The sequence below is a fragment of the Algiphilus sp. genome (assembly GCF_023145115.1).
Lineage (GTDB): Bacteria > Pseudomonadota > Gammaproteobacteria > Nevskiales > Nevskiaceae > Algiphilus.
Map to the genome: position 1 here is coordinate 55,869 of NZ_JAGLEJ010000016.1, position 57,671 is coordinate 113,539.

General features: G+C 70.3%; 52 protein-coding genes (2 of these 52 cut by a window edge). 31 read left to right on the top strand and 21 right to left on the bottom strand.

Going from position 1 to position 57,671, the window contains the following annotated elements; all coding sequences use genetic code 11:
• The 3 genes from djlA to KAH28_RS05790 form a co-directional block, all read left to right on the top strand.
• Positions 1-529: the 3' portion of a co-chaperone DjlA gene (gene djlA, locus KAH28_RS05780; protein WP_290575026.1), read on the top strand. The gene continues 257 nt to the left of window position 1, outside the view; only the last 529 of its 786 coding nucleotides appear in the window; the start codon falls outside the window, past its left edge; the stop codon is at positions 527-529.
• 107 nt (positions 530-636) lie between these two features.
• Positions 637-2,532, top strand: a complete 1,896-nt coding sequence (locus tag KAH28_RS05785; protein WP_290575027.1) for a choice-of-anchor I family protein — start codon at positions 637-639, stop codon at positions 2,530-2,532.
• A gap of 125 nt (positions 2,533-2,657) precedes the next feature.
• Complete coding sequence (locus KAH28_RS05790) at positions 2,658-4,088, top strand: alkaline phosphatase PhoX (protein WP_290575028.1); 1,431 nt, start codon at positions 2,658-2,660, stop codon at positions 4,086-4,088.
• A gap of 30 nt (positions 4,089-4,118) precedes the next feature.
• On the opposite strand, the gene KAH28_RS05795 is transcribed toward KAH28_RS05790, so the two are convergent.
• Positions 4,119-6,446: a mechanosensitive ion channel domain-containing protein gene (locus KAH28_RS05795; RefSeq protein ID WP_290575029.1), complete on the bottom strand. Its 2,328-nt coding sequence runs from the start codon at positions 6,444-6,446 to the stop codon at positions 4,119-4,121.
• A gap of 200 nt (positions 6,447-6,646) precedes the next feature.
• Here KAH28_RS05795 and KAH28_RS05800 point away from each other — a divergent pair, with 200 nt between their 5' ends.
• Together KAH28_RS05800 and KAH28_RS05805 are read left to right on the top strand one after the other, a co-directional pair.
• On the top strand, positions 6,647-8,044 hold the full coding sequence (locus KAH28_RS05800; protein WP_290575030.1) for a succinylglutamate desuccinylase/aspartoacylase family protein: 1,398 nt from the start codon (positions 6,647-6,649) through the stop codon (positions 8,042-8,044).
• Positions 8,045-8,126: 82 nt separating this feature from the next.
• Positions 8,127-8,828 (top strand): SIMPL domain-containing protein, encoded by a 702-nt coding sequence (locus tag KAH28_RS05805; protein WP_290575031.1) that lies wholly within the window; start codon positions 8,127-8,129, stop codon positions 8,826-8,828.
• Between the two features lie 70 nt (positions 8,829-8,898).
• On the opposite strand, the gene KAH28_RS05810 is transcribed toward KAH28_RS05805, so the two are convergent.
• The 3 genes from KAH28_RS05810 to purT form a co-directional block, all read right to left on the bottom strand.
• Entirely contained in the window at positions 8,899-9,468 is a 570-nt protein-coding gene (locus KAH28_RS05810; RefSeq protein WP_290575032.1) for an ATP-dependent zinc protease, read from the bottom strand.
• Positions 9,469-9,560: 92 nt separating this feature from the next.
• Complete coding sequence (locus KAH28_RS05815) at positions 9,561-10,592, bottom strand: porin (RefSeq protein WP_290575033.1); 1,032 nt, start codon at positions 10,590-10,592, stop codon at positions 9,561-9,563.
• Positions 10,593-10,623: 31 nt separating this feature from the next.
• On the bottom strand, positions 10,624-11,811 hold the full coding sequence (gene purT / locus KAH28_RS05820; RefSeq protein ID WP_290575034.1) for a formate-dependent phosphoribosylglycinamide formyltransferase: 1,188 nt from the start codon (positions 11,809-11,811) through the stop codon (positions 10,624-10,626).
• A gap of 126 nt (positions 11,812-11,937) precedes the next feature.
• Here purT and pyk point away from each other — a divergent pair, with 126 nt between their 5' ends.
• The 12 genes from pyk to KAH28_RS05880 all read left to right on the top strand — a co-directional run bounded on the left by pyk (position 11,938) and on the right by KAH28_RS05880 (position 23,238).
• Complete coding sequence (pyk, locus tag KAH28_RS05825; RefSeq protein WP_290575035.1) at positions 11,938-13,374, top strand: pyruvate kinase; 1,437 nt, start codon at positions 11,938-11,940, stop codon at positions 13,372-13,374.
• A complete protein-coding gene (locus tag KAH28_RS05830; protein WP_290575036.1) occupies positions 13,374-14,084 on the top strand; it encodes a glycerophosphodiester phosphodiesterase family protein in 711 nt (236 codons plus the stop codon). The genes pyk and KAH28_RS05830 overlap by 1 nt, the downstream gene beginning before the upstream one ends.
• A 43-nt stretch (positions 14,085-14,127) precedes the next feature.
• Positions 14,128-16,236: a polyphosphate kinase 1 gene (gene ppk1, locus KAH28_RS05835; protein ID WP_290575037.1), complete on the top strand. Its 2,109-nt coding sequence runs from the start codon at positions 14,128-14,130 to the stop codon at positions 16,234-16,236.
• 195 nt (positions 16,237-16,431) lie between these two features.
• Positions 16,432-17,487: an amidoligase family protein gene (locus KAH28_RS05840; protein WP_290575038.1), complete on the top strand. Its 1,056-nt coding sequence runs from the start codon at positions 16,432-16,434 to the stop codon at positions 17,485-17,487.
• Positions 17,448-18,164 (top strand): gamma-glutamyl-gamma-aminobutyrate hydrolase family protein, encoded by a 717-nt coding sequence (locus KAH28_RS05845; protein ID WP_290575039.1) that lies wholly within the window; start codon positions 17,448-17,450, stop codon positions 18,162-18,164. The genes KAH28_RS05840 and KAH28_RS05845 overlap by 40 nt, the downstream gene beginning before the upstream one ends.
• A gap of 72 nt (positions 18,165-18,236) precedes the next feature.
• Positions 18,237-19,394: an alkane 1-monooxygenase gene (locus KAH28_RS05850; RefSeq protein WP_290575040.1), complete on the top strand. Its 1,158-nt coding sequence runs from the start codon at positions 18,237-18,239 to the stop codon at positions 19,392-19,394.
• Positions 19,395-19,470: 76 nt separating this feature from the next.
• Positions 19,471-19,641, top strand: coding sequence for a rubredoxin (locus KAH28_RS05855; protein WP_290575041.1), 171 nt, complete (start codon positions 19,471-19,473; stop codon positions 19,639-19,641).
• On the top strand, positions 19,642-20,790 hold the full coding sequence (locus KAH28_RS05860; protein ID WP_290575042.1) for an FAD-dependent oxidoreductase: 1,149 nt from the start codon (positions 19,642-19,644) through the stop codon (positions 20,788-20,790). It begins immediately after the preceding gene.
• 201 nt (positions 20,791-20,991) lie between these two features.
• Complete coding sequence (locus KAH28_RS05865) at positions 20,992-21,684, top strand: MotA/TolQ/ExbB proton channel family protein (RefSeq protein ID WP_290575043.1); 693 nt, start codon at positions 20,992-20,994, stop codon at positions 21,682-21,684.
• On the top strand, positions 21,674-22,066 hold the full coding sequence (locus KAH28_RS05870; RefSeq protein ID WP_290575044.1) for a biopolymer transporter ExbD: 393 nt from the start codon (positions 21,674-21,676) through the stop codon (positions 22,064-22,066). Before KAH28_RS05865 ends, KAH28_RS05870 begins: the two co-directional genes overlap by 11 nt.
• A 9-nt stretch (positions 22,067-22,075) precedes the next feature.
• Complete coding sequence (locus KAH28_RS05875) at positions 22,076-22,477, top strand: biopolymer transporter ExbD (RefSeq protein WP_290575045.1); 402 nt, start codon at positions 22,076-22,078, stop codon at positions 22,475-22,477.
• Positions 22,474-23,238, top strand: coding sequence for an energy transducer TonB (locus KAH28_RS05880; RefSeq protein ID WP_290575046.1), 765 nt, complete (start codon positions 22,474-22,476; stop codon positions 23,236-23,238). Before KAH28_RS05875 ends, KAH28_RS05880 begins: the two co-directional genes overlap by 4 nt.
• A 28-nt stretch (positions 23,239-23,266) precedes the next feature.
• On the opposite strand, the gene KAH28_RS05885 is transcribed toward KAH28_RS05880, so the two are convergent.
• Positions 23,267-24,574, bottom strand: a complete 1,308-nt coding sequence (locus KAH28_RS05885) for a hypothetical protein (protein ID WP_290575047.1) — start codon at positions 24,572-24,574, stop codon at positions 23,267-23,269.
• A complete protein-coding gene (locus KAH28_RS05890) occupies positions 24,574-26,019 on the bottom strand; it encodes a M28 family peptidase (protein WP_290575048.1) in 1,446 nt (481 codons plus the stop codon). The genes KAH28_RS05885 and KAH28_RS05890 overlap by 1 nt, the downstream gene beginning before the upstream one ends.
• 350 nt (positions 26,020-26,369) lie before the next feature.
• On the opposite strand from KAH28_RS05890, the gene KAH28_RS05895 reads away from it, so the two are divergent.
• A complete protein-coding gene (locus KAH28_RS05895; RefSeq protein ID WP_290575049.1) occupies positions 26,370-27,203 on the top strand; it encodes a helix-turn-helix domain-containing protein in 834 nt (277 codons plus the stop codon).
• A 159-nt stretch (positions 27,204-27,362) separates the two neighbouring features.
• Here KAH28_RS05895 and KAH28_RS05900 read toward each other — a convergent pair whose 3' ends face one another.
• From KAH28_RS05900 to KAH28_RS05950, 11 genes are all read right to left on the bottom strand, one after another.
• The gene (locus KAH28_RS05900) at positions 27,363-29,528 is read right to left on the bottom strand and encodes a TonB-dependent siderophore receptor (protein ID WP_290575050.1); all 2,166 of its coding nucleotides are present in this window, start codon (positions 29,526-29,528) and stop codon (positions 27,363-27,365) included.
• A gap of 370 nt (positions 29,529-29,898) precedes the next feature.
• Positions 29,899-30,216, bottom strand: a complete 318-nt coding sequence (locus KAH28_RS05905; protein WP_290575051.1) for a DUF3325 domain-containing protein — start codon at positions 30,214-30,216, stop codon at positions 29,899-29,901.
• On the bottom strand, positions 30,216-31,829 hold the full coding sequence (locus KAH28_RS05910) for a PepSY-associated TM helix domain-containing protein (protein WP_290575052.1): 1,614 nt from the start codon (positions 31,827-31,829) through the stop codon (positions 30,216-30,218). The genes KAH28_RS05905 and KAH28_RS05910 overlap by 1 nt, the downstream gene beginning before the upstream one ends.
• On the bottom strand, positions 31,826-32,083 hold the full coding sequence (locus KAH28_RS05915; protein WP_290575053.1) for a DUF3649 domain-containing protein: 258 nt from the start codon (positions 32,081-32,083) through the stop codon (positions 31,826-31,828). Before KAH28_RS05915 ends, KAH28_RS05910 begins: the two co-directional genes overlap by 4 nt.
• Positions 32,084-32,220: 137 nt before the next feature.
• On the bottom strand, positions 32,221-33,048 hold the full coding sequence (locus KAH28_RS05920) for a DUF4198 domain-containing protein (RefSeq protein ID WP_290575054.1): 828 nt from the start codon (positions 33,046-33,048) through the stop codon (positions 32,221-32,223).
• Positions 33,049-33,077: 29 nt separating this feature from the next.
• Positions 33,078-35,345, bottom strand: coding sequence for a TonB-dependent receptor (locus tag KAH28_RS05925; protein ID WP_290575055.1), 2,268 nt, complete (start codon positions 35,343-35,345; stop codon positions 33,078-33,080).
• Between the two features lie 95 nt (positions 35,346-35,440).
• Positions 35,441-36,418: a DUF4880 domain-containing protein gene (locus KAH28_RS05930; RefSeq protein ID WP_290575056.1), complete on the bottom strand. Its 978-nt coding sequence runs from the start codon at positions 36,416-36,418 to the stop codon at positions 35,441-35,443.
• Positions 36,419-36,426: 8 nt separating this feature from the next.
• A complete protein-coding gene (locus tag KAH28_RS05935) occupies positions 36,427-36,927 on the bottom strand; it encodes a sigma-70 family RNA polymerase sigma factor (RefSeq protein WP_290575057.1) in 501 nt (166 codons plus the stop codon).
• Between the two features lie 93 nt (positions 36,928-37,020).
• Positions 37,021-37,851 (bottom strand): class I SAM-dependent methyltransferase, encoded by an 831-nt coding sequence (locus KAH28_RS05940; protein WP_290575058.1) that lies wholly within the window; start codon positions 37,849-37,851, stop codon positions 37,021-37,023.
• Between the two features lie 149 nt (positions 37,852-38,000).
• Positions 38,001-38,537, bottom strand: a complete 537-nt coding sequence (locus KAH28_RS05945; RefSeq protein ID WP_290575059.1) for a DUF3016 domain-containing protein — start codon at positions 38,535-38,537, stop codon at positions 38,001-38,003.
• A 105-nt stretch (positions 38,538-38,642) separates the two neighbouring features.
• Positions 38,643-39,059: a YbaN family protein gene (locus KAH28_RS05950; protein WP_290575060.1), complete on the bottom strand. Its 417-nt coding sequence runs from the start codon at positions 39,057-39,059 to the stop codon at positions 38,643-38,645.
• A gap of 268 nt (positions 39,060-39,327) precedes the next feature.
• Between KAH28_RS05950 and KAH28_RS05955 the strand changes: the two genes are divergently transcribed.
• The 6 genes from KAH28_RS05955 to KAH28_RS05980 are packed head-to-tail and all read left to right on the top strand — an operon-like array spanning position 39,328 to position 44,251.
• Positions 39,328-40,224, top strand: coding sequence for a hemin ABC transporter substrate-binding protein (locus KAH28_RS05955; protein WP_290575061.1), 897 nt, complete (start codon positions 39,328-39,330; stop codon positions 40,222-40,224).
• Positions 40,221-41,303, top strand: coding sequence for an iron chelate uptake ABC transporter family permease subunit (locus KAH28_RS05960; protein WP_290575062.1), 1,083 nt, complete (start codon positions 40,221-40,223; stop codon positions 41,301-41,303). Before KAH28_RS05955 ends, KAH28_RS05960 begins: the two co-directional genes overlap by 4 nt.
• Entirely contained in the window at positions 41,300-42,130 is an 831-nt protein-coding gene (locus KAH28_RS05965) for a heme ABC transporter ATP-binding protein (RefSeq protein ID WP_290575063.1), read from the top strand. The genes KAH28_RS05960 and KAH28_RS05965 overlap by 4 nt, the downstream gene beginning before the upstream one ends.
• The gene (locus KAH28_RS05970; RefSeq protein ID WP_290575064.1) at positions 42,127-42,255 is read left to right on the top strand and encodes a hypothetical protein; all 129 of its coding nucleotides are present in this window, start codon (positions 42,127-42,129) and stop codon (positions 42,253-42,255) included. Before KAH28_RS05965 ends, KAH28_RS05970 begins: the two co-directional genes overlap by 4 nt.
• Before the next feature lie 38 nt (positions 42,256-42,293).
• The gene (locus KAH28_RS05975) at positions 42,294-43,499 is read left to right on the top strand and encodes an energy transducer TonB (RefSeq protein ID WP_290575065.1); all 1,206 of its coding nucleotides are present in this window, start codon (positions 42,294-42,296) and stop codon (positions 43,497-43,499) included.
• Between the two features lie 32 nt (positions 43,500-43,531).
• Positions 43,532-44,251, top strand: a complete 720-nt coding sequence (locus KAH28_RS05980) for an energy transducer TonB (RefSeq protein WP_290575066.1) — start codon at positions 43,532-43,534, stop codon at positions 44,249-44,251.
• Positions 44,252-44,302: 51 nt separating this feature from the next.
• On the opposite strand, the gene KAH28_RS05985 is transcribed toward KAH28_RS05980, so the two are convergent.
• Both KAH28_RS05985 and KAH28_RS05990 read right to left on the bottom strand, forming a co-directional pair.
• Positions 44,303-45,523, bottom strand: coding sequence for an HmuY family protein (locus KAH28_RS05985; protein ID WP_290575067.1), 1,221 nt, complete (start codon positions 45,521-45,523; stop codon positions 44,303-44,305).
• Between the two features lie 32 nt (positions 45,524-45,555).
• Positions 45,556-47,526, bottom strand: a complete 1,971-nt coding sequence (locus tag KAH28_RS05990) for a TonB-dependent receptor (protein WP_290575068.1) — start codon at positions 47,524-47,526, stop codon at positions 45,556-45,558.
• A gap of 305 nt (positions 47,527-47,831) precedes the next feature.
• Here KAH28_RS05990 and KAH28_RS05995 point away from each other — a divergent pair, with 305 nt between their 5' ends.
• From KAH28_RS05995 to KAH28_RS06020, 6 genes are all read left to right on the top strand, one after another.
• Positions 47,832-48,356: a sigma-70 family RNA polymerase sigma factor gene (locus KAH28_RS05995; RefSeq protein ID WP_290575069.1), complete on the top strand. Its 525-nt coding sequence runs from the start codon at positions 47,832-47,834 to the stop codon at positions 48,354-48,356.
• A complete protein-coding gene (locus KAH28_RS06000) occupies positions 48,353-49,354 on the top strand; it encodes a FecR family protein (protein ID WP_290575070.1) in 1,002 nt (333 codons plus the stop codon). The genes KAH28_RS05995 and KAH28_RS06000 overlap by 4 nt, the downstream gene beginning before the upstream one ends.
• A 97-nt stretch (positions 49,355-49,451) precedes the next feature.
• Positions 49,452-51,680, top strand: coding sequence for a TonB-dependent receptor (locus KAH28_RS06005; protein WP_290575071.1), 2,229 nt, complete (start codon positions 49,452-49,454; stop codon positions 51,678-51,680).
• Between the two features lie 129 nt (positions 51,681-51,809).
• Positions 51,810-53,003 carry an acyl-CoA dehydrogenase family protein gene (locus KAH28_RS06010; protein WP_290575072.1) on the top strand — a complete coding sequence of 398 codons (1,194 nt, stop codon included), beginning with the start codon at positions 51,810-51,812 and terminating at the stop codon, positions 53,001-53,003.
• A complete protein-coding gene (locus tag KAH28_RS06015; RefSeq protein WP_290575073.1) occupies positions 53,000-53,998 on the top strand; it encodes a phosphotransferase family protein in 999 nt (332 codons plus the stop codon). The genes KAH28_RS06010 and KAH28_RS06015 overlap by 4 nt, the downstream gene beginning before the upstream one ends.
• Position 53,999: 1 nt before the next feature.
• A complete protein-coding gene (locus KAH28_RS06020) occupies positions 54,000-54,380 on the top strand; it encodes a DUF6285 domain-containing protein (RefSeq protein WP_290575074.1) in 381 nt (126 codons plus the stop codon).
• 78 nt (positions 54,381-54,458) lie between these two features.
• Here the strand turns inward: KAH28_RS06020 and KAH28_RS06025 are convergent, their stop codons facing one another.
• The gene (locus KAH28_RS06025; protein ID WP_290575075.1) at positions 54,459-55,280 is read right to left on the bottom strand and encodes a hypothetical protein; all 822 of its coding nucleotides are present in this window, start codon (positions 55,278-55,280) and stop codon (positions 54,459-54,461) included.
• 197 nt (positions 55,281-55,477) lie between these two features.
• Positions 55,478-56,659, bottom strand: a complete 1,182-nt coding sequence (locus KAH28_RS06030; RefSeq protein ID WP_290575076.1) for a hypothetical protein — start codon at positions 56,657-56,659, stop codon at positions 55,478-55,480.
• 72 nt (positions 56,660-56,731) lie between these two features.
• Between KAH28_RS06030 and KAH28_RS06035 the strand changes: the two genes are divergently transcribed.
• Positions 56,732-57,671, top strand: the 5' portion of a protein-coding gene (locus KAH28_RS06035; protein WP_290575077.1) for an AraC family transcriptional regulator. The gene runs 92 nt beyond the window's last position; the window shows 940 of its 1,032 coding nt (coding positions 1-940); the start codon lies at positions 56,732-56,734; the stop codon falls past the right edge of the window.

Genomic DNA, 57,671 nt, shown 5'->3' on the forward strand with positions numbered 1-57,671 from the left:
CGACGAGAACGCGCGCAACCAGGCGCGGGCCGCCTTCAATCGCGGCAAGGCGGCGGACTTCGATCTCGATGCCGAGGTGGCGGCCTTTGCCAGCACGGCACAGCGCCAGCGCCCGCTGCTGGCCATGTTCCTGCAGATCCAGATCAGCGCGGTGGGCGCGGACGGGCGCATCCATCCGGCCGAGCACGAGATGCTGGTGCGCATCGCGCGCGGGCTCGGCTTCAGCGAGGCGGAGGTCGCCCGCATGGAGGCCATGCTGCGCGGCGGCGGTGCCGGCGCCGGCGGGCAGGCCGGGGGTGGCCGAAGCCAGGTCGATCTCGACTGGGCCTACGAGGTGCTCGGCGTCTCGCCCGAGGCCAGCGACGACGAGGTCAAGCGGGCCTACCGCAAGCTGGTCAACGAGAACCACCCCGACCGCCTCGCCGCCAAGGGCCTGCCCGAGAGTATGCGCCCGATGGCCGAGGAGAAGACCCGCGACCTGACCACCGCCTACGACCGCATCAAGAGCGCGCGCGCCTCGACCGGCTGATCGGCGCCCCGCTGCGTCACCGAACCGTCGCCGTCCGGTCACGCGACTGCAACGCAACCCCCTTAGCGTCCGGCGTTTGTCTGGTTCGAACACAGGGAGCAGGGGGCATGACGATTCGATTGACGATCGCGGCGGCAGCCGTCGCGGGTGCGGCCGCGCTGGCCGGTTGCGAGGGTGACGACGGCTCGCGCGGGCCGGAAGGCCCGGCCGGGCAGGATGGCCAGGACGGCGCGCCGGGCGCACCCGGCGACGACGCTTCGCGCAGCAGCATCTCGCTGAGCAAGATCGGCAGCTTCCGCAACCCGGAAGCCGGCTTCGACGAGGCCGCCGCCGAGATCGTGGCCTTCGACGCCGCGACCGCGCAGCTCTACATCGTCAACGCCCAGGCCGAAACGGTCGACATCGTCGATCTGTCGTCGCCGTCCGCGCCGACGCTGTCGGCGACCCTCGACGTCGCCGGTGACGTGGCCACCGCGCGCAGCATCTCCGCCGATGCGCTGGGTGCGGCCAACAGCGTCGCGATCAGCAGCGGCGTGGTCGCCGTGGCCATCGAGGCCGACCCCAAGCAGGATCCGGGTTACGTGGCCTTCTACCAGGCGACCGACGGCACCTTCCTGTCGGCGGTGCAGGTCGGCGCGCTGCCGGACATGGTGACCTTCTCGCCGGACGGCGCCTTCGCCATCACCGCCAACGAGGGCGAGCCCAGCGGCGACTACACCAATGATCCCGAAGGCTCGGTCAGCATCATCGCCATGAGCGGCGGCGCCGGCGCGCTCACCGATGCTTCGGTCACCGCGGTCACCTTCGAGGCCTTCAACGACGGCGGCGACCGCGCCGGCGAGCTCGATGCGCGCGTCCGCACCCCGCGGCCGTTCGGCGCCAGCGTGGCGCAGGATCTGGAGCCCGAGTACATCGCCGTCTCCGACGACAGCGCCACCGCCTGGGCTTCGCTGCAGGAGAACAGCGGCTTCGTCGAGATCGATCTGGCCACTGCCACGATCACCGCGATCTGGGGCACCGGCACCAAGGATCACGCGATTCCCGGCAATGAGCTCGACGCCAGCGACGACGACGACGCCATCCGCATCACCAACTGGCCGGTCAGGGGTCTGCTGATGCCGGATTCGATGGCATCGTACGGGGTCAACGGCAAGACCTTCCTGGTCACCGCCAACGAGGGCGACGGCCGCGAGTACATCTTCGACACCGACGAGGCCGGCTGCGACGCGGCCATGGGTCTGCAGGACTTCGACGACGGCGAATGCCTGGTCTATCTCGACGAGATCCGTGCCAAAGACATCGTCGACCCCGACGAAGTGGGCGCGACCATCGACTCCGACCTCGCCGCGCTCTTCCCCGGCGCCGCGACCGACAGCGACGGCGACACCATCCCCGACCTCTTCGAGGACGGCGCGCTGGGCCGCATCAACATCATCGCCACCGAGGGTCTGGCCGATGCCTCGTGCCTCAACAGCGGCGGCCAGCCCACCGCGGCCTGCGTCTACGAGGACCTGATCACCTACGGTGCGCGCTCGTTCTCGATCTTCGACACCAGCACGCGTTCGATGGTCTACGACAGCGGCAGCGACTTCGAGGTCATCACCGCCAACCGCCTCGGCGAGAACGGCTTCAACGCCAGCAACGACGAGAACGACGTCGACAGCCGCAGCGACGCCAAGGGCCCCGAGCCAGAGGCGCTGGCACTGGGCCGCCTCGAGGGCCGGACCTACGCCTTCGTCGGCCTGGAGCGCGTCGGCGGCATCATGGTCTACGACGTCTCCAATCCGGAGTCGCCGGACTTCGTGCAGTACATCAACACGCGCGACTTCTCCGAGGACCCGGCGGTGGACGACGCCTACAACCCGGCCTCCGGCGATCTCGGCCCCGAGGGCATCGTGTTCGTTCCGGCCGCGGACAGCCCGAGCGGCAACCCGCTGCTGCTGGTCGGCTACGAGATCAGCGGCACCACCGCGATCTTCGATATCGACGTCATCGCGCCCTGACATCGCGGCGCGGGGGTGCGCGAAAGGGGCCGGTACCGAAGGGTGCCGGCCCCTTTTTCTGTCACCGTCCCGTCACGGCCCGGTTCTAGACTTTCGCGCTTCCCGAATCCGAACCGATGATTCCGATGCACCGACCGCTGGACCGCCGTCAGCTCCTTCGCACCCTCTTCATGACCGGAGGCGGACTCGCCACCAGCAGCTGGCTCTCCGCCTGCGGTGACGACCCCGCCTCGTTGGGCGACGAGCCCGGGCCCGGCCCGGCGCCCGAACCGGGCCCGGACCCGGTATCGCCGGAAGGCCGCGAGTTCAACCTGCCCGCCGGCCCGCTCGCCGACATCGGCGAGCTGCAGGAATCCGGCGTCGACGGCATCCTCATCCCGGCCGGCTTCTCGGTGCGCGCGGTGGCGCGCCATCTCACCAATCCGGTGAGCGGCGCCTTCGACCCGCTCGGCCTCACCGGCTACAACTGGCACGACGCGCCCGACGGCGGTGCCTGCTACCCGGCGCCGGACGGCGGCTGGGTCTACGTCTCCAACAGCGAGAACAGCAGCCGCGGCGGCGTCGGCGCGCTGCGCTTCAGCGCCGACGGCGAGATCGTCGACGCCTACCGCATCCTCGACGGCACCCGCCGCAACTGCGCCGGCGGCGCCAGCCCCTGGGGCACCTGGCTGTCGTGCGAGGAGACCGGCGACGGCTTCGTCTACGAGTGCGACCCGCTGGGCACGCCGGACGACGCCCGCGTACTGCCGCAGCTGGGCATGTTCAACCACGAGGCCGCGGCCGTGGACATCGCCACGCGCACCGTCTTCCTCACCGAGGACTCCGGCTCGGGCCGCCTCTACCGCTTCGTGGCCGACGAGAACGATCTCGACAGCAGCGGCGATGTGCCGCGCCTGCGCATGCAGAGCGGCCGGCTGCAGGCGCTCAACATCGCCGGCTACGAGAACGGTGGCTACGCCGAGGACGACGCCGTCTGGCGCACGCTGCATCGCGTGAGTTGGGTCGATGTGGTCGGCGCCGACCGCCCGCAGAGCGAGGTGCGCTCCGAGCTCGGCAACAATGGCGACGCGGTGCCCGGCACCGTGTTCCGCGGCGGCGAAGGCATGTGGCTCCACGAGATGCCCGTGGCGCTGCGCAGCGTGCCGCCGGGCGGATCCGCTCCGACCCGCATGGTGCTGTTCTTCGCCTCCAAGGGCGACAACCGCATCTACGCCTACGACATCGACAACGACCTCATCGAGATCGTCTTCGACAACGACTCCATCGAGCCCGACTTCGACGACGTCGACAATGTCGTGGTCGGCCCGGCCGGCGACGTGCTGGTCGCCGAGGACGGCGACGCCATGCGGCTCGCGGTCGTGATCCCCAACGCGCCGGCCAGGGTGCTGCTGCAGATCACCCTCGGCGGCTCGGAGATCACCGGGCCGGCCTTCTCGCCGGACGGCAGCCGGCTCTACTTCAGCTCGCAGCGCGGCCCGAACCTCGCCTTCGGCCGTACCGGCAGCGGCGTGACCTACGAGCTGACCATCCCCGAGCAGTACCGCGCCCCGGTCTGAGCCGCAGCGCCCGGGACGGACGGCGGCCGGTCAGCCGCCGTCCTCGTCGAAGTCGCCCAGCTCGGTGGGGTTCTGCTCGACCCGCCTGCGCACCGCGGGGGCATCCTCGTCGCCGCGCGGCGTGACGTCGCGCGCCTCCAGCATCCGCACGTTCGCTGCCGGCGCGCCGCCGGACCGGTCCTCGCCGAAGTACAGCGTGGTGTGCGGGAACGGGATCTCGATGCCGGCAGCATCGAAGTGCTGCTTGACCAGCTTGTTGTACTCGCGACCGATCGCCCATTGATTGCCGGGCGTGGTCTTGATGCGCACGCGGATGTTCACCGAGCTGTCGGCGAGCTCGGTGACGCCGTGCAGCTCCAGCGGCTCGAGCACCTTGGGCGCCTGGCTGGGATCCGCCATCAATGCATCGAAGGCCTTGCGCAGCTGGATCATGACCTCGTCGATGTCCTCGCGGTACGCCACGCCGTAGACGCCGACGTGGTACGCGAAATCGCGCATGAAGTTGGAGACGGTATCGACGCTGGAGAACGGCACGATGTGGTAAGTGCCGGACAGGTCGCGGATGCCGACCGAGCGCACGGTGAGCTTCTCGGCCGTGCCGGTGACCGGACCGGCGGTGACGACATCGCCGGTGTTGATCGCGTTCTCCAGCTGGATGAAGACGCCGGTGATGACGTCCTGCACCAGCTTCTGCGCCCCGAAACCGATGGCCAGGCCGAGCACGCCGGCACCGGCGATGAGCGGGCCGATGTTGATGCCGATCTCGGACAGCACGATCATCGCCGTGAGCACGGTCAGCACGATCAGGAAGGCGCTGCGGAACAGTGCCAGCAGCGTCTCCTCGCGCGCCGACGGCGCACCGCGGTCGCTGTCCGGGTTGAGACGCAGCTCGACCCAGCTCGCGAAGCCGATCCAGACCGCCTTGGCGATGAGCAGCACGAAGCCCACCGAGATCAGCGTGACGAGGAAGGCCGTGCCCGCGTCGGAGCCCAGCCACTCGGGCAGGTTGAAGGCCGCCCATGCGTCCAGGATGACCAGCCCGACCGCCAGCAGGATCACGCCGCGCAGCACGTGCAGGGCGCCCGGCACCGCACCGTTGAGGCGCGTCTCGAGCAGCGGGAACTTGCGGTTCACCTCGTCGGGAAGGCGGATGCGGCGACTGATGATCTGCGCCATGACGATGGCCACGAAGACGCCGCCACCGACCGCGATCAGCGTCTGCACCGAGGCGCGCAGCAGGAAGGGCAGCGCGTCCTCGGGACGCAGGATGGCGACCACCGCCAGAGACGCGAAGTAGGTCAGCGCCAGCAGGTGCCAGATGCGCGCCAGCGCGTGCAGCGCCACCCGGCCGACGCCGAGCTGCGCGCCGGCGGCATAGTGCTGGAACTGGTCGCATACCCGGTCGCGGTTGCGCAGGATGACGACCGCCGCGTAGACGAAGGCGAGTACCATCACCACCAGTGTGAGCGCGCGCCCGGCCTCGGGTGAGACATTGACGTTGACCACCGGCACGACCAGCAGCAGGCCGTAACCGATGAAACCGGACAGGCGCGCGAACCACCCGTTCCAGTAGGCCGCCACGTCGGCGGACATGGGCAGCAGGCGGAGGCCGTCGAAGCGCGTCGCGAACAGCATGCGGATCAGCGCCTTGAAGGCCTCCACCAGCAGGAAGGCGTTGAGGAACATGGTCTGGCGCGCATCCATCGCGCCGGGCTCGCTGAGCGCGAACAGCGCCAGCGCGAAGCCCGCGACCCACGCCAGGACGATGAGGACGCCGTCGATGCCGGCGGCCACCACCACCGCCGAAACCTTGCGCAGCAGCGCGCTGGCGGCGGGCCGCTGCGACCAGCCGTCGAGCCGCCGGTAGATCGGGGTGCAGATCCGCCTCAGCGCGAAGTACACCACCAGGACCGCGATGATGACCGCCACCAGATCGACGCTTGCCCGGGCCAGCGCGGGCCAGTCGACCGCAGCGGTATCGGACCCGGCGGACGAGAATGCCGCCACCGCCTCGGAGAACTCGCGTGCCAGTCCCTCCGCGACCTGCTGGGTGAGGGCCGCGAAGCGCCGGGACACGGAGGGCTTCGGCTCATCCGGCGCGGATGCGGCTTCGTCGGCGGACCCGGCGGCATCCGATGCCCCGGCTGCTTCCTTCTCCGCGGCCAGCGCGCGCAGCTCCGCGATCAGGGCCTTGCGCGCGGTCTCGTCCTCGAGCGCATCCGCGATCGTGCTGTAGGCCGGCACCGAGCCGTCCTGCGCACTGTCGCCGGATTGCGCGTGCGCCGCGAAGGGCGCCAGCAGCGCCGAGAACAGAACGGCGACACCGAGCAACCGGTGCCGCTGCAGCCAGCCGGGCATCAGCATCTCCCCAGGCACTTGCGGGGCGCGCTCCGGGGCACGCCCTCGTGAATGGAACCGCGGAGTCTAAACGCGAGTGAGACGCGCAAAAACCGCTAACCCCCTGCTGTCCAACCTCCGGGGATTTGTTCAGCGGATGTCGCAGTGGCGCCGCCAGGATGGGTGTATCCACCGAGCGCAAACTCTGCGAGCCTCCCCCCATGCGCGAATCCCCCCGATACCGAAGAATCCCGACGGCAGTGGTGCTGGCGGTGCTGGCCGGTCAGCCTGTCGCGGCCGTCGAATCCGACGACGAGACCGCCCAGGGTGCCGTCCAGGTCGCGACCGAGACCCTCGAGACCGTGGAGACACCGTCGGCGCGCAGCGTGCCCGAAGCGGCTCCCACGACACCGGATCCGCCCACCCTCGACCAGGCGCTGGACGCCATGACGCGCAGCGCGCGCTCGGGTCCGGTCGCTGCCTTCGAGATCCTCGAAGGCAGCATCCCGCCGGGCGAGACGCTTCAGGTGCCGTGGTACGCCAGCGATTCCTTCACCGGCCTCGCCGAACCGACGCCGGTGCTGGTCGCGCACGGCACCGAGCCGGGGCCGACGCTGTGCCTGACCGCGGCGGTGCACGGCGACGAGCTCAACGGCATCGAGATGGTCCGCCAGCTGCTCTATGACGTCGATCCGCGCGGCATGCGCGGCACGCTCATCGGCGTGCCCATCGTCAACCTGTTCGGCTTCCGGCAGGGCTCGCGCTATCTCCCGGACCGGCGCGATCTCAACCGCCACTTCCCGGGGGACCCGGACGGCAGCGCCGCGTCGCGCATCGCGCACTCGATGTTCGAGAACATCGTGCGCCACTGCGATGCGCTGGTGGACCTGCACACCGGTTCCTTCCACCGCACCAACCTGCCGCAGTTGCGGGCGGACCTGTCGAAACCCGACGTCGCCGAGCTGACCCGCGGCTTCGGCGCCACCGTGGTGCTCAACAGCGTGCCGCCCGAGGGCACCCTTCGCGAAGCCGCAACGCGCGCCGGCGCGCCCACGGTGACGCTCGAGGCCGGCGAGCCGATGCGCTTCCAGCGGGAACAGGTCGAGCACGGCGTGCGTGCGCTGCGCAGCCTGCTCAGCCACCTCGACATGGTGCCGCGCTTCACCCTCTGGGGCGAACCACAGCCGGTGTACTACGAGTCGCACTGGGTGCGCGCCGACGACGGCGGCATCCTCACCAGCCGGGTGGACATCGGTCAGGAAGTGTCCGAGGGCGAGCTGCTCGGCAACGTCACCGACCCCATCACCAACCGTCGCGTCCAGATCCGCTCGCCGTACACCGGCCGCGTCATCGGCATGGCGCTCAATCAGGCGGTGATCCCGGGCTTCGCGGCCTACCATATCGGTGTGCAGCGGCGGGAGGCGCCCGCCACCGAAGCGGAACCGGCCGCGGATGCCGCGACCGAGGCGGGCGCACCCGCGCCGGACGCGCCGACCCCGCCGGATGCGGCACCGGAGGCCGTGATCGCCCCGGACAGCCTGCCGGATGCGGCGCCGGCGCCGTCACCGGCCGAGACCGAGAATCAGCCGGACCCGGACAACCCGGAACGACCGGATTGACGCCGGTGCCGGGCCGCAATGGCAACGCCGCCGCCAAGCTGCGACGATCACGACCGGAGCGGCTCGGACACGGAGATACAGCATGACGAACGGCAGGAGCGCAGCGGCCATCATGGGCCTGCTGGTGGCGGTGGGACTGGCCCTCGCCGGCTGGTTCGTGGCGCAGGCAGCTACCACGTTGCGGGGTGCCGACCGCGTGGTCGAGGTCAAGGGCCTCGCGGAGCGCGAAGTGCCCGCCGATCTCGCGCTGTGGTCACTGGCCTACACCACCACGGCCGATGATCTGGAAACGCTGCAGCAGCGTCTGCGTGCCGACGGCGACGCCATCACCGGCTTTCTGCGCGGCCGCGGATTCACCGCCGGGCAGATCACGCGCGCTCCGCCCAACATCAACGATCGCCAGGGCTACGGGCAGCAGGATGCCGAGCGCTATCAGGCGCAGGCGGTCGTGCTGCTGCGCAGCGAGGACGTCGACGCGGTGCGCGAGGCCCAGCAGGACAGCCAGGAGCTGGTCGCCGCCGGCGTCTCGCTGAACCGCAACTACGAGTACCCCACCGAGTACCTGTTCACGTCGCTCAACGCCATCAAGCCGGAAATGATCGCCGAGGCCACGCGCAGCGCCCGCGACGCCGCCGAGCAGTTCGCCGAGGATTCCGGCGCCGAGGTCGGCGGCATCCGCCGGGCGCGGCAGGGCTACTTCTCGATCGAGGATCGCGACCGCCTGTCGCCGCACATCAAGCGTGTGCGCGTGGTGACGACCGTGGAGTTCTTCCTGAAGGACTGACGCGCTCGGCGGAGCCGGGCCGTGCATGGACGGAGAGCGTGTCGCCGCGGCGGCACCGGCTCCGACCGGACTACGCGCCGATGTCGTCGTCGGCTTCCTGACCCTCGTGCTTCTCGACCGGCGAGTCCATGTCGCAGTCGGCGCCGTTGAGGAAGGTGCGGGTCACGTCGATGACGCCGAGATGCTGGATGGTCCGGCGACCGATGAGCACCGGATAGATCATGTCGCTGCGATCCTCGAGACTGAACTGCTCCTCGTGGACGACCGATCCGAAGCAGACCTCCATGAGCACGACCGGGCGGCGCTCCTCGCCGCCGGCACCGCGGATGATGACGTTGCGGTACACCGGGCGCTCGAAGGTCTCGCGCTTGTCGCTGCCGTCGCGCTCGTCCTCGACCGCTACCTCGAAGCGCACCCATTCGTCACCGTCGCGCTCGAAGCGCTCGATGTCGGTGGCGTGCATCGACGAGGTCAGCGCACCAGTATCGAGCTTGGCCTTGATCTCGGCGTCCATCGCCATGATGCGGCTCTTCTCGACCCAGCCGTAGACGTGGGCGATCTCGTCGTTGGCCTGGAGCGGCGGGACGGCAACAATGCTGGCGGCGAGCGCGACAAGCGCGGGCGCGGCGGCGCGGATCATGCGGTTCTCCCATTGCGAATGACGGGGCAAGGCTGCCGCCCCGGCCCTGAATGCCAGCCTACCCGCGCCGGCCTGTCCGCTCCACCGGCACGCTAGCGCAGCGCGACCTGGGCCTGCACCAGAACGGCATCGTCGCGGAATCCGCCGAGGCCGGTGTAGGCCTCGCCGTCGCCGCTCTCCAGGACCGCGTTGATCTGCAGCCGCAGCACCACCGGGCCGCGCATCGGCGGATGCACCGTCACGCCCAGGTAGGTATTCCCGAGGTTGCTGTCGCCGCCGGTCGCGGGCTCGCTGCGCCCCGCATAGTGGCGCGCCACCAGGGTCCAGCGCTGCGACAGCCGGTAGTCGGCGTGGCCGTAGACGACGCGCTCGTCGCGGCCGTCGATGCCGCGGATATCGCTGCCGTCGATCCATTCGGCCTTGAGGGTGAGCGGCCCGCGCGTGAAGCGCAGCCCCGCGTCGAGCACACGGTAGTCCTCGGTCCCGGGACCACCGGCGGCCTCGCTGGTGCCATAGGCGATCTCGGCGTGCAGGGCCTCGACACCGTCCCAGTGCAGACGCCCGGCATAGGCGTTGTCCTCGCCTTCCTGGGCCGTGGTGTGAGTGGTGGCGCCGGAGCGGCCGGCGGGATTGAAGGCACCGGCATCCACGCCGAATCCGCCCGGCAGACCGCGGCCGCTGACCATGGCGCCGGGGTCGCGCTCCAGCACCAGCGGCTTCTCCATGCCGCGCTTGGTGATGTCCAGGCGATGGCCGGGCGTGTTGAAGTCCATGCCCAGCGGCGTCTTGAACTGGCCGACGCGCAGCAGCCAGCGCGAATGGAAGCGCCAGTCGCCGTAGACATCCTTGATGACGTTGGTGAGGGTGCCCGGCGTGCGGTCGCCGGCGTCGGGCACGTTGAAGTCGAGCACCAGTCCGCCACCGAAGTCGCCCGCGCTGAACCGCGCCCCGGCACGGACACGGTCGGCACCGAAGTCGATGCCGCCGTCGCCGCGCTGCTCCATGGTGAGCTGGGCGAAGCCCATCGGCTTCCAGCCGGCGTCGTCGGTACCGTGCGCGGCGGTTGCCGCCAGCGCCATGGCCACGCCCGCGCCGAGCGCTCTCGCGCTGTCGCGTCCCGTCATCGCGTTCCCCCGCTGCTGCGAATGTCGCGGATCAGTCTGCCAAAGCGATGCAGGCCGCCGCCGCGGTGGCACGCTCGCGTGCAAGCTCGACGCTGTCGGCCAGCGCCAGGGTCACGCCCATGCGCCGCCGCCCCCCGCCGAGACCGGGCTTGCCGAACAGTCGCAGGTGCACATCGGGATGGGCCAGTGCCTCGCCGATGCCGGTGAAGCGCGGTGCCTCGTCGTCGCCCTCGAACACCAGCGCGCACGACGCAGCGGCACCGTAGTGGCGCACGTCCGGGACCGGCAGACCGAGGATGGCGCGTGCGTGCAGCGCGAACTCGGAGAGGTCCTGGCTGATCAGCGTGACCAGTCCGGTGTCGTGCGGACGCGGGGAGACCTCGGAGAACAGCACCTCGTCGCCGCGCACGAACAGCTCGACCCCGAAGATGCCGTAGCCGCCCAGACTGTCGGTGACCGCGGTCGCGATCTCGCGGGCGCGCGCCAGGGCGGTATCGCTCATCGGCTGCGGCTGCCACGACTCGCGGTAGTCGCCGTCCACCTGGCGGTGCCCGATGGGCGCGCAGAAGCGGGTGCCGGAGGCCGCCCGCACCGTGAGCAGCGTGATCTCGTAGTCGAACGGTACGAAGCCCTCGACGATGCAGCGGCCGGCGCCGGCGCGCCCGCCGGCCTGCGCGTACGCCCACGCGGCGTCGATATCCGCCTCGCTGCGGATGGTGGACTGGCCCTTGCCGGAGCTGCTCATCACCGGCTTGACGACGCAGGGCAGACCGACCGCCGCCACCGCATCGCGGCAGGCGGCAAGATCGTCGACGAATCGGTAGGGCGAGGTCGGCAGGCCGAGGTCCTCGGCGGCCAGACGGCGGATGCCCTCGCGATCCATGGTCAGCCGCGCCGCGCGCGCGGTGGGCACCACGCGCCAGCCCTCGGCCTCCAGCGCCAGCAGGGTCTCGGTGTGGATGGCCTCGATCTCGGGCACGATCAGCGCCGGCCGCTCGCGTTCCACGACCTCGCGCAGACGCGCTCCGTCCAGCATCGGGAAGACATGGCTGCGATGCGCCACCTGCATGGCAGGTGCATCGGCGTAACGATCGCAGGCCACGACCTCGACGCCCAGCCGCTGCAGCTCGATGGCGACCTCCTTGCCCAGCTCGCCGCTGCCCAGCAGCAGCACGCGGGTGGCGTCGGCGCTCAGCGGGGTTCCGATGGTGGTGGTCACTGGCAGGCTTCTCCCTCGTGCGATGGTGGCGGCGTGCGCGAGAGATTGGCACAGATGCCCCGGAGCAGGGGCTTCCCGGGCGGGGCTTCACGCAGTCGCAAGCGCTGCCGGCGTAAAGTAGCGCCCATGCAGAACGACCCGCGCCGCCACACCCGCATACTCGCCACCCTCGGCCCCGCCACCGACGATCCCGACGCCCTCATGGCGCTGCTGCGCGCCGGCGTGGATGCGGTACGCATCAACTACTCGCACGGCACCCAGGACGATCAGGCGCGCCGCATCGCGCAGGTGCGCGAAGCCGCCGCCGAGCTGCAGCGCGACATCGGCATCCTCGCCGACCTGCAGGGCCCCAAGATCCGCGTCGAGCGCTTCCGCGACGGCCCGGTGACCCTCGAGCGCGGCGCGCGCTTCGTGCTCGATACCGCGCATCCGGCCGATGCCGGCGACGTGACCATCGTCGGCTGCGCGTACCGGGACCTGCCCGACGACGTCGCGCCCGGTGACGCGCTGCTGCTCAACGACGGCGCCATCCGGCTGACCGTGACGCGCGTGGATGGCACCCGCATCGAGACCGAAGTGGTGATCGGGGGCGTGCTCTCAGACCGCAAGGGCATCAACAAGGCCGGCGGCGGCCTCTCCGCGGCCGCGCTCACCGACAAGGACCTCGCCGATCTCGCGCACGCGGCCGCACTGGAAGTCGATTTCGTGGCGGTGTCCTTCCCGCGCAACGGCGAGGACATGCGCGAGGCGCGCAAGCTGCTCGACGCCGCCGGCAGCCGTGCCGCGCTGGTCGCCAAGATCGAGCGCGCCGAAGCGCTGCTGGCGCTGGACAGCATCATCGAGGCCTCCGACGCGCTGATGATCGCGCGCGGCGACCTGGGCGTGGAGATCGGCGACGCCGAGCTACCGGGCTGGCAGAAGCGCATCACGCGCGCGGCGCGCGAGGACAACCGCATGGTGATCACCGCGACGCAGATGATGGAGTCGATGATCACCAGCCCGATCCCGACCCGCGCCGAGGTACTCGACGTGGCCAACGCGGTCATGGACGGCACCGACGCCGTCATGCTGTCGGCGGAGACCGCGGCCGGCAAGCATCCGGCGCGCGTCGTGGAGGCGATGGCGCGCGTGTGCCGTGGCGCCGAGGCCGCCATGCCCGAGCCGCGCAACCGCGAACGCATGTCGCGCCATTTCGTGCGCACCGACGAGGCGATCGCGATGGCCACCATCTGGACCGCGCAGCACATGAACGCGCAGGCCATCGTCGCGCTCACCGAATCCGGCGCCACCGCGCTGATGATGTCGCGCAGCGATACCGGCATCCCCATCTTCGCGCTCACCCAGCACGAAGCCACGCGCCGGCGCATGACGCTGTGCCGCGGCGTCTATCCACTGGCCTTCACGCCCACCGACCTGGAGAGCATCAAGCCGGCGCAGGAGGCGGTCGACATGCTGAAGGCGCTGGGCAGTCTGCGGGCCGGCGATCGCGCACTGATCACCAAGGGCGACTTCGACGGACCGGGCGGGACCAACACCATGAAGATCGTCAGCGTCGAGGACTGATGCGCCGGCCGGCTCTCGACGGCTTCACGATCTTCGGCCACCGCGGCGCGGCGGGCAGCGCGCCCGAGAACACGCTGGCCGGTTTCGACGCCGCGCTCGGTCACGGTGCACGCTGGATCGAGCTCGACGTGCAGGCCCACCCGGAAGCACTGATCGTGTTCCACGACGATCGGCTGGAGCGCCGCACCGACGGATCGGGCGCACTGCTCGAAACTCCGCTGGCCGCGCTGCGGGCGCTGGACGCCGGGGACGGCACGGCCATCCCGACCCTGGAGGAAGTGCTCGACCATCTGCGCGGTCGTGCCGCGCTCAACATCGAGCTCAAGGGTGGTCGGGCGGTCGGCGAACGCACCGCAGCGGCGCTGGATGCGGCGCTCGCCGGCGGCTGGCGCGCCGCCGACCTGCTGGTGTCGAGCTTCGATCACGCCGCGCTGGCGGCGTTCCGGGCCGCGCTGCCGCAGGTGCCGGTGGCGCCCCTGTTCGCCGAGGATGCCGGGCCGGCCATCGCCACGGCGCAGCGTTTCGACACCGACGTGGTGCATCTGGCGCGCGACCTGGCCACCGCCGAGATGATGGCAGCGCTCGACGCCGCCGGACTGCGCGCGCACGTCTACACCGTGAATGATCCGGAAGAGGCCGAACGGCTGCGGAAGCTCGGCGCCGCGGGAATTTTCACGGATCATCCCGGTCGATTTATGCTGCACACCTAACCGGTCACGAGCGCGTCATACAGTCGCGCTGCAATAAGGCGCCATGGACAGTCAGACCAACGTCGCGGTGAAGGCCACGGACGAGGCCCCAAGCCCCGATCTGGCCGCGCCCGAACTCTATCTCAACCGCGAGCTGAGCCTGCTCGCGTTCAACAAGCGCGTGCTGGAGCAGGCGCTCGACGAAAGCATGCCGCTGCTCGAGCGGCTCAAGTTCGTCTGCATCGCCAGCTCCAATCTCGACGAGTTCTTCGAGATCCGCGTCGCCGGCCTCATCAAGATGGCCGAGCTCAACCCCAACCAGCGCGGCGCCGACGGCAAGGCGCCGCAGGAGCTGCTGCGCGAGATCGCCGACCGGGCGCACGCGCTGGTCGACGAGCAGTACCGCGTGTTCAACGACGTGCTGCTGCCGGCCATGGAGCAGGAGAAGATCCGCTTTCTGCGGCGCTCGGAATGGACCACCGAGCAGGACCACTGGCTGGAGAACTACTTCCACGAGGAGCTCATGCCGGTGCTGTCGCCGATCGGGCTCGATCCGGCGCACCCCTTCCCGCGCATCCTCAACAAGTCGCTCAACTTCATCGTCCAGCTGCAGGGCAAGGACGCCTTCGGCCGCAACAGCGGCTTCGCCGTGGTGCAGGCACCGCGCGCGCTGCCCCGGCTCATCCAGATCCCGTCCCACATCAAGGGCTCCGGCCCGTACGACTTCGTCTTCCTGAGCTCGGTGATCCATGCCTATGTGGACGACCTGTTCCCGGGCATGCAGGCCACCGGCTGCTACCAGTTCCGCATCACGCGCAACTCGGACCTGCTGGTCGACGAGGAGGAGACCGAGGACCTGCTGGAGGCGCTGGAAGGCGAGCTCGCCCAGCGCCAGTGGGGCGACTCGGTGCGCCTCGAGGTGGCCCAGAACTGTCCCGAGCACCTCTGGCGCTACCTGATGGAGACCGTGCACCTGACCCCGGCGGACGTCTATCAGGTCAACGGGCCGGTGAACCTCAACCGGCTGATGGCGCTGCCCGACCTGATCGAGCGACCGGAGCTCAAGTTCCCGGCCTTCACCCCGCGGGTGCACAAGGGCATGACCCAGGACGCCTTCGCCACGCTGCGCGAGCGCGACGTGCTGCTGCACCACCCCTACGACTCGTTCTCACCGGTGCTCGAATTCCTGCGCCAGGCCGCGCGCGATCCCAATGTGCTGGCCATCAAGCAGACGCTCTACCGCACCGGCGCCAAGAGCCCCGTCGTGGAGGCGCTGATCGAGGCAGCGCGCGCCGGCAAGGAGGTCACGGTGGTGGTCGAGCTGCGCGCCCGCTTCGACGAGGCCGAGAACATCGATCTCGCCGAGGCCCTGCAGGAGGTCGGCGCGCACGTGGTCTACGGCGTGGTGGGCTACAAGACGCACGCCAAGATGATCCTGGTGGTGCGCCGGGAGGAGAGCGGCCTGCGCCACTACGTGCACCTGGGCACCGGCAACTACCACCCCAAGACCGCACGTCTCTACACCGACTACGGCCTGTTCACCAGCGACACCAAGATCGGGCACGACGTACACAACGTCTTCCTGCAGCTCACCTCGCTGGGCAAGGTGACCAGCATGGAGCGGCTGCTGAACTCCCCGTTCACGCTGCAACGGACACTGATCCAGCGGATCGACCGCGAGGCCGACAACCACCGCGCCGGCAAGCCGGCGCGCATCCGCGCCAAGATGAACTCGCTGGTCGACGCCAGCATGATCCAGGCGCTGTACCGGGCCTCCCAGGCCGGCGTGCCGATCGAGCTGGTGGTGCGCGGAATGTGCTGCCTGCGCCCCGGACTGCCCGGCATCTCGGACACCATCCGGGTGACGTCGGTGATCGGCCGCTTCCTCGAGCACACCCGGGTGTTCTGCTTCGAGAACGGCGGCGAGCCCGAGGTATGGCTGTCGTCGGCGGACTGGATGGAACGCAATCTCTACAAGCGCGTCGAGGTTGCCTTTCCGGTGCTGGACGCCCGCCTGCGCAAGCGCGTGCTCGCCGAGCTGCAGTGCTACATCGACGACCGCGTGCGCGCCTGGGAGCTTGACGCCGACGGGCACTACACTCGTACCGGCGTTCCGGACGAGGACCACGCCGGCGCCCAGCAGACGCTGCTGTTCGAGGCGACCGCGACCTGATCGGACCACGCACCGGGGGGCAACGGGTGCCGTTCACGCGCCCCGGTCCCGCATGTTTCACCCGACGACGCGGTTGCGCGCAGATTCGGCGGCGCCCCTGCGGCACGTCATCGGCACCACAACGAGAGGAACCCGCAGACCCGTGATGTCCCACCGTCCGAGCCGGCCTCCCTCCGCACACTTCAGGGCAACGCAATGATCCCTTCGCAATTCCGGAAATGGTGGCGCCGCCGCGAGCGGCCCTCGACCGGTCCGATGCCGCCGCGCGGCGTCACCGCCTCGGGCGACGTGCGCCGTCTCGGACTGGAGTTCGAGTTCTCCGGCCTGTCCCTGGCCCGCCTGTGCGAGCTCGTACCGCAGCGCACGGGCGGACAGGCCCACATCATCTCCGACTACGAGGCCGAGGTCCGCGACACCCGCTGGGGCACCTTCGGCATCGAGCTGGACTTCGCCTTCCTCAAGGCCATGGGACGCGAGCAGAACGACCACTCCGCGGACTGGCGCAACAGCCTGGAAGAGCTGTCCGAGAGCCTGCTGGCGGCGCTGGCGCGTCAGGTGGTGCCCTTCGAGATCGTCACGCCGCCCGTTCCGATGGACGAGCTCGACGTCATCGACGGTCTGGTCGGTGATCTGCGCCGTGCGGGTGCGCGCGGCACGCGGCACTCGCCGCTCTATGCCTTCGGTCTGCATCTCAACGTCGAGTTGCCCGCCATCGACGCCGCCACGCTGCTCGGCTACATGCAGGCCTACGCGCTGCTCTATCCGTGGCTGCGGGAGCGCTGCCATCCCGACATCTCGCGGCGCCTGTCGCCGTACATCGAGCCCTATCCGCTGGCCTATGCGCGCCACATCCTGCAGCCCGGCTACGCACCGGACCAGGACCAGCTGATCGACGACTACCTGACCCACAATCCGACGCGCAATCGCTCGCTGGACATGCTGCCCGTCTTCGCGCTGCTCGACGAAGCGCGTGTCCAGGCGGTAGCCGACGACGACCGCATCAAGTCGCGCCCGGCGCTGCACTACCGCCTGCCCAACTGCCAGATCGACGAGCCCGACTGGCGCTGGCGCGAGATCTGGCGCGACTGGCTGCAGGTCGAGCATCTGGCCGGCGATGACGCGCGGCGGCAGGAGATGGCGGCGGCCTTCCTCGCCTGTCACGAGAGCCTGGTGGACCGGCTGGCGGGCGACTGGGAGCGGCAAGCGCGCGCATGGCTGCTGGACGACGCATCGCTGGCCGGCGGCCGCTGATCGGCATCACCGGCGGCGACGCGTCGCTGCCGTGGGGCTGGTGGTTCGCGGCGGCCGCGGTGCGCGCCAGCGGTGGCCGCCCGCTGCGCATCACGCCGTCGCGGCCGCTCGGCGAGCGGCATCTCGACGGTCTCATCGTCGGCGGCGGCGACGATATCGACCCGTCGCTGTACAGCGACGATGACCCCGGCGCACCGGCCGCCGACCCGGCCCGCGACCGGCTCGAGCTGGCGCTGCTGGACATTGCCCTGGCCGACGATCTGCCGGTGCTGGGCATCTGTCGCGGCGCTCAGCTGCTCAACGTGGCGTCGGGCGGGTCGCTCTACGCCGACATCCGGCACCGGCGGCGACTGACCAGCAACCGCCGCACGGTGCTGCCGCGCAAGACCGCCGTGCTGCGGCCCGGCAGCCGCCTCGCCCGCATCTGCGGGGACCGCACGCTGCGGGTCAACAGCCTCCATCACCAAGCCGTGCGCGATCTCGGACGCGGCCTGCGCACGGTTGCGCGCGACGCCGACGGCATCAAGCAGGCGGTCGAGGCCCCGGGCACGGCCTTCCGCATCGGGGTCCAGTGGCACCCCGAATACCTGCCGCAGAAGCGCGCGCAGCGTCGTCTCATCGCCGCCCTGGTGCGGCGCGCCGGCCGACGTTCGCGCGGCATCCGGGCACGGGATTGACACTGCCCGGGCCCTGAACTATCGTTTAATTAAACGATTGTTCATTAGCGTGCCGCACGGAGGATTCCGGCCATGACGTCGACCACGATGGATGCCGCCAACTGGGCGGACAGCAAGAAGTATCTCTGGCTGCTGGGAGCACCGGTCATGCTCCTGCCGATCATCGGCTACGGCTTCTACACGCTCACCGGCTGGGGCGTGTTCTGGTGGTTCGCGCCGCTGTTCCTGTACCTGATCATCCCGATCGCCGATTTCGTCATCGGCGAGGACCGCAGCAATCCGCCGGAAGCGGCCGTGCCGCGCCTGGAGAAGGAGCGCTACTACCGCTACGCCACCTATCTGGCGGTGCCGCTGCAGTACCTCTCGCTGCTCTGGGGCTGCTGGGCGGTGGCCACGCTCGATCTCGCCTGGTGGGCGTATCTCGGCGCGGCGGTGTCGGTCGGCATCGTGTCGGGTGTCAGCATCAACACCGGCCACGAACTCGGTCACAAGACCGACGGCTTCGAGCAGTGGCTGGCCAAGATCGCGCTGGCGACCTCGGCCTACGGCCACTTCTTCGTCGAGCACAACCGCGGCCACCACGTGCGCGTGGCGACACCCGAGGACCCCGCCTCGTCGCGCATGGGCGAGAGCTTCTACGCCTTCCTGCCGCGCACGGTCATCGGCAGCCTGCGCTCGGCGTGGGAGATCGAGGCCCGGCGCCTGGAGCGCAACGGCCACGGCGTGTGGAGCATCCACAACCACAACCTGCAGGCCTGGGCGATGACCGTGGTCCTGTTCACCGGGCTGACGGCGTGGTTCGGCTGGATCGTGCTGCCCTTTCTCCTCATCCAGGCGGTCTACGGCTTCTCGCTGCTGGAAGTGGTCAACTACCTTGAGCACTACGGCCTGCGCCGGCAGAAGCTGGACAGTGGCCGCTACGAGCGCTGCCAGCCGCGGCATTCATGGAACAACAACCACACCGTGACCAATCTGCTGCTCTATCAGCTGCAGCGACACTCCGACCACCACGCCAATCCTACGCGCTCGTATCAGGCGCTGCGCCATTTCGACGAGGCGCCGCAGCTGCCCACCGGCTACGCCGGCATGATCACGCTGGCCTACGTCCCGTGGCTCTGGTATCGGGTCATGGACCCGAAGGTGGTCACGCACCACGACGGCGACCTCTCCAAGGCAGCGCTGCAACCCGGCAAGGAAGCCAGGCTGATGGCGCGCTACGGGACCGCCTGAGCGCAAACGGGCACAATACGCGGCGGCGCGCTATCGGCGCGCCGCTTTTTTGTGGCTTTGAACTGGTAACGATTCCATGCGCAAGTGGCGTTGTCTCATCTGTGATTTCGAGTACGACGAGGCCAAGGGCCTTCCCGAGGAAGGCATCGAGCCCGGCACCAAGTGGGAGGACATCCCCGACGACTGGACCTGCCCCGACTGCGGCGCGTCCAAGGACGACTTCGAGATGGTGCCGGTCGACGAGTAGATGAGCGACTCGCCGATCGTCATCGTGGGCAGCGGCCACGCCGGCTACACGCTGGCCCGCGAGTTCCGCAAGCTGGACACCGAGACGCCGCTGCACATCGTCACGCGCGATGACGGCTGCGCCTACTACAAGCCCAACCTCTCCAAGGCGCTCGCCATGGAGAAGACGCCCGACGCGCTGGTCCAGCAGCCGTCCGAGGCCGCGGCCGCCGCAGTGGACGCCACCATCCACGTCCACAGCACGGTGGACGCGATCGACCCGCAGGCGCGCACCGTGCGCTTCGGCAACGAGACGCTGCGCTACGGCAAGCTCGTGCTGGCGACCGGCGCCCAGCCCATCCGCCTGAGCGCACTGGGGCCGGATGCGGTGTCGGTCAATTCCCTCGACGACTACCGTCTGTTCCGCGATCGCCTGACTCCGGGCTGCCGCGTGCTCATCGCCGGCGCCGGGCTCATCGGCTGCGAGTTCGCCAACGATCTCGCCGCGGCCGGACACGCCGTGACCGTGGTGGACGTTGCCGGCTGGCCGCTTCCGCGGCTGCTGCCCGAGGCCCAGGGCCGGGCGCTGCAGAGCGGGCTCGAGGCCATCGGGGTGCGTTTCGCGCTCGGCCACGGCATCGCGATGGTTGAGGGCAAGCGGGCGCGCCTCGACGACGGCACGGAGCACGAGTTCGACGTCCTGCTCTCGGCCATCGGCCTCAGCCCCGACACCCAGCTTGCCGAGGCGGCCGGGCTCGCGTGCGGACGCGGCATCCGTGTCGACGCGCAGTTCCGTACCTCCGCGCCCGATGTCTACGCGCTCGGTGACTGCGTCGACGTCCCGGCCGACGGCAAGCCCCAGCCTATGCCGTACGTGCTGCCCATCGCGCACGCCGCACGCGCGCTGGCCCGGACGCTGTCCGGCGCCCCGACCGACGCGACGCTTCCGCCCATGCCGGTGATCGTCAAGACCCCGGCCTGCCCGACGCTGGTCTGCCCCCCGCTCGATGGCGAAGGCGAATGGCGGGTCAGCGGCGAGGCGCCCGATCTCGAGGCGGTATTCGTGCGCGGCGACGGCACCGAGACCGGCTTCGCCCTGACCGGTGCAGCAACCAAGCAGCGCGCCGCGTTCGCGGGGCGCATGCCGCCGGTTCTCGCCGCCCGCGACTAGCGCCCGGGGCCGGCGCGCGGGCCTCCGCCGTCACTGTGGCGGTACGGCTTCCGGCCGTGCCACCGCAGCTGGTGCGCTCCTTGCAAGAACAGACCTGCAACCGGAACCGCCCGCGAAAAATAAGTGCGACGTATTCGCATTGCGGGTCATTTCCGGCATACTGCACTGCAACGAACGCACGCACGCCCGAGGCAATCCGCCGTGGAACCCACCATCACCCCATCCGGTCCGCTCGCCGAGGCACTGGCGCTCGGCGGTCCCGTCGTCGCCGTCCTCTGCGCGATGTCGGTGCTCGGACTCGCCATCGTCCTGCTCAAGCTCTGGCAGTTCGCGCAGGTCCGCATCTGGGAGCGCAGCTTCGTCGATCCGGCCCTGGCCGACTGGCACACGGGCCGACGTGAAGCAGCGCTCTCCGCCCTCGACGGCAGGCGCAATCCGGTCGCCATCGCGCTCGCCGGGGCCATGCGGACATTGCACGGCGGCGCCGGTGAAGCCACCGCGCGCGAGGAGGCCGCCCGCGTCGGCGCGCGCGAGCTGAGCGCCCTGCGCAGCTACTTCCGCCCGCTGGAGGTGATCGGATCGCTGGCGCCGCTGCTGGGTCTGCTCGGCACCGTCATGGGCATGATCGAGGCATTCCGCGCGCTGGAGGCCGCGGGCAGCCAGGTCGACCCGGCGATCCTCTCGGGCGGCATCTGGGAAGCGCTGCTGACCACCGCCGTCGGCCTGGTCGTCGCCATTCCGGCGGTGGCCGCGCTGAACTGGCTGGAGCGTATCGTCGAGCGCCTGCACGAGGACATGCAGGATGCGCTGACCCGCGTGTTCACGCGCGGCATGGGCGCCGAGGACGCCACCGAGGATGCCGCCGCCGGTGCGACGGCCGCCCATGCACATTGAGGTCACACCGCGTCGCCAGCACCGCATCAGCCTGACACCGCTCATCGACGTCGTCTTCATCCTGCTGGTGTTCTTCATGCTGGCGTCCAGCCTGATGGACTGGCGCGGCATCGACATCGCCACCGGCAGCGCACCGGCCGACGCCGACCATCCGCCGTCCGCCACCATCATCGTGCGGGCCGACGACGCCATCGGCTTCGACGGCGGGCGCTTCGACTCGCCTGCCGATGTCGCCGGGATCCTCCGGCGGCAGCTCGCCGCCGGTGACATCTCGTCGGTGGTGGTCCAGCCCGCCGAGGGGGTGACACTGGGCCGCACCATCGCGGTGTTCGACGCGCTGGCGGGCAGCGGCATCGACGCACTGGCGCTCGGCCGGGACTAGGCGCGCGCCGTGCTGCTGCCCCTGCCGAAACGCCATCGGTCGGTGGAGGAGAACATCCTTCCGCTGATCAATATCGTCTTCCTGCTGCTGATCTTCTTCATGGTCGCCGGCGCCCTGCACACGCGGGCCCCCTTCGAGGTCGACCCGCCCGGCACCGAGAACGCCACCGACAGCAACCCGCGCTCGGATCTGCTGGCGGTGAGCGCGGACGGCCGGCTCGCACTGGGCGGCGAAGCGATCGACGACGCCACGCTGGCCGAGCGGCTGGCGGACCGTCCCGACGATGCGCCCATGCAGATCAAGGCGCACGCCGGCGTATCGGCCAGGCGCGTCACCGAGCTTCTCGGCGTCATGCGCGACGCCGGCATTGCCAAGGTGCGCCTGCTCACCGTGCACGCGGGCGAAGGATGAAGCGCGAAACGCGTCAGTGGGCGGTCGTGCTGATCATCGCGGTGCTCGCCCACGGCGCGCTGCTGATCCGTGTCACCGCCGGGTTCGAACGCCCCGACGCCATCGACAGGGGCGAGCGCGCCGTCACCATCGCGCTGGCGCCGGAGACGTCGCAGGAACCGGAACCGTCACCGGAACCGCCCGCACCGGACCCGGTTCCCGAGCCCGTGCCGGAACCCGAGCCGGAGCCCGAGCCCGAACCCGAGCCGGAGCCGGAGCCGGAGCCCGAACCGGAGCCGGAGCCGATTCCGGAACCCGAGCCGGAGCCCGAACCCGAACCGGAGCCGGTCGACGTCCCGCAGGAGCGCAGCGCGGACGCGAGCCCGCCACCGCCTCCGGCGGCCGCGCCACCGCCACCCGAACCGGCCGCCACCGCCAGCGCCGAGCAGAGCGCACCGGAGACGCGCACCGGTACCACAGGCGGCCCGCAGAGCGCTCCGCCCAGCTACCGCAACGCGCTGCGCGCCTGGCTGGAGCGCCACAAGGATTACCCGCGCCGCGCCCGCGCCATGCGCATGGAGGGCGTGGCCCGGCTCTACTTCGTCATCGACCGCGACGGCCGCGTGCTGGAATGGGAGATCCGCGAGTCGTCCGGCGAGCGCATGCTCGACGAAGCGGTGGAGGACATGATCCGCCGCGCCGACCCCATGCCGGCCATGCCCGACGAGATGACCGTCGACCGCATGGAGCTGCTGGTCGCCATCGGTTTCACGCTGCGCTGAGCACTCCCGGCGGGGCGATGCCCCGTTCCTAGTACCCCCATCCGGCCAGCTCGGCGACGATGCCCCGATAGAGGCCGACGCGGCTGAATGCGAAAGCGCTGTTGTCCTCTCCGAGGCAACTGACACCTTCCATGCCCGGCACTTCGGAGCTGCTGTAGGCCATGTGGTCGAGGCCGGGATGCGGCCGGGCCGGGTCGTTGCTGGTGGCGCTGACCCAGCGCGGAATCACCGGTGTGGGCGCGCCCGCATCGCCCGGGCCGTAGGTCGTGAAGCGCTGCGAGTCCACCGAGATATTGCCGTCGTTGGGGCCTTCGCGCTCGCGCACGATCTCCCAGTAGAGACGATTATCCGCGTAGCAGGGATGATTGATGTCATCGATCTGCGAAGTGAAGCTCTGGTACAGGACGGGGTGACCCGGATCCTCGGGCAGCGGATAGCGCTCGTTGAAGCTGGGCGGGCAGGCCTGCTCTTGCGGATCGCACTTCATGTCGGTGGTCACCGTCATGTACTTGCGCGTCAGCGCCACCACCGATTCCCCGCCCTCCAGGATCAGCGCCTGATTCTGGATCAGCGAGGCAATGCCGAATGCGGCGTCCAGCACCAGCGAACGGCACCTCGGCTGCGCGCAGGCCAGCAGCAGCTCCTGCACCGCGTCGGCCTGCGCAGTGCCCTTGTTGGCACCGGCCATGGAGGTCCAGCTCGCGACATGGCGGTACATCAGCTCGCCGCTGAATGCATTGCGCACCGCCGCCATCATGTAGCGCGAATCTGCACAACCCTGCGAGTGGCAGATGATGTTGAACTGCAGCCCCTCGCGGCAGCTCTGCTCGTCGGCGAATCCGTTGCGCACACGCAACTCGGCGCGGCTGCAGTAATCGATTGTGGCGGCATGCACGCCGTCCACCACCTGTGGATCGGCGCCCTCGCAGAGGATCTCGTCGATGGTCCCGCCGGCGCACTTCTTGTAGAGCAGCCGGCCACGCCGCTCGTGCGAAGCGAATGCCAGCTTGTCCGGCTGATACACCACCACGCCCTCGGCCTCCAGCGCCTTCTTGACGCCGTAGCGCTCGAACTCGTTGACCGGGTGCGGCTCATCGCCCTGGAAGCTGGTGTCGGCGATGCGCGACCAGGCGTGCGAGAACAGCACCGGCCAGCGCGTGCGGATGTTCCGCCCGGCGCTGTCCGGCGGCTGCGCAAAGTAGCTGCCATCCGGGCCGGCACCCTTGTCCAACCCGAGGTCCTCGCCGGACAGCATCGCGCCGCCTTCGTCGGAGCCACAGGCAATCAGCAGCAGCGCCAGAAGACCGGCCACGACGTGCGCACCACGTGCCGCCATCAGTCTTCCGCCAGGAAGTCGAAGAGCAGATCGCTCAACAGACCGGGAACGATGGGCACACCGATGAGCACACTCGGTGTCTCGTCGATGGCCTCGATCAGCTCGACGAAGGTCTTGGTGACCGGGACCAGATCCTCGCGGTGCACCTTGTCGAGAGTGTCAGCGATGTCGTAGAGATAGTTCGGGCCGGCGATCAGCGATGCCGTCGGCACGCCGGCCGCGCACATGAAGCCGGCATCGGTGGGCATCAGCCCCAGCGGACAGATGACATGCCCCTGCAGGATCGCGGTCCGGCGCAGGTCGTGCCGTATCACCGAGTCGATGAGCTTCAGCTTCAGCGTCGGCCCCAGGTTTTCGATGATGGCGCGAATCTCGGGCTGGTCAGTGATCACCAGCTCGCCGTCGTCGCCGGTCAGCCCCTGCTTGCCGATGTGCTCCAGCGTGACGTTGGCGACGATGTTGTAGGGCGTTTCCTTGTCGATGACGTACTTGCGCACGAACTTTCGGTGCGACTGATAGCCGGTGTAGTGGCTGTCGAAGGTCGTGAACATCAGGGTCTTCTCGCGCGACTCGGGCGGCTGCGAGGCGAAGTACTGCGCCTGCGCCAGCACCGCGGCCGTGCCGCTGCCGTCCTCCACCGCGCCGTAGAACACCGAATCGTGGTGGGACTGGACCATGATGGTGTCCTTGCTCTGGCCGTGGAGGAAGCCCACCACCGTGCGCGCCTCGGCCTCCTCGCGACTTCCGTGCAGCTCCAGAGTCGCCGTGGGCGTTCCTTCCGACGCAGCCATCAGCTCGCGCATGCGCGCGCCTTCCTTGCGCGTGACCCAGACACCCGGGATATCGACCTCGGTGCGGCGATAGAACTCGTTGTGATACTTGTTCGAGTCGAAGTAGTCCGCGAGCACACCGACGAAGCCAACGGCGCCCGCCTCCATCGCCGCCTCGGCGAAGCCTTCGTAGCTGGTGATGAAGGGATTGCCGACGAAGAAGGACGGCTCGACGATGGTCAGGCCCGGATCCCAGAGGAACTCCATGAAGGCGGCGAAGCCGACGGGCGGCAGCAGGAACTTCAGATCGAAGAGCACGATCTTGCCCTCGACATCCTGCAAGGCCATGTTGAGCGATGTCCCGCGACCGACGTCGACGATCTCGGCCGTCAGGCCGTTCGGCCCGGTGGAGAAGGTCGACGGCTCGTCCGGCGTGACGAAGCTGTGCGCAGTGGGATAGCTGTCGATGGCTTCGCCATCCAGACTCAAGCCGTGGCTCGTGAACTGCCAGTTCCAGGAGGTCGCGGTCTCGTAGTGCACATCCTCCAGCCCGAGAGCCTCGAACTGGCACTTGACGTAGGCGGCCGCGGCCTCCCCTTCCGGCGTGCCGGTGCGGCGATAGCCGATGCCCACTAGATCCTCGATCCAGCCGAAGATGCGCTCCTCGCTCGGCATGCCGCGGGCCGCTTCGGATGTGTCGCGCGCGCATTCACCCGCCGACAACCTGGATGGCGACCCGCTCTCGCTACCCCCGCAGGCCGCGAGAAACAGGGTGATGCACGCAACAAGCGCCCAGCGCTTCGAGCTCGGTTTCACGGATCTCCTCCCGGTCGGCGTAACCTGTACGCTCTGATCGTTATAGGGTGCTGGCAAGCCCGAAGCCCGCCGTCAGCGCACAATCTATTGCGCCCGGGCGAGCGCGACTTGTATCAAACGCCGGAACCGCTGGTATCAGATGACGAATCGGCAGCCCGGAGGCAACGGAGAGGAGACCGAACGCCGCGTTCGACGGCGAAGCCCAAACCATGACAAACCGGACCCGACCCGAGCACCCGGCCCCCGCCGGCGTGAAGATCTACTACTGGCCCTGCAGCCTGCTGCTGACCGCACCTTCGCTGTTGCTGGACCGGCCCACGGGTCCGCTCTCGGCCACCCTGCGCATCGCCTGCCGCGAGCCGTACACCATCGAGGTCGCCGGCGAGACTCGGGTGACGCGCGCCTCGCTGGTCGCGCCCAAGGCCGAGCGCAAGCGCATCATCGCACCCAACAGCGACATCGCCCTGTTCTACCTGCCACTGCAGGCGCCACGGCACGCTGCGCTGCGCGCCCTCATCAAGGATCGGAAGCTGGTCGATCTGCCCATCGAGCTCTTCGCGCCCCTGCTGCCCAGAATCCGGGCCGCGATGCAACATGTGCAGCCGGCCACCGAGATCAAGGCACTGGCGCGCGATGTGGTCGAAGCCATCACCGGCCAGCCGGTCCCCGAGGATGACGCCATGGACCCGCGCATTGCCAAGGCCTGCGCGGTCCTCGACGAGCTACCGCTGCGCGATGCCCATATCGGGACCGTCGCGAGCCGCGTCCATCTCTCGCCATCGCGCCTGCGCGAACTGTTCCGCCAGGAAGTCGGCTTCACCATCGGCGAGTACGCACGCTGGCGCGCCACCTGGCGAGCCGTCCTGCACTGGAAGCGGGGGCTCACCCTCACCGATGTCGCGCTGGAAGCCGGCTTCCATGACCTTTCTCACGCCGACAAGGCCATCAACGAAGTCTTCGGCATCAACCCCTCGACCCTGATCGACCCGCAGTTCGTCACTCTCATCAACTGCGAGGACAACGACAACGTGCTGGTGCAGTAGTGCTGTCGGGTCCCAGGGACTCGGGCATCAGATCGGCCCGCATTGTGCCTACAGTCGATACGTGCGGATCGTGCGCCTGATTGATTTCGCTCTGGCTGGGTGGCCGCCACACTCCGCTCAGCGGCGCGCGCTTGCGTAGTCAGCGCCGCACAGCTTCCACTAGAAGCTGAGCGACATGGACAGGGAAATGTTGCGCGGCTCGCCCAGCGCCAGGCCGGAGTTCTCCCAGTACTTGGCGTCGAGCACATTGGTGACGCGCAGGCGCAGCGTGACGTCGGTGTCGTGCACGGCCGTCACGTAGCGCGCGCCGAGGTCGATGCGGTTCCAGCTCGGAATCGCCCGGGTGTTGGCGCTGTCGACGAACTGCTCGTCGGTGTGGATGAGCTGGCCGGTGAAGGTCAGGGTACGCAGGAAGCAGGCGTCCCACTCGGCGTAGAGATTGGCGCGGAGCTCGGGGGTGCCGCTGGCGTTGTTGCCGTCGTTGGCGCCGTTCTGGGTCCTGGTGAGCTCGGGGTCGATGAAGGCCAGCCCGCCGAGCAGACGCAGCCCCGGGATCAGCTCGCCGAAGGTCTCCAGCTCGATGCCGCGGTTCCGCTGCTCGCCGTCCAGGCGGAAGATGTTGGTTTCGGGGTTGGTACGGCTGTTGGGCTGCGTGATCTCGAACAGCGAGACGGTGGCGGCGAAGCGTCCCAGATTCATCTTGGCGCCGAACTCGATCTGTTCGGTCTGCACCGGGTCGAACACGTCGTCGGCGTTGAGCGCGTCGGACGGCGGCGAGGGCGCTTCCGTGAGCCCCTCGATGTAGTTGCCGTAGAGCGCGACCCGCTCATGCGCCCGGAACATGACGGCGAAGGCCGGCGTCAGTCGCGACTCGTCGTAGTTGGTAACGCCGGTTCCCACGTTCTTGTTCTCGAGGCGCTGCTCGCGCACACCGATGGTTACCTGCAGGCGGTCGTCGAGAACGCCGAGCGTGTCGGAGACGGCCACGCCCTGCTGCACCAGCTCGAACTGGGCGAGCGACGGCTCGATGGTGCTGAAGTCCGGCTCGGTGTACTGGGAGGTGTCCGGATCGTAGATGTTGAAGACGCCGCCGCCGACGCCCTCGCCGAAGGCGTTCCGCGTCCAGGAGTTGGTGTCGCGGGTCAGGGAGTAGGCACTGATCGCGACCGTGTGCGTCACCGGACCGGTCTCGAAGCGGCCGGCGAGGCGGGCCTTCATCGAGTGATAGTCGTAGTCCCCCTCGCGGAAGCGGTAGAAGGTCGGCTCGGCATAGTCACCGTCCGCGTTGAGGATCTGGCTGGCGAAGTTGACGTACTGGAGCTCGTTGCTCTCCTGCCAGGCGTAGCCGATCTCCGCCATCCAGTTCTCGTGGATGTCGTACTCGGCGCGGAGGATGTTGTAGTTGCGCTCGGTCGCGGTCTTGGTGAAGGGCGCGGCGAAGTTGTTGCTGCCGTCCGGCGGCGCCGGGATCGGGACATCGGCGGCCACGAAGCTGCCGAAGCCGGCGGCATCCTGCTGCTGATCCTCGTAGTTGAAGTTGGCGAACAGCCTCAGATCCTCGCCCAGATAATCGAGCGCGACGCTGCCCAGGCTGAGCTTCTCGGCGTTGTTGTCGAAGGGGGTATCGCCGTCGCCGTGCACCGCGTTGACGCGGATGCCGAAGGCATTGTTCCGGCCGAAGCGGCGCCCGACGTCGAGATGCCCCTCGAACAGCGACTCCTCGGCGTAGCTGAAGTGGAAGGCGGTGATCGGGGCATCGGTGGCGCGCTTGGGCACCAGGTTGATGGTGCCGCCGACGCCGCCGTCGGGCGGCGCGCCGTAGAGCAGCGCGCTCGGCCCCTTCAGGACCTCGACGCGGGCGATCTCCTGGAGGCTGTTGCGCCGATAGGTCCCCAGTCCGTAGAAGCCGTCATAGGTGGTGTTCACGCCCGACGCCGAGAACCCGCGGATGCTGAAGTTCTCCTCCGACGAATAGCGGCCGCCGGAGCGCCGGATCGACGGGCTGGCCTCAAGCACCTGCGTGAGCGTCTGCGCCTGCGTGTTCTCGAGGTATTCGGCGGTGTAGCTGGTCTGGTTGAAGGGCGTCTCCATGAAGCCCTTGTTGCCGAGGATGCCGAGCCCGCCGCCGGTCGCGACCTGCCCGCCGGCGTAGGCGGGCATCGGGTAGCCGGTCTGGCCGAGCTCGGACGCGGCGCGGGCCTCGATGCTGATGGGGGCGAGCTCGGTGGCGGCATCCGGGCCGGATGCGATGGCGCCGTCGCCGTCATCGGTTCGGTCGGTCTGGGCGTGCGCGTCCGAAAGCGTCAGCGCGACCGCGCCAGCCATCGCAAGACACGGCACGAGAACGGATGCGGGCCGAAGGGCTCGCAGAGAATCCCTGACTATGTTCATGATGCTCCCTGGTGGTCTGGTCGTTCTCCCGCTCTGCCGCGACGACCCCACAGGCGGAACGCGCTGAGCGGGTGACCCGATCCCCCGGGTCAGCCATCCGAAGCCGTGCCGCGACACGACGGCCGACCCCCGACAGGATCGGGCGGCGCGCCGGATGCACTCGCTATGAGAACTGAGAACGATTAGCATTCTCGTATAGCGCGGTGCGGGATGCAAGTCGCCTGCAGCGCGGCATCACGCGGGGCGAAACGAGGCCGGATCGGCGGGTGCATCGACCGCGATGCGCCATGGTGCGCGGATGCCGCTAACGCCCTCGCCGCGCCCCGTGCCCCCGGCGCTGCCCGGCTTCCCGGTAGCTGATCTGCCCCATCACGACCATCGCGCCCACGGTCAGCACGCCGCACCAGCCCACGACGCCGATGGTCGTGCCCAGCGCCACCACGCACCCGACCAGCGAGACCAGCAGGCACAGCGCACCGACGCAGCGCAGCGACCGGCGCGCGACCGCTGTCCAGGCCCGGGAGCCCGGCAGGAGCGTCCTGCGGTGCCGTTCCATGGCCAGGGCCAGCAGACCGAAGCCCGCGTAGGCCGACGCCAGGATCAGCACCCAGACGAGCGCCATCAGTGCTGGACCGACTCGTCGGCCGCCAGCACGGCGGCCGCATCCCCGCGTCCCCGACGCGGCACGGCCGCGCCCTCTTCGACGGCGTTCCTCGCGGCCAGCCGCCGGGCGATCAGCCCGGCCACCGCGCCCAGCACCAGCATGCCCAGATCGAAGCCGGCGAACACCCAGTCGCCGGCGGGCAGACTCTGCGCCAGATGGCGATCAGTGGTGAGCGCGTTGAGCACGGGAATCAGTGCGAAGGCCGCCGCGGCCACGCTGAACTGCTCGGTCCAGGCCCGTGTCCGCGGGCGGACGGCGGCGTGCACCAGCATCGCGGCCCAGGTCAGGAACATGGCGTGCACCTCCCAGTCCGCGCGCGCGGCGAAGTCCGCCGGCAGCAGCCGATTGGCCCAGAAGTAGGCGGCGATGCCGACCGGCAGGCCGACGACGGTACCGATGTTGAGACGCTCGACGAGAACCACGCCGCGCGCGACGCCGCCCGGCCTGCGCGCATGGTTCTGCCGGCGCTTGACGGACCACAGCACCAGCCCGGTGGCGATCATGGCCGTGCCCAGGACGCTGGCGAAGAGGTAGAGCGCACGGACCACCGGCCCCGCGAACATGCCCTCGTGCAGGCCGAGGAACACATCGCGCGTCGCCTTGGCGGCGGACTCGCCGGCATGCCGTGTCTCCAGCAGCTCGCCGCTCACGCCGTCGAAGACCATCCCCGGCGCCTCGCGCAGCGGACCCGCGGTGTAGAGCCCGTAGACGTTGATGCGCGCATTGGCATCACCGGGGTGGTCGATCTCGAATCCGCCGATGCCGTCCATGCCCCAGCGCGCCCCCGCCCGGGCCAGCGGGCCGGCGATGTCGGTCAGCTCGGCCGGCGTGCCCGCGGCCTCGATCTCGCTGCGGCCCGAAAAGGCCTCGTCGAAGAAGCGCTGGCGCGCCTCCTCGCTGCCGCCGTAGAACGCCGTCACGAACAGCGGCATGCAGGTGAACATCATGAAGATCAGCCCGGAGTAGGTGATCATCAGCTGGAACGGCAGGCTCAGCACGCTGACCGCATTGTGCGCGTCCAGCCATGACCGCTGTCCCTTGCCGGGCCGGAAGGTGAAGAAGTCCTTGAAGATCTTCTTGTGCACGATGACGCCGGTCACCATCGCCACGAACATGAACAGCGTCGCGACGCTGATCAGCCAGGCGACCAGATCACCGGGCAGATACTGGAGCCGCCAGTGCATGCGGTAGAGACGCTGGCCGCCGCCGGTGTCGCGGGCCTCGATGGGGGCACCGGTGGCGGCGTCGAGCTCGGCGCGCCCGCGATCCCCGCGGTCCTCGCCGCGCCAGAAGGCGCGCAGGTAGGGCGAGTTGCGGTCCACGGGCAGCGACACCGACCAGGACTGTGCTCCCGGTGCCTCGCGCCCGAGCCAGTCGAGCCCGTGGCGCGCGGCAGCGACCGGATCGACACCGTGCGCAGCAGGCGGGGCTTCGGGCGTCATCCAGCGATCGATCTCGGTATCGAGATAGCCGGCCGTGCCGGTGACGAACATGAAGTAGAGAAGCCAGCCCAGGACCAGCCCGATCCAGGTATGGAGCCACGCCATCGACTGGCGGAAGCCGTCCTTCATGCCGCCGCCCCGGCGCTGACCCACCACGCGGGAAGCGCCAGCACCAGCGTGGGGACGAGCAGGCCGAGCCATGCCCGGCCGGCACTCGATGCCGCGAACGCCCACATGATGGCGCCGGTGTAGATCGCGAAGCTGAACATCATCGCCGCCAGCACACCGTCGGCGCGGGGAACCGGCAAGGCCGCGGCGAACAGGATCGCCCCGACGTGGCTGAGCGCATAGCCGGCCAGCGCCGCGGCGGCGATGCGCGACATCACCGCCCGGCGCGGGCTTTCAGCGGTTCGAAGGGATGCGTTGGACACGATGGCTCGGACGTGCGGTGCCGGGCAGGGGCGTCACCGCCTTGATAGGAATGATTCTCAATCCTACATGAGGTGGCGACGGGCGGCCGCTACATGGGCAGCACTTCGAGCGTTGCGACGTAGGTCAGCCTGCGACTCGGCGCGACCTCGGTGCTGACCTTCTCGTCCTGGAGCCCGGTCTCGAGGTAGTACATGCCGGGTTCGGGCCAGGTCACCTCGAAGGCACCGTCATCGCCGGTGGTGACGGTCATCGTCTCCGGCGTGTCGCGGTAGCGGACGCCGCCGGGAATCACCTCGATCTCGATGCCGGCTGCGGGCTCGCCGTCGACCAGCATGCGGAAGCGGGCGGTCTCGCCGGCGTAGAGATCGTTGGGGTGGGTCTCCGGGATCAGCTCCAGACCGCGGCCGACCGGTTCGAGCGTGTCGCGCGTGGGTGCACCGGCGGTGACGAAGATCTCGGCGCGGTTGATGCGCTCGGAAACGCGCAGGTCCTCGGCCTCCCCGGGCACCTCGTCGGCGAACTCGGCGGCCGTGCCCTGCCATCGATGATGGCGGCCACCGGCCTCGTAGCGCGCGAACACCGCGTCGTCGACCACGGCGATGCGGTAGGTCCCCTGCGCCTCGAGCGCGACGTCGAAGACGCTGCGCAGCTCGCCGGTGTGGCGGTTGACGGCCTCGGCGGCGGCACCGCCCGGTGCGGTGACCTGCAGCCCGTCGAGCTGCATGGCGTTGTGATTGAAGTGGAACATGTCGTTGGAGCGCGCCGCATCCACGGTGATCCAGCCGCCCTCTCCCGAGAGCACGGTCATGGAGGGCAGCAGCCAGAAGCGGTGGGCGTCGGCGGCGGGGGCGCCGAGCGCGCCCGCCAGTGCGAGGGCACCGGCGAGCACGGCGGGGCGGAGAGCGGTCATCGGCATGGTCATGGATCCTTGTGCGGCGGCGTCGGTCAGAAGGTGATGCTGGTGCCCAGGTTCAGGCGGCGGCCGTCGATCAGGCGTCCGAACTCGGCATTGGTGAGGGTCTTGTCGAGGAGGTTGTAGACGCCGCCGTAGAACGTGATGCGATCGTTCACGCTGTACTTGAGCCCGGCATCGACCAGCGTGTAGCTCGGCGACTCGCCGTCGTCGGGACCGCCGCGGCCGGAGAACTCGGTCCGCCCGCGGAAGCGCGCCTGCGACCACACCCGGGTGTTGGCGGTCGGACGCCAGTCGAGCCCCATGTTGGCGCGGTGCTCGGGCTGGTTGTTGAGCGGATCGCCGCGGTTCTCGCCGCTGAGCTGCTCGCTGCGCGTGTAGGTATAGCTGCTGTTGATGCGCACGCGCGCACCCAGCGGGAAGTCGAAGGTGGCTTCGACGCCCTGCAGCTCCGCCTTCTCGACGTTCTGGTACTGATAGACCGCCTGATAGAACTCGCCGCGGTATTCGCAGTTGTAGAGGAAGCCGCCCTCGCCGTCGGGCGTGCGGGCGCAGATCACCGGCTTCTCGATCTTGTTGTCGTAGTCGGTGTGGTACAGGGTCAGCGAGGCGTTGAGTCCGCTGAAGCCGGTCCAGTGCGTGCTCAGCTCGTAGGTCAGGCTTTCCTCCGGCTTGAGGTCGGAGTTGCCGACGTCGCGCCCGCCGGGCAGGCTCGGTCCGCCGCCGCCCTCGATCCATTCGGAGTCGCCCTCCTTGAGATCGGGCGTGCGGTAGCCGGCGCTGATGCCGCCCTTGACGGTGAGCTGCGGGCTGATGGTGTACACGCCGTAGGCGCGCGGCACGAACTCGCTGCCGTAGTTCTCGTCGTTGACCCAGCGCAGGCCGGTGGTCAGGGCCAAGGGATCGGTGATCCACCATTCGTCCTCGGCGAACAGCGCCATGTCCCAGCGGTCCAGCGTGGACTTGTTGAGCGCGCGCTCGGGGTTGCGCGTCTCCTGCAGGCGGTAGTGCGCGCCGACGGTGAGGACGTGCTTCTCGAACGGAATGACGGTCGAGGTCTCGCCCGAGGTGCGCTCGTAGCTGGCGCTCTGCGTGAGGTTGTCCATCAGTGCGTGCTGCACGTAGCTCCGCGTGCGCAGGCCGCTGTCCCAGTCGATGTCGTGGCTGATGGCCTGGTGGCGGCGGATGCGGTCGAGCTCGACATCGTCGCCGGAGGCACCCTCCGAACCGGCGGACTCCTGCGTGGAATAGCCGACCTCGAACTCCAGCTCGTTGGCATCGTTGGGCGTCCAGGTCAGCTTGGCGGCATTGTTGTCGCGCGAGTAGTCCTGGAAGCCGTTGGCGATGTTGTCCTCTTCGCGGTCATAGGTGCCGCCGAACAGGGTCAGCGCCCAGCGGTCGGAAAGCGGGCCGCTCAGGTAGTACTGCGCGGAGCGGTTGTCGCCCGAATCGGTGTCCTGCTGCAGGACCTGATCAAGGCTCACCGAGCCGCCCCATTCGTCGGGCACGGACTTGGTCACCACGTTGATGACCCCGCCCATGGCATCCGAGCCGTAGAGCGAGGACATCGGCCCGCGGATGATCTCGATGCGCTCGATGGCGGAGGCCGGCGGCAGCCATCCGAACTCGGTGCCCGAGCCGTAGCCGTTGTAGTAGGCCTGCCGCGAGGCCTGCGGGCGGCCGTCGACGAGGATCTTGGTGTACTTCGGATCCCAGCCGCGGATGGAGATCTCCTGACTGCCGCCGAGGCTGCCCGCACCCTCGTCGACGTAGACGCCGGGCACCGCCTGCAGCGCGTCGGTGATGTCGCGATAGGCCTTGCCTTCCAGATCCTCGGCGGTGACCACCGAGATGCTGGCCGGCGCGCTGGCCGCGTCCTTGGCCTCGCCCGAGGCCGATGCCGAGGTGACATTGATGCGGCGCAGCTCGTGGGTGGGCTCGGCCGCGACCGGTTCCTCGGCGGCTGCCGTCCGGATGACGATGGCCGAGCCGTCGATCTCGCCCTCGAGCCCGCTGCCGTCGAGCAGCCGATCGAGTGCCGCGTCCGCGCTCGGTGCGCCGGCAACCGCCGGCGCACGCTTGCCCGCCACCAGATCGGGATCGACCGACAGCGTCAGTCCGGTCTCGCGCGCCAGCGCCTTGAGCGAGGCGGCGAGCGATCCGGCGGGGACGTCGTAGCTGGTCACGGATGCGGCATCGCCCTGCGCCGAGACGGGAGCGCTGATCGGCGCGCAGGCGAGCACGAACAGGATGGCGAGTGCGGCGTGGAAGCCGCGCGATGACGGGAACAGCGAAGGCATTGCGGAATCCCCCTTGGTCCGGAAACGAAGTGCTTTCCCTCTATGCCGAACGATCCGCCGCGAACCCGTAAACGAATCTCATTCTCGATGCATTCCTATTCCGCGCGCACCCGCACCCACCAGTCGGTGGTGCGGTCGACGCGCACCGGCAGCGAGCGCTCCAGGGCGGTCAGCGCAGCCTGCGGGTCATCGACACGGAACAGGCCGGTCACGCGCATGTCGGCAATGGCCTCGTCGTAGCGCAGCAGGCCGCCGTGGTGACGGTCGAGCACGTCCAGCACGTCGCCGAGACGCGCGTTGTCGGCATCCACGATGCCGTCGACCCAGGCCCCCGGCACCAGTCCGTTCGCCGCGCGCCGGTCGATGCCGTCGCGGCCGACGCGCCAGTGCGTGCCGGCCGCGGCTTCGACGGTGGCGCCGCCGCCGCGCGGGGCCATGGCCACGCGCCCATGGATGACGGCGAGCTCGGTTCCGGCCTCGCCGCGGGTCACCACGAATCGCGTGCCCAGCGGCGTGAAGCGCCCGTCCATGGTTGCCGCGCTCGGCTTGTCGCGGACGCCGGCGCGGCCGGAGTCGACCAGCATCTCGCCGTGGTGCAGATGGACGGTGACGCCGTCATCACCGCGAGCGATGTCGACCGCGGTGTCACTGTTGAGATGCACGATCGCGCCGCTCGGCAGCGGAATGGTGCGGCGCTCGCCCACGTCCGTGACATGGTCGGCTTCCCATGACGGGCCGGGGAGCCATGACGCGAGCAGACCGGCGATCAGCGCGACCGGGAGCAGGCAGCGCAGCCCGATCGCGAAGCGCCTGCGACGCCGGGCACGCCCCTCGGCCACCCGGTTGAGCGCCGCGGCCCCGCCGGCGCTCGCCGCCCGCGCCGAGGCGAATTCCTTCTCGATGGCCTCGACGCGCTGCCACGCGACCCGGTTCTGGGCGCTCTGCGCGCGCCATGCCTCGAAGGCGCGCTGTTCGTCGGGACCGGCCGTTCCGGAACCGAGCACCACGGCCCACGCGAAGGCACGGTCCAGCACCGACTGCGGGATGTCGTCGCGCGCGGCCGATGTCGTCATCGCGGCGGTCAGGCCAGCAGGACCTGGTAGCAGTGGCGCAGGGCCGCGGCCATGTCCTTCTCGACGGTGCTCAGCGACACGCCGAGTTGCTCGGCGATGGCCGGATAGCTGCAGGCCTCGAGCCGGGACATCAGGAATACCTTGCGGATGCGGGGCTTCAGGCCGTCGAGCAACGCATCGATACGGGCGAGCGCATCGACGATCGCCGTGTGCTCCTCCGCGGAAGGCGCGACCATCTCCGCATCCGCGGCCAGGCTCTCGCGCCAGGCGCGCTCGACGCTCTGCCGCCGGCGATGATCGACCAGCAACCCGTGCGCGATGCGGGCGAGATAGGCGCGCGGCTCGTTGAACGCCGGCAGCGCCGGCTTGCCCAGCAGGCGGAGGAACACGTCCTGCGTCAGATCGGCAGCGGTCTCGCTGCAGCCGGAACGGCGATACAGCAGATCCCGCAACCAGCGGTTGTGGTCGACGTACAGGGCGCTGATCGAACTGTCTGCAGCGGCAAGCATGGGCCATGAAGTCAGGGCATCGACCCGCGATGATGTAGCAAATGCGAAAGATTCGCAATCGCTAATGCGGGCGGCTCCGCGCCGTGCAAGCCGCTACGGAAAGCGGGCGTGGACCAGCCCCGGCGCCACGCGCTGCTTGACCGCCCGCACGCGGGACAGCAGCGCGAACAGCGGCATCGTGCGCGGATAGGGCTCGGCGCAGGTCTGCGCCGTGAGCGGCGTCAGCCCCGATATCTGGCGGAACAGATCCGGCAGTCCCTCGAGCGCGATGCCGAAGGGCATCGGCGGCGCGGTGTAGTGTCGCGTGACGGCCCAGCCCTTCAGACTCCGGCGCGACAGCCAGGGCGGGATGGTGTCGAAGAACAGCTCGCCGCACCGGAAGTGGCGCACCATGCTGCGCAGCAGGATCACCACGGCGTTGCGCTCGAAGTACATGAGCAGGCCGGCCGCGGACACGAACACGGGGCCATCTCCGGGCACGGCATCGAACCATTGCGTATCCAGTGCCGAGCAGGGCACCAGGGTATTGCGCGCGTGCGCCGGCAGGAGCCGGCGCCGCACCGCGATGGCCTCAGGAAGATCGACCGAGTACCAGCGGACACGCCCGTTGTCGACACGCCAGAACTGGCTCTCCAGCCCCTCGCCGAGCGCCACCACGGACGCATCCGGATGGCGGTCCAGGAACGCGCGGATCAGGTCATCGCTGTAGCGCGCGCGTACGGCGTGCACCATCCCGGGCCTGCCGAAGCGGCCGCGGAAGTCGTAGTCGATGGCGTCCACCAGCGCGGTTGCCATCGGGTCCTGCAGCACGGCACCGCTTCCGCGGCCGTGGCTGGCACGGCTCCAGAGCGGCCACAGCATGGTTTCCGGAACCCCTTCCAGGGCGACATCCGCTTGCGCGCCCGGCACTGGCATCATCGCCATCGGCTACTCCCGCAATGGTGGCGTCCCGGCTCCGCCAGGCCGGAGCACGACCCCGGCCACGGATTGCATGGAGCCCGGGACGCCATGGACTGCGACAGTATAACGCGAATGCGATGCATTCGCAAATGTTGGCGGCGTCCTCCCGGGGCTCAGACCGCTTCGGCGGACTCGGCGGGGGTGCGCTGGCCGAAGCGCTTCCGGAACCAGTCGGCGAGCATGCGCTTCTCGTAGCGCAGCCGGTCGTGCTCCGGGAGAAACCGGGAGTGCCGGAGATAGTCCATGTCGGTGACCGTCTCCTCGCCGCTGCGGATCTCGCCGTCGGGACCGCGCAGCGTGTAGCGCAGCTGGATGCTGGGCCAGGTGATGTCGCGCATGATGCGCGTGTCGTGCAGATGGAAGTGCCAGGGCTCGAAGCGCCCGGCCAGATCGATGTCGAGGATCGCGATATCCAGCTGCTGACCCTCGGGAAGATGCTCGGCACCCAGCGCCTGCAGATGGCGCTGCAGGGCATCCCGGACCCGTTGCCGGGCCTCGTCGCCACCGACGCGGTCGAGCCGGGCATCGATGTAGCGCGCGGGGTCCCCCTCGTAGGAGACCGCGACGGATGACGGCGTCTCGGCACCGACCCCGCCGCACAGGGCAGTGAGCGCAATCAGCGATGCGGTGCGAATGCGGTGATGGGTCATGGCTCGTTCACTCCCCGCCCGGAGGGGCGCTGCGACCTGTCGGGAAACCGTTCGGAGCTTCGACCACGCCCCGGCCGTTTCGATCCCCGGCGCGGGCGCACGGATTCAGGCGGCCGGCGGCTCCGGCCGGTACCACAGCCAGATCGCCACGCAGACCAGCAGCAGCGTGACCGATTCGGCGAGCCACGGACCGGGCTCGCTCAGGAAGAGGATCACGGCGCATACCGCCATGGCGATGGTGGCGGTCCACTTCGCACGCCGGCTCACGTAGCCGCCTGCGCGCCAGTCGCGCAGCACCGCTCCGAAGATGCGATGCGACTCCAGCCAGGCGGAAAGACGCGGCGAGCTGCGCGCGGCAGCCCAGCCGGCGATCAGGATGAAGACGGTGGTCGGCAGACCGGGCACGAAGACGCCGACCACGCCGAGACCGATGCAGACACCGGCAAGCGCGAGCAGGAGCAGGCGCGCCGGCAACGGCAACGGGCGGTGATGCGCCGAAGGCTTGGGGTCCGAGTCGTTCACGTGCGGTGGTGTTGTCCATCCGGGCTGGCGCGTCCGTCCAGCGGCGCCATCGTCACCGCTGCGCGCGCCCACGTCCAATCCGTGTCACCGGACAGGCTGCGCCCTTTACCACCGCGATAATAAATGATAATGATTAGCGTTCTGTGATGCGCGCGGATGATGGTGCCCGCGCGCAGCGGGCCAATGCCGGTCCGACAGGACACGTCCGCAGCCGGCACACCGCCGGGGGCGGCCGCTCCGCCCGCGCCGTTCACCACCGAGCCCTGCCATGCCGACTTTCACCAGAGCGCGTCCCGCGCAACCGCTCCGCCGGATCCCGGCGCTCCTGACCAGCCTGCTGCTGCCGGCCCTGGCACTGGCGACACCGCCCGAACGCGTGGTGTCGGTCGACGGATCGCTGACCGAGATCGTCTACGCCCTCGGCGAGGCGGACCGGCTGGTGGCGGTCGACACCACCAGCACCTACCCGCCCGAGGCGCTGGCGTCGCTGCCCAACGTCGGGTACATGCGGCAACTCTCGGCCGAGCCCATCCTGTCGCTGTCGCCCGACCTCGTGCTGAGCTCCAGCGACGCCGGGCCGCCGGCGGCACTCCAGCAGCTGCGCGAGGCCGGGGTCCCGGTGACCGGGATCGAGAACGACACCACGGCACAGGGCGTGCTCGACAAGATCCGCGCGGTGGGCGAGGCACTGTCGGCGCCCGACGCCGCCGCAGTGCTGGCCGAACGTGTCGAGGCCGCCTTCGCGGAGGCCCGTGCCGATGTCGCCCGGTACGACGACCGGCCGCGGGTGCTCTGCCTGCTGTCGGCCCGCGGATCGCCTGTGGCGGCCGGCGAGGACACCGCGGCCGCGCACCTCATCGCGCTCGCCGGCGGGCGCAACGCGGTGACCGGCTACAGCGGATACAAGCCGCTCAATCCGGAGGCCGCGGTGGCGCTGCGACCGGATGTCATCCTGCTGGCCGATCGCACGCTGAAGGATCTGGGCGGTCGCGAGACGCTGCTCGCCCGCCCCGAGCTGGCAGCCACGCCCGCCGGACAGGCCGGGCGCGTGGTGACCATGGACATGATGCTGATGCTCGGCTTCGGTCCGCGCACGCCGGAGGCGGTCCGCCGCGTGGCCGCGGCCATTCGCGGCGGAAGCGAGGCCGCGCAGGCGGCACCGTGACCACGGCCGCGCTGGGCGCCCTCGACGCACTCGACCGGCAGCGCCGGCGACGGCAGTCGATCGCGCTGGGCGTGCTCGCGGCCGGGCTCGTGTCGTCGGTGCTCACCGGCCTCGGCGTGGGAGCAGTCGGTATCGCGCCGCTGCAGTGCCTGGCGATCCTGGGCCATGCGCTCGGTCTGCCGCTGCCCTGGACCTACGAGCCGGTGCAGGCATCGGTGCTGCTCTCGATCCGGCTGCCGCGGGTCGTGCTGGGCGCGCTCACCGGGGCGTCGCTGGCCGCCTCCGGCGCCGCGCTGCAGGCGCTGTTCCGCAACCCGCTGGCCGACCCGGGGCTGATCGGCATCTCGAACGGTGCCGGCGTGGCGGCCGCAGGGGCGATCGTGCTGGCACCGCCGGCGGTGGCCGCGGCATTCGGCGGCTTCCTGCTGCCCCTCGCCGCCTTCGGCGGTGCGCTGGTCGCCACCATGGTGGTCTACCGCATCGCCACGCGCGACGGTCGCACCGAAGTCGCCACCCTGCTGCTGGCGGGGATCGCGCTGAACGCGATCGCCGCGGCCGGCATCGGCCTGCTGATCTTCCTGAGCACCGACCAGCAGCTGCGCGATCTCAACTTCTGGCTGCTGGGCAGCCTCGGCGGCACCACCTGGCAGGCGCTGCTGCCGGTCATCCCGTGCGTGACCGCACCGGTGCTGGCGATCGCGGTGCTGGCCGGACCGCTCAACGCCCTCCTGCTGGGCGAGGATGAAGCCGGACACCTCGGCGTTCCGGTGGAGCGCGTGAAGCGCATCGTCGTGGCGCTGGTGGCGCTGGCGGTGGGCGCAGGCGTGGCGCTGACCGGCATCATCGCCTTCGTGGGACTGGTGGTGCCGCACCTGCTGCGACTGGCCATCGGCCCCGATCACCGCATCGTGCTGCCGGGCTCGATCCTGCTCGGTGCAACCCTGATGCTGTTCGCGGATCTGCTGGCGCGCACGCTGGTGATCCCGGCCGAGCTGCCCGTCGGCGTGCTGACCAGCTGCGTCGGCGGCCCGTTCTTCCTGTGGCTGCTGATGCGGCGGCGCGGCGTGGCGATCTGGTGAGCCTGCAGGCCCGCGATCTGTCGGTGGCGCGCTCGGGTGTGCCGATCCTGCACCGGGTATCGCTGGACCTGGCGCCGGGCCGGCTGGTCGCCGTCATCGGTCCCAACGGAGCCGGCAAGTCCACGCTGCTGCACGCCATGGCGAGCGGTGCCGGCGGCGCGGTGACGCTGGACGGTGTGCCGCTGGAGCGCGTGCCGGGGCGGGTTCTGGCGCGCCGCCGCGCGGTGCTGCCGCAGGCAACCGCGCTGGCGTTCCCGTTCTCGGTGCTCGATGTGGTGCTGCTCGGCCGCGCCCCGCACGCCGGAGCCTCGACCCGCGCGCAGGATCTCGCCGCGGCGGATGCGGCGCTGCGCGCCACCCGGGCGCACCATCTCGCGCACCGACGCTATCCCACGCTCTCCGGCGGCGAGCGCCAGCGCGTGCAGCTCGCGCGCGCGCTGGCGCAGATCGGCCCCGGGCCGGGCGGTGACGCGCCGCCCGCCTATCTGCTGCTCGACGAGCCCACCAACAATCTCGACCTGGCGCACCAACACGGCGTGCTCGACACCGCCCGCCGCTTCTGCGACGCCGGCAACGGGGTGCTGGCGATCCTGCACGACCCCAACCTCGCGAGCCAGTACGCCGACACCGTCGCGGTGGTCACGGACGGCCATCTGCACCGCAACGGCACGCCCGAGGACATCATCACGCCCGCGATCATGACGGCGGTCTTCGGCGTGACGGCCGATGTCATCCCACACCCGCGGCTGGGCCACCCGGTGGTCGTGGCCAGCGGCACCGCCGCCACGCCATCATCCCCGCCTTCCGAACCAGGAGTCCCGCCATGAGCACCCTCATCGCCCTGAACCGGTTCCACGTCCGACGCGGCAGCGAAGCCGGCGGCAACCGGAATCCCTGCCGGGACGCCCCGCATTTCGGAGGCTTCGCGGTCACCCGGGAACTGGCCGCCTGAGGCCATCGGGCACGCAACCCTCGGGGGAGACGATGACCATGCGCAAGCCGAGCGCGGCCGTGCTGACGACGCTGCTCGCCCTCGCCGCCCTTCCGGCGGTCGGCGCGCCGGAATACCGCTGCCATCCCGAGCGCGTCGGGCATGGCACGGTCAGCGACCATCTCGCCGCGCGACTGCACGAGACCGCGAACCTCGAGGGCGAGGCCGCCCGGGCCGAGCACGAAGCGCTGCGCGACTTCACCAGTGCCACCAGCCTCGCGGGTGGCATCGTGCGCGCCCGGCTCGCCGGCCACTACCTGCGCGCCGGTCGCGCCGATGAAGCACTCGAAGCGGCGCTCCGGGCGGCGGCCAATCGTTACGTGCAGGGCCGCCTCGTCGACGACATGCGCGCCCTCGCGGCGCAGATCCACGCCAGCCGCGAACAGTGGGACCGGGTGGTCAATCTGCTGCAGCCGATCATCGACCGCGAATGCCGGCCGCCGAAACCGGCGACACGCTACCTGCTCGCGCTCGCCCATGCCCGGCACGGCGACCACGACCTTGCGCTGGGCGAGATCGATGCCGCATGCCCGCGCGACGAGACGGATGCGCACCGCTGGGTGGAGATGGCCCTGCGCATCGATTGCGCGGCGAATGGTGCGACCGCCTGCGCCCGCCGCCTGCTCGACTACGCGCGCCTGCCCGAGCCGACTCCGGAGCTGCTGCGCCTGCTGAACCACGGTCTGTCCGGACTCGCCGGCTACCCGGATGCGCGGCCGCTCCTGGCGCGCGCCGAGGCAGCGGGCGTGATCGACGCACAGCATCGGGTGATGCCGCAGCCGCGCCGCGAGACCGCGCCGCTGCGGGTGATCGAGCGGGCACCTCCCGATTATCCGCCGGAGGCTCTGCATAGCGGCTTCGGTGGCGGCTACACGCTGGTCGAGATCGCCGTCTCCGCCGAAGGCACCGTCACCGCCACCCGGATCCTCGACGAATCCCCGCCGGGCCTTTTCGGGGCGGCGTCGCGCGAGGCGGCACTCCGGCACCGCTATCTGCCGAGACGCGTCGACGGCGAGGCCGTCCCGGCGATCACGCGCACGCGCTTCCATTTCCGCGTCCGCAGGGACGGCGAGCCCCTGCCAGCGACGCAGGAGGGTGTCGAGAATATGCCGTCGGCCGAGAACCCGCGGCCGGCATGGACGCCACCCGAACCGCCCGGACTCTCGACAGCCTGCATCCGGTCGCCCGATACTGCCGCTCCGTAGCCTGCGCCGATGCGCCTGGAAAGGGACTTCCGATGCGTGAGATGCTCGTGCTGTCGCTGTGCGCGACCCTTGGCTGGCTGTCGCCGGCCGCCGCCGGTGGTCCGTCCGTCGCCGTCGCCCAGCTCGATGCGCTCTGCGTGCAGGGCGAGGAGCACAACCTGCGCTGGCTGCGCTTCTCCGCCGACATGGAGTGCAGGCTCAACGGCCCGGTCGCCTGCGCCGAACGGCTGGTGGGCTACCTCGACAGCCACCATCCGAGCCCGACCCTGGCCGCCTTCATCAACGACGCGCTTGCCCGGGTTGCGCGCCATCCCGAAGCGCATCCGACGCTGACGCGCGCGCATCGGCGCGGCCTGCTCGACGCGCGGTATCAGCTCGCGGTGAATGCCGGCGCCGGCGAGGCGACCGTCTACCGCATCCCCGACACGCTGCCCGCCGCACCGGACTACCCGGACGAGGCGCTGGCGCAGGGACACTCCGGCCATGTCCTGCTGGGCATGGCCATCGGCACCGATGGGCGGGTCTCCGGCATGCACATCCTCGAGTCGTCGCCGGAAGGCGTCTTCGAGGACGCCGCCGTGCGCTGGGCGGCTACCGAGCGACGCTACCCGCCGCGCCGCATCGACGGCCGGCCGGTGCCGTCGGCCAGTCGCGTGCTGCTGCGCTTCAGCGCCGACGGCACCGGGGCCGGCGACATGCGCGTGCGCCCGCCGAAGGCCGATCCCTGCGTACGCCTGCGGGCGGCTTCCTGACGGGATGACGCCGCCACCGGTACAGCCCGGTGGCGGCATCCCCGGTGGCTGCTACTCCGCCGACAGGGGCCGGTACCGGAAGGTGACCGTGCCGCTGGTCTCGCCGCTCTCGTCGTAGTAGTCGATGAGCTGAAGGGCATAGCGCGGCGCGGCGTCATCCCCGGTATCCGTGGCCACCGTGTAGACGCGGTAGTTCGGCCAGAGCAGATGGCCGCCGGCGACCCCGTAGGCGTACCAGCTCGAGTCGGCGAAGATGCCGCCGGTGGTGTCGGCCACGTAGAGACTGGTCAGGGAGCCACCGTCGCCGGAGGTGGTGGCGCTGGGGTACGCGGAGAGCTCGCTCCATTCCGACGGGCCGAGAGCGCCGCCATCGCCGTCGCCGCTCGGGCCGCTGTTGGTGCGCAGGTGGAAGTCGCGGCCGACGAAGGCGACCTTCAGGTCCCAGGCCGTGCCGGTGCAGTCGACATTCTCGTCGGCGTCGAAGTCGAAGCACACTTCGCCGCCCTCGCCCGGAACCGACCCGGTGAAGGTCGCGGTGCCGCTGAGCTGCTGGGTACCGGCGGGCTGCACGTCGAACGCGATCTCGAAGGACTGGATGCCGTTGCCGGCGCGCGTCGGGAAGTCGATGGCGGTGACCCGCATGCGCGCGTAGCTGTCGCCCTCGCCGGACCGCAGCAGCCAGCCGTTGTCCGGGTTGGCGCTGATGTTGCCGGTGGTCACGTCGTAGCGATACCAGCCGTAGTCATAGGTGGTGGGGCCGCGCTCCACGCCGACGTCGAAGGCGGTGGTGACGCTGTCGGTGACCCAGTCCTCGACCGCGGGCAGCTCGCCGGTCAGATGCTCGTACTCGCTCTCCGGCGTGGCGTTGGTGAAGACGCTGGCGTCGGGCTCGCCGCCCTCGGCGTAGAAGTCGTCCTGGGCCACGCTGAGCGCGCCACCCACGCTGCCCGGACCCGACGCGCCGCCGTTGAGCATGAGGAAATAGCGCCGGAAGGCGATGTCCCAGGCTTCCGAGTCCGATGCCTCGGCGTCGCTCAGCGCCACCACCTCGCCGCTGTCGAAGTCGAAATGGACGTGGGTGTCCTGCGCGATGGCGTCGACCGTGCAGGTGACGACGCCGTTCTCGTCGGCATCACCGCACGCGCGCTGGGCGACGTCGTCACCACCGCCATCGTCGTTGCCGCCTCCGCCTCCGCCGTCGGAGCCGGAGTCACAGGCGGTGACGGCGAGATTGAGGAATACCGCGAGCAGAATCAGTCGTTGCCATTGCATGGAAGGTCCTCCCGGGGAACGGGGTGGCAGGGTCAGTGGACACGCCAGGCATAACGCAGCCCGGCGTAGACGAAGCGCCCGTCGATCGGGCCGAAATCGTTGGGGTCGGCGAAGTCGCGCTGGGTGTTGAAGACGTTGTCGACGCCCAGGAACCAGCGGGTGCTGCGCGACCAGTCGAAATTGATCGCGAGGTCGAGCACCTGCCACGACGGCGACCGCGCGCCGTCGGCAGTGGCGACCAGCTCGTCGCTCTGGTAGCGACCGCGCGCGCTCACGGCCACGCGGCGGGCCGCCTGCCAGTCGACGCCGAGGCGCGCCTGGTGATCGGGGCGCCGTGTCAGCGCGCTGCCGGTGTCCTCGTCGCGCGTACGCATGCGGGTGTAGCCGGCGCTGAGGGCGAGCGCGGGCGAGGCCTGCCAGCGCGCCGCGATCTCCACGCCGCGCGTGCGCGCCCGGGCGACGTTCTCGTAGGTGAACTGCTGCACGCCGTCGACCACCGGCGCGTCGGCGGTGTCGACCTGGATGAGGTCGCGCAGCCGGTTGTCGAACAGATTGATGTCCAGCCAGGTGCCCGGCCCGCGCCCGAGTCGCCCGTCCAGCTGCCAGCTGCGTGATGTCTCCGGCTGCAGGTCCGGGTTGCCGATGACGACATAGCCCAGCGAGGAATGATCGAAGCGGTAGCGGCGCTCCTTGAGATCGGGCACGCGATAGCCCTCGGCCCAACCCGCCCGCAGCACGCCCTCCCAGCCGCCGGCTTCCAGCACCCGACCGCGCAGGCTCACCTTGGGGGCGGCATGGCCGCCGAAGTCGGAATCGTCCTGGTGGCGCAGACCGAGCAGAAGCTCCCAGTCGTCGCCGATGAAGATGTCGTCCTGGAGGAAGACCTCGCGGCTGTCACGGGCGACCGTGCCCGCGGTGTCGAGCTCGCTGCCGCCGTCGATCGACTGCACCAGCGATGCTTCCTGCCAGGTGGCGCCGAGCTGCAGCAGATGGCCGCCGAGCGCCGGCAGGTCCGCGATCGCGGTGACATGGGTCAGCCCGAGCTCGGCGTCGCGATCGTCGAAGCTGCTGCCGGCCGCGTGCTTGCGGGTCTCGTCGTCGAGCGTCTCGTCGACCGCATCCAGGCGCAGACGAAAGCCGTTCGCGGCGTGCCATTCGCCGCCGGCGCCGAGGCGCAGGCGCTGCGCATCCTCGCGCTTCTGCTGCTCGACCTCGCGACCCGGCAGACTCTGGAGGAAGCGGCTGACGGCGCGCTCGCGAAAGCTGCTGGCGCCGAGATACAGCGTGCTGCCGGCGCGCGGGCGCCACTCGCCGCGGAGGTCGAGCTGGCGGCGCTGCACCGCATCGCCGGGCTGCGACCAGGTCGCCGGCTCGGGGTCGACGCCGTCGCTGTCGCGGATGTCGCCGGCGAGCCGCAGGCGCCATTCGCGACTGCCGCCCTGCACGCGGAAGCGGCCGTGGCGGTTGCCCGGCACGAAGGCGTCTCCGGAGGGGTTCTGCGCCCCGTAGCTGCCGGCATCCAGCATGACGCTGCCTGCCAGGCCGGGTGCGATGTCGCGCGTGATGACGTTGATGACGCCGCCCATCGCGGCGCTGCCGTACTGCGCGGACATGGCGCCCTTGACCACCTCGATGCGCTCGACATCGGCGAGCGCCAGCTGACTGAGATCCACGGTCGATCCGGTGGTCGCGGTCATCGGCAGCCCGTCCACCAGCACCAGCACCTGCTCGCCGCTGAGGCCCTGCAGTGAAGCCTCGTATCCGGCCTTGCCGTGGATCGGACGCAGCTGCAGCCCGGGCACGTTCTCCAGTGCCTCCTTGAGCGTGCGCGCATGGGTGCGGTCGATTTCCTCCCGGTCGACCACCTCGACACGCACCGGCGAATCTGCCGACGGCCGCTCGGTGCGCGTCCCGGTCACGACGATCGGTTCCAGCGACCGTGCAGCGGAACCGTCGGCGCCCGCGGGCACGGCCGCCGCGCCCGCGAGGGCGGTCAGCAGCACGCGGCACCGAAGCAACGGACGAGCCCTCATCAACCTTCCCGTGAAACGCCGCCGCTGGCGGCATGCGGACCCGTCCGGCAGGGAGCGCACACGGGCCCGTCCAGCCGGGTGAAGGAGAACGCGCGCTTCCCGGGCCATGGCGCGGGAGGCGAGCCTGCTATGCATTGAATGATAACTATTGCCATTTGAATGTCAATCGCGTTGAGTCGCCGCCCAACGATGGCACTGGGAATGATTTGTATTTACAATCCCTGCCCCTGATGTCATGCGCTGCCGTGCAGCCGGCTCGCGCACAGGAGCCCGTCTTGCACGCATCCGCCGAACCCGACGCCGTCGCGGCGCTGTACGCCAGTCATCACGGCTGGCTGCACGCGCTGCTGCATCGCCGGCTGGGGTGTACCGAGACCGCCGCCGACCTCGCGCACGACGCCTTTCTGCGTCTGCTGGTGACGCCGCGCCGCTTCGACAGCTTTCAGGGCACGCGCGCCTATCTCAGCCGTGTCGCCAGGGGTCTGTGCGTCGATCTGTGGCGCCGGCGCGAGATCGAGCGCGCCTGGCTGGAGGCGCTCGCCGCCCAGCCCGAGGCGACGGCGCCGCCCGCCGAGCATCACGCCATGGTCATCGAGACGCTGTGCCAGATGGACGCCATGCTCGCGAGCCTGCCGCGCCGGGTGGCCGACGCCTTCGTGCTGGCCCAGGTGCGCGGGCTGACCTATCGCGAGATCGCGGCCCGGCTGGAGGTGTCCGAACGCATGGTCAAGAAGTACATGGCGCGCGCGATGCTGCACTGCGCGCTGCTCGAGGCAGAGCTCGACGAGGCGGCGGCGTGACCGCCGTGCCGCCGCGCCGCCGCGAGCCCGATTTCCGCAGCCTGGAACAGGCCGCGGAGTGGTTCGCGCTGCTGCGCTCCGGTGCCGCCACCGCGCGCGACGAGGCGGGGTGGCGGCAGTGGCTGGAGCGCTCGACCGCGCATCGCACGGCCTGGGCCTATGTCGAATCCGTCAGCCAGCGGTTCGCGCAGCTGCAGGACAGCGCCGGCTCGGATGCGGCGGCGAGCGCGCTGGCCGCCGGCCGCGAGCACCGCGGGAGCCGCCGCCGGGCGCTGAAGACGCTGGCCGGTCTGGGGGCGATCGCCCCGCTCGGCTGGATGGCCTGGTCGCACACGCCGCTCGGCACGGCGGCGCGCAGCCGCTTCGCCGATCACCGCACGGCAGTGGGCGAAACCCGCTCGGTGACGCTGGCCGACGGCACACGCGTCTGGCTCGACAGCGCCAGCGCCATCTCGGTCCACTACGACACCGGGCGCCGGCACGTCGATCTCGTCGCCGGCGGGATACTGGTCGAAACGGCGCCGGACCGCGCCGACCGCCCCTTCGTGGTGGCGAGCGATCACGGCCGGCTGCGGCCGCTCGGCACCCGTTTCAGCGCCCGCCGGCAGGCCGACCACACCGAAGCCGCGGTCTACGTAGGGGCGGTGGCACTGCAACCCGGGCGCACCGACGGCCCCACCGTGCTGAAAGCGGGCGATGGTGTCCGCTTCGATGCCGGAGGCGTCACGGCGCGCTTCGCGGTCACCGACGACCACGCGGCCTGGACGCGCGGCGTGCTGGTCGCGGACCACATGCCGCTGGGCGAGGTGGTCGCAGCCATCGGGCGCTACCGGCACGGATACCTCGGTGTCGATCCGGCGGTCGCAACGCTCGCCGTCATGGGCGTGTACCGACTCGACGACCCCGGGCACGCGCTGGCGATGCTCGCGGAGGCATTGCCGGTGCGCATCCACTGCCCGCTGCCGTGGTGGACCACGGTGGTGGCGGACAAGCGCTGACCCGGGCGAACGGGACGCCCGGCGCGGTTCCCCTTTCGGGCGCCTCGTTCGATTCCCTGATGAAAGCACCGCCACGCATCATCAGGGAGTCGCACACATGACCATTTCCAACCGCCCGGCGCGCACCCGCGCACCGATCCTCGCGCTCGCCCTCGCCGCCGGCAGCGCCGGCCTGATGGCCGCGATGGCGCCGCTGTCCGCCGTGCACGCCCAGGCGGCCACCACCGAGGCGCGGCGCTTCGACATTCCGGCCGGCCCGCTGACCGCGGCGCTGAACCGCTTCGCGGTGGCCGCCGATCTCGCGCTGAGCGGCAACGGCGCGCTCACCGACGGCAAGTCGAGCCCGGGCCTGCAGGGCCGCTTCACGGTCGGCGAGGGCCTCGAACGCCTGCTCGACGGCACCGGGCTCGGCTACCGGCTGACCGACGGCGGCGTCGTCATCACCGAAGGCGGCGACAGCGCCACCCTGGCGCCGATCGAGATCGAGGGCGCTGCCGCCTACGACGAGAACGCCGGTGCCGCCGACCGCGCCGGGAGCATCACGATCACGCCCGCCGAGCTCGAGCGGCGCAATCCGGCCACCGTCAAGCAGGTCTTCGCCGGCGAGGCCGGCGTCTCCGTGGGTGGCGCCATCCCGCTGTCGCAGAAGGTCTACGTCAACGGCGTCGAGGAGACCCAGCTCGCGGTCAGCATCGACGGTGCGCGCCAGAACAACAAGGTCTTCCACCACGCCGGTACCAACATCATCGACCCGAGCCTGCTCAAGCTGGCGCGCGTCGATCCCGGCGTGGCGCCGGCCGATGCCGGCCCGGGCGCGCTCGGCGGTTCGATCGCCTACGAGACCGTCGATGTCGACGACGTGCTGTCCGAGGGGCGACGCGCCGGCGGCTTCGCCAGCGCCGCCTTCGACAGCAACAGCGGCCGCCTCGGCACCGGCGTGGCCGCCTACGGCCGAGCCGGCGATTTCGAGGGGCTGGGCTACCTCAACCGCGTCAGCGGGGATGACTACGAGGACGGCGACGGCTCCGAAGTGCCCGGCACCGAGTCCGACATGCTGAGCTATCTGCTGAAGTCCGGTTACCAGCGGGACGGGCACCGCATAGAGCTCTCCGCGGAGCGCGTGCTGGACGACGCCAACCGGCCGTTCCGCGCCAACATCGGCGACCTCATCGGGCGCGAGGATCCGGATGTGCGCCGCTACGAGCTCGAGCGGCAGAACTTCACGCTCGGCTACAGCACGGTGGACGCGGGTGGGTTGTGGGATCCGGAAGCCGTGCTCGGCTTCGGGCGCACGCGCATCGACGTGCCCGAACCCTTCGGCAGCATCGGTGAGACCTCCAGCGTCTCCGGCAACCTGCGCAACCGCTTCCATTTCGGGCTCGGCACGCTGACCGCCGGCGTCGACTTCTTCGCCGACGAGGCCAGCTACCGCGACCCGGCGACCGCGGAGCTGCGCGAGGAAGCCGACAACGTCGGCGTGTTCGCACAGGCGCGACTGAATCCACTGGCGCGACTGGCGGTGTCGCTGGGCGCGCGCTTCGACCGCGAGCGGTTCACCGGCGTCGACGGCAGCGGAATCGACAACGACGGCGTCAGCGGCAACATCGCCGCCACCATCCAGGCGACCGACTGGCTTGCCCTCAACGCCGGCTATTCAGATGTCTTCGGCGGCGTGCGGCTGGCCGAGAACTACATCCTCAATCCGGAGTGGGAGTACGGCGACATCGACGGCGTGCGCGCGGCGAGCTACCGGGCCGGGTTCGAGGCGAAGGCGGGCGGCTTCTCCCTGGAGGGCGGCATCTTCGAGAGCGACTTCACCGATGCGCGCGACGAATCCTACAGCGAGGGACCGACACTCACCACCGACTTCAAGTCCGAGGGCTACCGTCTGGCGACCGGCTACCAGTGGGGCCCGGGCTTCGCGCGACTGAGCTATGCCGACACCGAGGTCACCCTCAACGGCCTCCCGGCGGACTCCTATTCCTCGCAGTACCTGGGGACACCACTCGGCCGCATCATCGCGCTGGAAGTCGGTCACCAGTTCGCGACGCTGCCGCTGACCCTGGGCGGCACGGTCGACGCCGCGCTCGAGAACACCGACCCCGTCGACGCCGGCGGACAGGCGCTGGAGGCCTACGAGGTGCTGAACGTCTACGCCGAGTACCGCGCCGCGCTGGCGCAGTCCCTGGTGCTGCGCGTCGAGGCCAACAATGTCTTCGACGAGGCCTACGCCGACCGCGCCACCTACGGCCAGGAGTTCGACACCGTTCGCCCGCTGGCCGAGCCCGGCCGCTCCTTCCTGCTGATGGCAAAGCTGACCTTCTGAGGAGACGCGCGGCGACGGCCGGGACACGACCCGCCCGGTCGCCGCCGCGGGTCGGCGGGATGGCCCCCCGCCGGCCTGCTATGGTCGGGCCTCCGAATGCCGAGGCGACACCGGAGGAGGAGACCGGACATGGAAGCCGACGCCGACGACCTGCGCGCGCGCGTGCTGCGCTTCGTGGAGGAGGTCGTCTATCCGCGCGAGGCGGAGCTGGAAGCGGCCGACGACGCCACCCGCGACGCGCTGCTGCGGACCCTGTCCGAGCAGGCCCGTTCGGCGGGGCTGTGGGCGCTCGGGCACCCGCGCGAGCTGGGCGGCGGCGGGCTCTCCTTCATGGCGTACGTGCGCATCAACGAGGTCATCGGGCGTTCGTACTGGGCGATGCTGGCGCTGGGCACGGCGTCGCTGCAGGACAGCCTCATGGTGTGGCGCCACGGCACGCCGGCCTGGCACGAGCGCTATCTGCGTCCGATCGTGGCCGGCGAGTTCCTGCCCAGCTTCGCCATGACCGAGCCCGAGGTGTCGAGCTCGGACCCGACGCAGCTCGCCACCACCGCGCGCCTGGAGGACGGGCACTGGGTGGTGAACGGCCGCAAGTGGTTCACCACCGGCGCTGCGCAGGCGCGCTACACCACGGTGATGTGCCGCACGGAGGACGCCGACGCACCACCGCACAGGGCGTTCAGCCTCATCATCGTTCCCACCGATGCGCCCGGCTACCGGATCGTGCGCGACCTTCCGGCGCTGGGCATTGCCGGCAATCACTACGAGATCGCGCTGGAGGACCTGCGCGTACCCGAGGATCATCTGCTGGGCCGGCGCGGCGCCGGTTTCGCCATCGCGCAGGAGCGGCTGGGTCCGGGGCGGATCTTCCACTGCATGCGCTGGCTGGGGCAGGCACAGCGCGCATTCGACCTGATGTGCCGGCGCCTGCATGCGCGCAGCGCCTTCGGCGAGGCGCTGGCCGAGAAGCAGCTCATGCAGGCGCACGTCTTCGAGAGCGCCGCCGAGATCCGCAGCGCCCGCGAGCTGACCCTGGCCGCCGCCCGCCGCATGGACAGCGGCGACCAGGCGCGCGACGAGATCGCCGTCATCAAGGTGCTGGGCGCGCGCATGCTGCACAACGTCATCGACCGCGCCATCCAGGTCTACGGCGCCGCCGGCCTCACGCCCGACACGCCGCTGTCGGTGATGTACCGGCACGCGCGCGAAGCGCGCATCTACGACGGCCCCGACGAGGTGCACATGCAGTCGGTGGCGCGCCGGCTGCTCAAGGCCTATCGTGACGACGGCCCGGGCATCGACTTCGGCGCGGAGCCGGCATGAGCGTGGACGCCGCCGCCGAACGCGTGGCCGAAGCATGGCGCCGGCGCCACGGCGAAACGCTGACCGTTCACGCCGCGGAAGCGCTGTCGGCCGGCGCCGCGTCGACCAGCATCGCGCTCGATGTCGAGGCCGGCGGCGAGCAGCGCCAGCTCGTGCTGCAGCTCGCCGGCGCGGGCGCCGCAGAGGAATTTCCGGGCGCGCTCGACAAGGCGACTCAGGCGCGCGTGCAGGCGCTGGCCGCCGAGCGCGGCGTGCCCACGCCGGCCGTTCTGCTGACGCTCGACGCCGGCGACGGCCAGGGCGCCGGTTTCGTCACCGCCCGCGTCGACGGCGAGACCCTCGGCGGTCGCATCGTGCACGGCAGTGCCTTCGCTCAGGCGCGCCAGCATCTGGCAGCGCAGTGTGCCGGGGCACTCGCGCGCGTCCACGCCCTCGATCCGGGCGCCTTCGACTTCCTGCCGCGGCTCGACGCGGGCGCACAGCTGGCCGAGCTGGCGCGGCTGCACCGGCCCTTCGGTGAAGCGCTGCCGGCATTCGAGGCCGCCATCGCATGGCTGGAGCGCGAGACGCCCGAACCGCAGGAACCACGGCTGGTGCACGGCGACTTCCGAACCGGCAACTTCCTCGTCGATGCCGACGGCCTGTCGGCGGTGCTGGACTGGGAGCTCGCCCATCTCGGCGATCCGGCCGAGGACATCGGCTGGCTGTGCATGCGCTCCTGGCGCTTCGGTCGCGATGACCTGCCGGCCGGCGGCTTCGCGGCCCGCGACGACTTCCTGGCGCGCTACGCCGCGCTCGGCGGCGCGCGCGTCGAACCGGAACGCGTGCGCTACTGGGAACTGCTGGCTGCGCTCAAGTGGGGCGTGGTCTGCCAGTCCTTCGGGTGGCAGTACGTACGGGGCCACACCATGGCGCTGGAACCAGCGATGATCGGCCGGCGCGTGGCCGAGACCGAGCTGCACATCATCGATCTGCTGGAAGGACGCGGAGACTGACATGGCCGCCAACCGCCCCCACGCCGTCGAGCTGCTCGATGCCGGACGCGCCGCGCTGGCAGGGCTCGGCGAAGCCGGCCCCAAGCAGGCGCGCTACCAGCTCCGGCTGGCGCTGGGCGCCATTGACATCGTGCGCCGCGAGCTCCGCGACGGCGCCGAACTGGCCGAGCGCGAGCGCACCGCCCTCGCGACGCTGCTGCATCGCGATGCGGACACGGTCGCGGCACTGCGCGAAGCGCTCTGCGCGGCGCTGCGCGACGGAACCTTCCAGCCCGACGACCCGGCCGTGCTGGCCGCGCTGCGGGTCGCCGCCGAGTCGCACCTTGCCATCGACAACCCCGATCTGGCGGCACTGCCGCCACGCGACCGGGCGCCTTCATGAAAAAGGGCCGGCCCCTCCCGGGACCGGCCACCACACTGTCTGCCTCCTCCGGTGACGCGATGGCGCGTCGACCGTCGATCAGAACGACAGGCCGAGGCTCACGATGCCGGTGAGGAAATCGTCCTCCGGATTGCCGATGACATCCTCGGACGTCATGTAGTAGGTCGTGCCGAAGCCCAGGCTCCAGCTGCCATACGCTTCCGGGACGAAGGTCATCGGCACCGAGGCCGAGAGACCCACCGAGGAATAGGCGTAGCCGCCCTCGCCCTCGATGTAGTAGTCGTCCGAGACCATCGCGACCGCGACCGGCACCGAGAACGACACCGAGCCGACATCGAAGCCCGGGCCCACCGACAGCACGTATACCTGACCTTCCTCGGCACCGGCCTCGCTGCCCACGCGCATGTGCACGGTCAGACCCGGGTTGAGGGCGAAACCGCCGCCCCAGACGCCGGAATCATCCAGCCCCACGCTGAGGTCGAGGATGCGCTCGGCGGTGACGCCGCCGTAGTTCCATTCCTGGTAGGTCACGCCGAAGGAGGCGATGCCGGCGCCGTAGCCGATGCCGATGTAGGTATCGATCTCCTGGATGTTGCCGCCCACGGTGGCCGGGCCGTCGGAGTTATCGTTGACGTCGCCCCAGACGCCGAAATTCCACGAGAAGCCGTTGGGCAGACTGGTGGCGATGTCGAACCACACGAAGGTCGTCGACTGCGAGCCGTAGAAGTCGCTGCCGCCGCCCCAGACGTCGGCACCGTACGAGACGAAGTGCGACGCGTAGTCGACCCCGAAGGATCCGCTGACCGCGCTGCCGGCCTCGTCCGCGATGGCCGGGCTGCTCGCGCCCCACACGAGCGCGCCGGCGAGCGCCGGAAAGATGGCGTTTCTGAGTTGCTTCATGGTTGCTCCCTGATGGTTCCGTCGAATGTGCGCCCCGCGGGTCCCCCTGACGCATTCCCCTTTCCTGGCGGGACGCAGGAAATGCGCGTCGGACGGATTCTTGGCGAGCGGGGTCACCCGGGGGCATACGTCAAATGACGTAAAGCCCGTGTGCACCGGGAGCGGTCGGCGGCCGCAGCCGCCATTGGAACGGGCGATCAGCGCCCGGTATGCGTGACCCACATGTCGAGCGCCAGCAGCAGCGCGTGGGTCTGGTGCTGGGCGACGTCGATGCGCAACGCGGCGTTGCGGCGGCTGTTCTGCACGCCGCCGAGCGCGTGCGGATCATCGGCCGGCGCATCGGCCACGAAGGCATTGGCGAGATGGTGACCCACCTGCCAGCGGCTGAGGTTGCGGAGCCCCATGCGGATGACGCGGTCGAGCTTGTCGCGCCGCGGGTCGTCGTTGCGGCGGGCGACATCGAAGGCGCAGACCAGGCCCTCGAAGGCGTAGGCGGTGTTGCGGCGGCGCTCCAGGATGCGATGGGTATCGATCATCCACACCGCCAGCTCGAGCAGGCGGCCGCTCCAGAGCCCGGCGCGGTCGCGGCCGGCTCCGATGATCTCGTGCCAGCTCATCGAGGCCCACTGGTAGAAGCCCTTGGTGGTATCGGAGTCGGCGTCCTCGGCGCGGGCCACCCGCACGTTGGCGTCGTAGCCGGCCTCGGCGAGGGCATCGATCGCGGACCAGAGGTCGTCACAGCCGGCGTGGCGCGCGGCCTTGCACAGCGCGAGCAGCGCCTCGCCCTCCGAATACGGTGACGGTTCCCCGATACCTTCGCCGGTGTGCGCGTCGAAGATGTCGGGAATGCGCCCATTGGCGTCGCGCAATCGCAGGATCTGCGCGATGCAGCCGTGCACGGTCCCCAGCCAGTCCGCCCGGGCATCGGCATCGCCGTCATCGGTGCGCAGCAGCTCGATGTGGGCGAGCGCGATCAGCGCCAGCGTGCCGAGCCGCGCCACGCCGTCGCCCGGATAGAGCGGCCATCGCCGTCCCTGTTCGTCGACGCGCTCGCCGGCGCGCCAGAAGTCGAGCGCACGCAGCAGCGCCGCGCGGGTCTGGGCGCCGGGATGCGCCCGGTGCAGCAGGGCGAGGCCCCAGGTCGCGCCGGCCTGGCGCACCTGGTTGTCCTCGTCGGTATACAGGCGCGAGCGCCAGTCGTACTCGTAGACGAAGTTGCCGCGGCGCCGCTGGCTCGCCAGCATGAACTGCCGGCCGAGCACCACGCCCGTGTCGAGGTCGAAGCGCGACACCGGCTTGCCGCGCCAGCGCGTCTCGCCCGTCCACCAGTTGTCGGGGCGTCGGTCCCGCGTTCCGCCCGCGGCTCGTGCTCGGCTCACTTCCCGCATCTCCCTGTGCTGATCGCCGTGCGCGCTCCGGTCGCGGGGGCGGGCACGTGCATACTGCCGACTATGGTGCCCGAAGCATCGCCGAGCGATCCGATCCCCTTCATCACGCTGCCCAACTGGGTCAAGGCGGCGACGCGCTGCGGCTTCAACATCCAGCCCATCTTCGACGAGCTGGGCATCACCACCGATCTGCTGCATCTGGAGACCGCCACCATCGAGCGGACCGTGATGGAGGCGCTCATGGCGCGCTGCGTGGCGAGCGCGCGCGATCAGCACTTTCCCTTCGCGCTGGGCGAGACCTTCGCCTTCGACTATCTGCCCGATCTCGAGGCCTTCCTCACCACCAGTCCAACCCTGCGCGAAGCCACCGGGATCTTCGACTGGGTGCGCGAGCTCATCAATCCCATGCTGACGGTGACGCTGCACGAGCACGGCGATACCGCGGTGCTGGCACTGCGCTTCGCCGACCCGTCCGCCGACCCGCCGACGCGGCCCTGGCTGAGCGAGGCCATGTTCGCGTCCATCCTGAAGTTCGGCCGCATGCTGGTTGGTGACGACGCGCCCTTCACGGTGCTGCGCTTCCGGCACCCGCCGCCGCCGCACGCCGCCGCCTACCAGCCCTTCTTCCGGGTGCCGGTGCGCTTCAACGAGGCGCAGCACGCGCTGGAATATCCGCGCCGGTTGCTCGACCTCCCGCTGTCGGGCGGCTATCCGGCGCTGCACGAGCAGGCGCGCCAGCGCATCGAGCGCCGCGCCCGGGCGGTGCCACGACGCAGCGGCGTGGTGGCCGAAATCGAGCGCGCGCTCGCCCACCGCCCGGCGCTGCTCGGCGCCGGCGTCGACGCCGTGGCCGAGGAGATCGGGCTGCATCCGCGCACCCTGCAGCGCCGCCTGACCGACGCCGGAACGCGCTTCGGGGCGGTGCAGGCGCAGGCGCGCCGGCAGCTGGCCGAGCGCTATCTCGCCGACGCGACGCTCGACATCGAGACCATCAGCGAGCGGC

Coding starts and splice junctions, on each gene's coding strand:
- KAH28_RS05785 (WP_290575027.1), top strand. CDS start 637: ATGACGATTCGATTGACGATCGCGGCGGCAGCCGTCGCGGGTGCGGCC.
- KAH28_RS05790 (WP_290575028.1), top strand. CDS start 2,658: ATGCACCGACCGCTGGACCGCCGTCAGCTCCTTCGCACCCTCTTCATG.
- KAH28_RS05795 (WP_290575029.1), bottom strand. CDS start 6,446: ATGCCCGGCTGGCTGCAGCGGCACCGGTTGCTCGGTGTCGCCGTTCTG.
- KAH28_RS05800 (WP_290575030.1), top strand. CDS start 6,647: ATGCGCGAATCCCCCCGATACCGAAGAATCCCGACGGCAGTGGTGCTG.
- KAH28_RS05805 (WP_290575031.1), top strand. CDS start 8,127: ATGACGAACGGCAGGAGCGCAGCGGCCATCATGGGCCTGCTGGTGGCG.
- KAH28_RS05810 (WP_290575032.1), bottom strand. CDS start 9,468: ATGATCCGCGCCGCCGCGCCCGCGCTTGTCGCGCTCGCCGCCAGCATT.
- KAH28_RS05815 (WP_290575033.1), bottom strand. CDS start 10,592: ATGACGGGACGCGACAGCGCGAGAGCGCTCGGCGCGGGCGTGGCCATG.
- pyk (WP_290575035.1), top strand. CDS start 11,938: ATGCAGAACGACCCGCGCCGCCACACCCGCATACTCGCCACCCTCGGC.
- KAH28_RS05830 (WP_290575036.1), top strand. CDS start 13,374: ATGCGCCGGCCGGCTCTCGACGGCTTCACGATCTTCGGCCACCGCGGC.
- ppk1 (WP_290575037.1), top strand. CDS start 14,128: ATGGACAGTCAGACCAACGTCGCGGTGAAGGCCACGGACGAGGCCCCA.
- KAH28_RS05840 (WP_290575038.1), top strand. CDS start 16,432: ATGATCCCTTCGCAATTCCGGAAATGGTGGCGCCGCCGCGAGCGGCCC.
- KAH28_RS05845 (WP_290575039.1), top strand. CDS start 17,448: ATGGCTGCTGGACGACGCATCGCTGGCCGGCGGCCGCTGATCGGCATC.
- KAH28_RS05850 (WP_290575040.1), top strand. CDS start 18,237: ATGACGTCGACCACGATGGATGCCGCCAACTGGGCGGACAGCAAGAAG.
- KAH28_RS05855 (WP_290575041.1), top strand. CDS start 19,471: ATGCGCAAGTGGCGTTGTCTCATCTGTGATTTCGAGTACGACGAGGCC.
- KAH28_RS05860 (WP_290575042.1), top strand. CDS start 19,642: ATGAGCGACTCGCCGATCGTCATCGTGGGCAGCGGCCACGCCGGCTAC.
- KAH28_RS05870 (WP_290575044.1), top strand. CDS start 21,674: ATGCACATTGAGGTCACACCGCGTCGCCAGCACCGCATCAGCCTGACA.
- KAH28_RS05880 (WP_290575046.1), top strand. CDS start 22,474: ATGAAGCGCGAAACGCGTCAGTGGGCGGTCGTGCTGATCATCGCGGTG.
- KAH28_RS05885 (WP_290575047.1), bottom strand. CDS start 24,574: ATGGCGGCACGTGGTGCGCACGTCGTGGCCGGTCTTCTGGCGCTGCTG.
- KAH28_RS05890 (WP_290575048.1), bottom strand. CDS start 26,019: ATGCCGAGCGAGGAGCGCATCTTCGGCTGGATCGAGGATCTAGTGGGC.
- KAH28_RS05895 (WP_290575049.1), top strand. CDS start 26,370: ATGACAAACCGGACCCGACCCGAGCACCCGGCCCCCGCCGGCGTGAAG.
- KAH28_RS05900 (WP_290575050.1), bottom strand. CDS start 29,528: ATGGCTGGCGCGGTCGCGCTGACGCTTTCGGACGCGCACGCCCAGACC.
- KAH28_RS05905 (WP_290575051.1), bottom strand. CDS start 30,216: ATGGCGCTCGTCTGGGTGCTGATCCTGGCGTCGGCCTACGCGGGCTTC.
- KAH28_RS05910 (WP_290575052.1), bottom strand. CDS start 31,829: ATGAAGGACGGCTTCCGCCAGTCGATGGCGTGGCTCCATACCTGGATC.
- KAH28_RS05915 (WP_290575053.1), bottom strand. CDS start 32,083: ATGTCGCGCATCGCCGCCGCGGCGCTGGCCGGCTATGCGCTCAGCCAC.
- KAH28_RS05920 (WP_290575054.1), bottom strand. CDS start 33,048: ATGCCGATGACCGCTCTCCGCCCCGCCGTGCTCGCCGGTGCCCTCGCA.
- KAH28_RS05925 (WP_290575055.1), bottom strand. CDS start 35,345: ATGCCTTCGCTGTTCCCGTCATCGCGCGGCTTCCACGCCGCACTCGCC.
- KAH28_RS05930 (WP_290575056.1), bottom strand. CDS start 36,418: ATGACGACATCGGCCGCGCGCGACGACATCCCGCAGTCGGTGCTGGAC.
- KAH28_RS05935 (WP_290575057.1), bottom strand. CDS start 36,927: ATGCTTGCCGCTGCAGACAGTTCGATCAGCGCCCTGTACGTCGACCAC.
- KAH28_RS05940 (WP_290575058.1), bottom strand. CDS start 37,851: ATGGCGATGATGCCAGTGCCGGGCGCGCAAGCGGATGTCGCCCTGGAA.
- KAH28_RS05945 (WP_290575059.1), bottom strand. CDS start 38,537: ATGACCCATCACCGCATTCGCACCGCATCGCTGATTGCGCTCACTGCC.
- KAH28_RS05955 (WP_290575061.1), top strand. CDS start 39,328: ATGCCGACTTTCACCAGAGCGCGTCCCGCGCAACCGCTCCGCCGGATC.
- KAH28_RS05970 (WP_290575064.1), top strand. CDS start 42,127: ATGAGCACCCTCATCGCCCTGAACCGGTTCCACGTCCGACGCGGCAGC.
- KAH28_RS05975 (WP_290575065.1), top strand. CDS start 42,294: ATGCGCAAGCCGAGCGCGGCCGTGCTGACGACGCTGCTCGCCCTCGCC.
- KAH28_RS05980 (WP_290575066.1), top strand. CDS start 43,532: ATGCGTGAGATGCTCGTGCTGTCGCTGTGCGCGACCCTTGGCTGGCTG.
- KAH28_RS05985 (WP_290575067.1), bottom strand. CDS start 45,523: ATGCAATGGCAACGACTGATTCTGCTCGCGGTATTCCTCAATCTCGCC.
- KAH28_RS06005 (WP_290575071.1), top strand. CDS start 49,452: ATGACCATTTCCAACCGCCCGGCGCGCACCCGCGCACCGATCCTCGCG.
- KAH28_RS06010 (WP_290575072.1), top strand. CDS start 51,810: ATGGAAGCCGACGCCGACGACCTGCGCGCGCGCGTGCTGCGCTTCGTG.
- KAH28_RS06015 (WP_290575073.1), top strand. CDS start 53,000: ATGAGCGTGGACGCCGCCGCCGAACGCGTGGCCGAAGCATGGCGCCGG.
- KAH28_RS06020 (WP_290575074.1), top strand. CDS start 54,000: ATGGCCGCCAACCGCCCCCACGCCGTCGAGCTGCTCGATGCCGGACGC.
- KAH28_RS06025 (WP_290575075.1), bottom strand. CDS start 55,280: ATGAAGCAACTCAGAAACGCCATCTTTCCGGCGCTCGCCGGCGCGCTC.